Here is a 57,671-nt window from a genome sequence, read left to right as displayed (position 1 = left end):
GCGCTCGGGCACCATTTTCAGGTCCAGATAACCCGCATTGCGGGCTGTCGACCGGATGGTGTCGTCCAGGTCCAGCGTGTCTGCAGCGCCCTGGCGCGCGAACTTGCGCAAACGGCGGAGCGCTACCTTGATGTTGCGGATACCCAGGGTAACGCTGTCGTCCAGATCCTTGAACTCGCGTTTTTCCCAAACCTTGACGGCACGCCCGTGGCGGCCCTTTTTCTGACCGATACGAAAACCTTCAGGATTGTACCCGTCAGCCCCAAAAGGAGACGTGCCTCCTGTGCCTACCCACTTGTTGCCTCCGGCATGGCGCTCTTTCTGCTCTTCCATGCGTTTTTTGAAGGTTTCAATCAACTCTTCCAGGCCACCCAGAGAATCAATTTTGGCTTTCTCTTCCTCGCTCAGGTTTTTCTCAAACTCGCCGCGCAGCCACTCATCAGGGATCAGCGCTTCCAGCATCTGATCCAGATGTTCAATGCCCTCGAAGTATGCCTTGAAGGCCAGGTCAAACTTGTCGAAGTGGCGCTCGTCTTTCACCAGGCATAGCCGAGCCAGGTAATAGAACTCTTCCATATCCGCAAACGCGAGGCGCTGTTGCAGCGCTTCCAACAGATCGAGGAATTCACGCAGGCTGGCAGGCACCTTGGCCCGCCGCACTTCGAGGAAAAAATCAATCAACATAAAACCGCACTCTTGCCGAATTTCAGCCGCGACGGCGGGCCATAAACGCCAGCTTCTGCAACAGGTGTACATCCTGCTCGTTTTTCACCAGAGCACCGTATAACGGTGGCAGTGCCGAGCTGCTGTCTTTGTCCTGAAGCATTTTCGCTGTCAGCTCATCTGCCATCAGCAGTTTCAGCCAGTCAATCAGCTCTGAGGTCGAGGGCTTTTTCTTGAGACCCGACACCTTGCGCACATCAAAAAACACTTCCAGCGCATCCTTTACCACCTGCTGCTGAATACCCGGGAAGTGAACATCCACGATGCTTTGCATGGTGGCGTGATCCGGGAAGCTGATGTAATGGAAAAAACAGCGGCGCAGAAAGGCGTCTGGCAGCTCTTTTTCGTTGTTACTGGTGATCACCACGATCGGCCGCTTTACAGCTTTTACAAACTTCCGGGTTTCGTAAACGTAGAACTCCATTCGATCCAGTTCCAGCAGCAGATCGTTAGGGAATTCGATGTCAGCCTTGTCGATTTCGTCAATCAACAGCACCACCTGGTCTTCGGCTTCAAAAGCCTCCCATAGTTTACCTTTGATGATGTAGTTGCTGATGTCATTAACCTTCGCATCACCCAGCTGGGAATCCCGCAAACGGGAAACCGCATCGTACTCATACAGGCCCTGCTGAGCCTTGGTAGTAGATTTAATGTGCCAGGGAATCAGACGCATACCGAGAGCGCTTGCCATTTCCTCGGCCAGCAAGGTTTTGCCGGTGCCGGGCTCGCCTTTGATCAGCAGTGGGCGTTGCAGCGTAATGGCCGCGTTTACGGCCATTTGCAGGTCATCGGTGGCTACATACTTGTCGGTACCGGTAAACTTCATCTGTATCGTTCCTGTCAGTTACTTTAGGTTACTTTTTCTGTTCATCATCCGGTTCGTCGCCCGGCCCATCGTAGTCGGGTAAATCGTCAAATTCGGACAAGTCAAAATCATCCAGGCCAAATTCTTCTTCATCGTCTTCTTCCACCGGTTCAACCAGTTCCGGGATAGCTTCCTCCGGCTCCACAACCGCGCTGGCAACCGGTATATCTTCCTCTGCAGGCTCTTCTTCCGGCTCTGGCTCTGGCTCTGGCTCTGGTTCGGGCTCTGCCATCACGAGCGGAGCCTCCGCCTCCATGTCGGCCATTTCCTGTTTAAGGTCATCCAGGTTCTCGGTTTCTTCGCTAGCGGCATCATCTCCGGCCACTGCGGCACGGCGCTTGCGCATCAGCAAAATAATGATTAGCGCAAGTACCACGAGCGCTCCTGCGCCGGCTCCGATCATCCACAGTGGTATAGGCAGTGATGATGCGGCTTCGGGCTCTTCTTCCGCCACAGGCGCGGGCTCTGTTGGTTCAGCAGGCTCCGGCTGGGGCTGAGGTTCTGCAGCGGACTCAGGTTCTGCCACCGGCTCACTTGCCTGCTCCGGTTCCGGGTTCAAAGGCTCAGAAGCAGCCGGCGCTTCCCCGGCCTGCTCAGCGAGACTGATATCAATGGGTGACCTGATGGTTGGCTCAACCATACCTGCAGGCACGATAAACCGGGTTGTTGCGGTAAATTTTCGTGCAAAGGTTTTGCCGTCCGCAACAATGTCTATTCTGTAAAGACCTTCTGCCGGCAGCTTACTGATGGTGTCTGCGTACACGCCGTCTTCCGGAGGCTGATCAGCCGAAAGTGCCTTGCTGCCGCTGCGCCCGTCTTCCGATGTCAGGCTCAGCTTCACACTCAGTACGTTGAGAAATTCCGGATTGGTCACCTTTTCCGTTTTTTCAAAAAACGCAACGCGGACATCAATCGGTGATTCCGGCGTAAACGTCGCAGGTACAGGGCCTACAACCATCCTCAGATCACTGACGACCGTAACGCGACTGCCCTCACCCAGCTCACCTGTTACCCGCCACTCGCCCACCAGGGGCTCGGTAATGGTAACTAGGTCATAGGCCGTTTCCCGGGCCCAGCGAACGTTGTCAGGCCGAGTGGTATAAAGGAGCGTTTCACCATCAGGCCGGATCAGTTCCAGGCTGGCAGGTTCCTCCCCTTCATCGTTGTCAGCCTTGCCGCGGAAGATTAATGCGGTAAATTCCTTTACACCTCCATCAACGGTGAACGCATTGCCTTCAATCGGAATCTGCTCTTGGGGTGCTGCCGTATTCAGGGCGTCCAGAAAGGCCAGATTGAGGGATTCCGCCGTGTCGGCAATCCGGAAACTGCCTTTTGATTTTTCCGCAAGCGTCTTCAGAAAACCGGCATCCGCCTGATCAGAAAGCGCAACAGGATGGAAAGTCGCGCCTCTGGCCACCAGGTCATTCAATAGCTTGCCCAGAATCCGCTGCTCTTCAGCCCGGTTCACATCCGGGCTGTCCGAGATGTCCACCTTGCCATCTGTCAGCAGAATGAAGTGCGTATTCTCAAGCGAGCCGCCGGTTATATAATCGTCGCTGGCGACTTCAATGGCTCTGCCAAGATTGGTGCGCAAAGCCACAGAATTGATTTGACTGGAGCGGTCGATGGCGATTTCACGCCAGGGCTCCCCGACTTCCCCGTGGGGCACCAGCATGTTCACATACTGGCCGAAGGTCCATACACCAGCCGTGCTGCCCTCTGGTAACACCCGGGCCAACAGCCTTACGGCAGGTTGCCGCAGATTATTGGGGTCGGTTTCCTTCATGGAGCCTGAAATGTCCACAATAATCCGGACATCCGGGCTTTCCGGCAGTGTCAGCGTTGTGGCTTCCTCGGCCCACAGCGTTACGGGCAGCAATAAAGCAGTGAAAAAAACCAGCGTGAGGAGTCTCAGCATTGTTGCTCTCGGAAAAATGTTTAGGGGATTTCAGCGTTGGGATAAACGGTAACGAACCATATCCAGAATCCAGACAAGCAGCATTACAACACCACCGATACCCAGGTTGAGCAATGCCCTCCCGGCGTTATCTGCGTCACCCAGAATGAGTTCATAACCTCCGAACAGCCACGCGGGTATCCACCAGCCTGCAATCTCGGGGGACTCTACCGGCGTCAGCAGAAAAGCGACCAGTGCAGCAAGCAACAGCGTTCGAAAGCCGTATAGCGGTAAAAACCGGAAAAGCTTCTTCATCATGAAATAAAACACGACGAAAGCGATGGCGTAAGCGGCCCAGAAGATGCCGTAAGCAATTTGTGCGTCAGTATCGATCATTACAGAACCCAGTGAATGATGTGTTCTTCCCAGTCTTCCTCGGCCACCCGATCCTCATGGATCACTTTATGGCGTATGGAAACACCTGCTTCGTGAACCGAATCCGGGCATCCGCTGCGCAGCGGGTGCCAATCGGCCAGAGGCCTGCCCTCTGCAAGCGTGCGATAGGCACAGGTAGAGGGCAGCCAATAGTAATCGGTCACCGTATCCGGTGTCAGCACCGTGCAGCCAGGCACTTTACTGAGGCGGTCCGGATAAACCGTACACCGACAGGTGTCGTCATCCATATAACGACACACCAGATCGGTGTGGTACACCTCGCCGGTGTCTTCATCTTCAAGCTTGTTCAGGCAGCATTTGCCGCAACCGTCGCACAGGGATTCCCATTCCTGTGGCGTCATCTCGCTCAGGCGCTTGCGCTGCCAGAACGGGATTTGGGCAATCATGACTCTCTCATTCCCGGCTTCGTGCGAAAATCGACAACGTAAGCATCCCGCTCTTCGGGCATCTGCAAAAAAAAATCTTTTTCAGCGATCGCGCTCAGTATCTGTTCACCGGTTGCTCTGGCGAGCTTGCGCCCCGGAGTCATAATCAGATCCATTGAGTGTACCGGGTTGCCAAAAATAGCCCTCAGGCTGTCGGGTAACTCATCCCACTTATGCCCGCGACGAAGGTAAATATAGGTATCACTTTTTTTACTGCTTCGGAAAACAGACACGAACTCCCGATCTTTCATGATTTCAGATAACCCTCAATATCGTTCATTGCCGGCTCGAGAATCTGAGCGCGCCAACCATGGAAAAACGGGCTTTCAGCCAAGGATTTGTCCTGCAGAACTTTTTCAAGTCGCTTTCTCGGTGCGAGCAATTCGATTGGTATATCAGCAGCTTCCGATGCTTCCCTGAAAAAACGCTTTAACTGTTTAAAAGACATCTGCTGATCCCGGGTCAAGGGTGGCGCAATGCGCTCAATCCCGGAATTATCAGCGTTACGCCCCTCTTCGACAAGCTCAAGCAAAGCCTCGCCGTACCGGCGAACCACACCCGCCGGAACACCCTGAATATTGGACATCTCAGTGAGCGACTTTGGCAACCGCTCTGCAATGGCAATAAGAAGCGGATCCGCCACCACACGGCCCCGTGGGCGGTCGCGCTCTCGGCTTTCCAGCTCTCGCCAAACCACCAGTTTTTTGAGCACAAGCTGTTGCTGCGCCGTTAACGTCCAGCCGCCACGAAGGCGGAGGTAATGATTGTGGGGATCGTCCTGCGCTGCGAGCTCATCGGCAAAGCGCGTGGATTCTTCCACAAGCGCCGCCTCAAGCCCGCGCTCACGAAGATGCGCCGTTATCCACTGGTGCATGGGCGCAAGAAAACGTATGTCTTCAATCGCGTAACGCTGCTGCGCCTCACTCAAAGGGCGGGAAATCCAGTCAGAACGGGTAACTGATTTATCCAACGCTTCGCCAAAAAGTGTTTCAACAAACCGCGCGTAACCCAGAGAAAAACCCGCACCGGCCATAGCCGCCCCAATCTGCAGATCCACAACGCCCTTCGGACGTATCCCGAGCCAGTCGCGAAAGAGCTCGAGATCTTCGCTCATGGCATAGAGCAGCTTGGTAACGTCGGGGTCAGCAATCACTTCCCGAAAACGCTCTGATTCTTCAGCAACTTCGGGATCTACCAGGCAAAAGCGATCGCCAAGACCAAGCTGAACCAGCCCGGGAATAGGATAGAAGGTATTGACCCGCTCAAATTCGGTATCCAGAACCAGAGGCAGCCCGGGTGAACTGTCTAGCCAGGTGTCCAGCTCTTCGGGCCGTGTAATCCAATCAATGGTTTCAGGGGCCGGGGGAACGTTAATAGCCGGTAGAGAAAAGGTCATAGAAAAAGCCAGTTAAAAGCGCCGTGAAGTCGCTGACGCGGAATCAGTCCAGCAGAGGTTTTCTGCCGCGAAACGCATGGGTGAGCGTAAAACCGTCGACGTAGCCAAGCTCGCCACCTACCGGTATGCCGTGAGCAAGGCGGGTGATGAGAATCTCTGAACCGTCGAGCCGGTCGGAAATATAGTGCGCGGTGGCTTCGCCCTCGACCGTCGGATTGGTCGCAAGAATAAGCTCAGTAACAGCATCTGAACGCACCCGGCGCAGGAGCCGCTCGATACCGATTTCCTCGGGCCCTACGCCGTCAATGGGTGACAGATGCCCCATCAGAACAAAATAGCTGCCCTTGTAATCTCCCGCCTGTTCAATTGCCAGCAGATCTGATGGGCTTTCCACCACGCAGAGCGTGCCGTTACTTCGGGCCGGATTCTCACAAATCCCGCACACTTCGGTATCGGAAAAGTTCTGGCAGCTTTCGCAACGGCGAACACCCTCCATGGCATTGCTCAAAGCATCAGAAAGCCGGGTTCCACCGGAGCGCGCCCGCTCAAGCAAGTGAAAGGCCATGCGCTGGGCGGTTTTCTGACCAACACCCGGCAAACACCGGAGAGATTCGACAAGTTCATCAACCAGTGGGCTGAACGCCATGAAACATCCTCAGACTGCAGTTCAGGGAAACGCCTTAAAACGGCATCTTGAAGCCAGGCGGCAAACCCATACCTGACATCATGCCTGACATTTTATCCTTCTGGTTGGCCTCCACACGACGCACCGCATCGTTAACGGCCGCGGCCAGCAAGTCTTCCAGAATATCCTTCTCTTCCGACATCAGGGATGGGTCGATATCCACCTTGCGGACATCGTGACGTCCGTTCATGGTGACTTTCACCAGACCCGCGCCGGCTTCGCCGGTAACTTCGGCTTTTGCCGCTTCTTCCTGAGCCTTCTGCATTTCTTCCTGCATTTTCTGGGCCTTTTTCATCAGGCCGCCCATATCGTTCATCATGTTTTTATCTCCTGCTTATCTCTGTCGGCCGGATGCTCTCTTCGACCACCCTCGCCTCAAACCGTTCCACAATGGATTTGACCAGCGGATCGTTGCGGATAGATTCTTCTGCCGCACTCTGACTCGCCACACGCAGCCGCTCATCGAAAGCCGCCGGCGTATTGGGCCCTGGATCCCCTTGCTCTATCTTTAACTGAATGGCGTCGCCAAAGTGATTTCTCAAGGCGGCCAGAATTTTTTCTTCATGCCGCGTGTTCAGCAGCCGTGCGTGACCAGCGTCGATCAGTAACGTGATGGTGTCGCCAGCACGGGACATGGCGCCGTGGCTGGCCAGGTTGCCGGGCATACCCACAATACCGAGACTGCGGAAATCCTGCTCCCAGACAAACTCTCCGCCTGCAACCTCTGCAACAGGAACCGGGGCAGCTTCAAGCTCTGGCTCTGGCTCTGGCTCTGGCTCTGGCTCTGGCTCTGGCTCTGGCTCTGGCTCTGGCTCTGGCTCTGGATAATCGGGGGCGGATTCGGCCTGGGCGTCAAGGCTTGCAAGCCAGGCATCATCTGCTGGTGCATCAGCGTAACCTTGCGGCTCCTGTTCCTGAACAGGTACTGGTTCCGGCTCTGGTTTAACAGGCTCCGGCTCGGGCTCAGGTGGCTCGATGGCGGTTGCAGCAGGTGGTGCACGCCGGTCTGAGCCGGGGCGGAATGCCAGCATCCGGAGCAATGTCATCTCGAAGCCCATCCGGGCATCGGGCGTAATCGCCAAGTCCTTACGGCCTAAAAGAGCGGCCTGATAAAACAGCTGGGCATCTTCCGCGCTCAGCTTGCGTGCCAGCGTCTGAACCTGCACCGCATCGCCGAGCGTATTGTCTGCACTGCCAGGAACCACCTGCTCCATGGTCACGCGGTGGAACAAAGACAGCAGATCCGCGAGTATCAGGCTGTAGTCCGGCGCAAAATCCGAAATCCGGCTGATTTCCGCCAGCAACCCAGGGCCATCACTGCCTACCAGAGCGTTTACGATCCGCTCGATATCCCGCTGATCAATCGTCCCCAGCATGCTGCTGACATCACTGGCGGCAAGCTTCTGGTTACCAAACGCAATGGCTTGATCCGTCAGGCTCAGGGCATCCCGCATACTGCCATCGGCAGCCCGGGCCAGCAGCCAGAGCGCAGGCTCTTCAAATGGAATCTGCTCGGCCGTCAGAACTTTTGTCAGGTGCCCGGCAATATGCTCCGGGGTCATGCGCTTGAGGTTGAATTGCAGACAGCGGGAGAGAACCGTTACGGGTAGCTTCTGGGGATCGGTCGTCGCCAGCAGGAACTTCACATGTTCCGGCGGCTCCTCAAGGGTTTTGAGAAACGCGTTAAAAGACTGATTGGTGAGCATGTGCACCTCGTCAATGAGGTACACCTTGTAACGGCCACGGCTGGGGGCGTACTGAACATTGTCAGTGAGCTCCCGCATATCATCCACACCGGTGCGGGATGCGGCATCAATCTCAATCAGATCGACAAACCGGCCTTCCTGAATCTCCCGGCAACTGGAGCAGGTACCGCAGGGGTGCGGAGTGATGCCGGTTTCACAGTTAAGACAACGCGCCAAAAGACGCCCGATGGTGGTTTTACCCACACCCCGGGTGCCAGTAAACAGATAGGCGTGGTGCAGACGCTGGTTTTCCAGAGCGTGAATTAACGCCTGAAGAACGTGTTCCTGGCCCACCATATCTTCAAAGGTGCGGGGGCGCCATTTACGGGCAAGTACCTGGTAGCTCATGATCCGCCAAATGCTGAGAAAAACGCCTTCAACCTTAGCACGGTGACGTTTTTATAAGAAGTTATAGAAGCTATTAAGAAGCAGAAAACAGGGGCTTGGGAGGGATTTCAGAATGAACTGGAGAGCTGGGTAAAAAGAAAATCTGGGGGTGGCCCCATCAGCGACACTCCGGCACTCAATTCCACCGCTGCGGCTGCTCCCTTCCGGGCCTGACCGGGTTCGCGGTTTCATGTTGCGAAGGCACCAATGGAGCCACCATAACGGCGTTTCAGGAATTTATCCCCGAAAGCGGCGCGAATGTTAACAAAAGGGTTTGCGGACTACAACGGCAAATCCACCAACCCGCACAATAGAGCCTATTTAAGTGCAGAAAGCGCAGATAACGGCAGCGCAATCTCATCCTGCCGAAGCCAGCACGCCAGGCTGTAGCGCGTGCGATGGGCTTCGAGAACCTCATGGCGGATTTCCTCGCTCATGAACAACGCCACCCTGCCCGCCTCAGGCAACACCAGCCCGCCGGCTTCGCTTTGGTTTTCCCGGCTATAGACCTGAAGCGCACCACCATCCGTGGGTAGCCAGTGATCGTTCAGATACAGCACAAGGCTGACAATGCGCGAGGCCCGGCCCTGAAAACTGTCCACATGAGCCTTATAGAAATCACCGCGATGGTAAGTCGCATAGTGGGCTTCGAAGTGCTTCAGGCCCAGAAAAAGCCGCTGATTCAAACCCACTCGCAGGCTTTCAAGAAAATCGAACAGCGCCAACTGGGGCGACGTTACACCCTGAAGCCAGGCAATCTTGTCGCGGCGCACGGAGCGATCCCGAACGGGCGCACTGCCCCGCCCGATACCGGCACTTTTGAGGGCATTATTCTGATCCAGAACGATGATTTCGTGCTGAAGTGATCGCAACAACTCAATGCCAAGCCATGGCGTAATATCAAAGCTCATCCAGCCGTGGTCACTCAGGCCTTGAGCAAGCTCATCCAACCATTGCGCTTTATCCAATTACACTCCTCATAAAAAACCATACGCCCGGGCAGAGAACAGAAATCCCGAGACTTGTGCGACTATTCCAGGGGCAGTAGTCGCCCGCCGCACCGTTTTGATTTACTCTTCAGTTAGCAGATGCATTTAAGCCCGGAATCGAGCCTTATGTCCGAAAGCAGTAACAAACCGCCTTTATCTCTTTCTCCGGGACAGTGGTCTTTTACCCGCTGGAACACGATCGGACAACTGGAAGCGCTAGAGGTTCATCACCCTCTGTTTGAAGCCACCCTGTTCATGCAGGGTGCGCACCTCACCCGATTTATCCCGAATAACGAACCAGACTGGCTATGGCTTAGCCCCGCTGCGCGCTTTGAGCCTGGCCGGCCCATTCGGGGCGGAATTCCAGTGTGCTGGCCCTGGTTCGGCGATCCGGCCCGCAACGCGCCAGAGGTGCGTAAACGGGTAAAAACACCAAGCCCTCACGGATTTGCCCGCACGGCCCTCTGGAAACTGGAGGACGTAAGAGAAAACGCCCATGAGGTCGAAATATCGCTCTCCCTCGATGCCAACGACGACTTTGCCGACGTGTGGAACGGCCACGCTTTGGCGCTGCTAACGTACAGTTTTTCAGTACGCGGCTGCCAGCTTGCGCTCACCACCACCAACCTCCGCATTGGCCCTCTGGCGTTTAGCCAGGCGCTGCACACTTACCTGCCAACAACCGACATCACACGTTCGAGAGTATTGGGTCTTGGTTACCGCCACTACATGGATACGCTCAAAGACTGGGAATACTGCACCCAGGATGGCCCCGTCTATTTCGAGGGCGAAACTGACCGGATATACGAAAGCGGCGAACCGCTCACCATCGTAACGCCCAGTGCCAGCCGAAAGCTAACCGCGGTTGGCAGTGACTCGACGGTAGTGTGGAATCCCGGCCCCGACAAAGCCGCAAAGCTGAGCGACTTTCCAGGCTCTGCCTGGCAGACAATGCTCTGTGTCGAAACTGCCAATGCAGCAAGCGATTATCGCGTGCTTAATGAGGGCCAGAGCCACACGCTCGGTGTGTTGATCGGGCGTGGTTGAATGTTGCTAAACAGGGAGTGCGCATGAGCTTGGCATCATTTCTGAAATCCCGACTGGTTCCAGCGAAGCTGGACGAGCAAATCAATCGCATTCGCAAACCCATAGGGTCACTCGGATACGACCCCTGGGGCTACAATAACGAGACCTTCAAATCCGGTTTTGCTCTGACAAAGCCGATTTACGAAAAGTACTTCCGTACAGAAGCCCACGGCGTTGATCATATCCCCGCTGAAGGGCCTGTGTTGATTGTAGGAAATCACAGCGGACAACTCCCGATTGATGGCGTACTCGTTGGTTACGCAGTGGCCTCCCGTGAAAAAGATCCGCGCATTCCCCGAGCTATGATTGAACGCTTTTTCCCTACGGTACCCTGGCTCGGCAACCTCTTGAACGAAGTGGGAGCCGCACTGGGCGACCCGGTAAATTGCGCCAGAATGCTTGCCAACAACGAAGCCATCATTGTTTTCCCCGAAGGCATACGCGGCTCTGGCAAACTCTACCGCGATCGCTACCAGCTTCAGCGGTTTGGCAATGGGTTCATGCACCTGGCCATGAAATACAAAGCCGCCATCGTGCCCGTGGGCGTGGTGGGCTGTGAAGAAACCATACCCGCCATCGCCAACATCAAACCCCTGGCCAAAGCGCTGGGGCTCCCGTACGTTCCAGTTGCAATGCCTGTGGTATTACCCGCCAAGGTTCACCTGAATTTCGGGCCACCCATGTATTTTGATGGCGAGGATATTCCGGAAGAACAGGTAGACGAACGTGTTGCACAGGTAAAAGCCGAAATAGACCGACTGATCGACAAGGGACTGAAAGATAGGAAAAGGCTGTTCTGATGAGCGAACAACGAAAACCTCATATTCTCGTCACAGGCGCCGCAGGCGCACTGGCACATCAGGTGATTGAACGGCTCCGGGAAACCTGCGACCTCGTAGCCGTGGACGCACGGGAACAGGTCCAACTCGGCGATGCTATTCCCAGCTATTGTATCGATTGCAACCACCGGAGCTTTGAGGATCTGTTTCGCCGCTACCAGTTTGACGGCGTTATTCATCTCGGGCGCATCCATTCAAGCCAGCTCACCCGGATGCGGCGCTACAACGCTAACGTTCTGGGCACACAAAAGCTGCTGGACCTGAGCCACAAGTACGGCATCCGGCGCATTGTGGTGCTATCCACCTACCACGTATATGGAGCCATGGCCTACAACCCCGCCCTCATCAACGAGTCGGCTCCCATGAAAAGCGCGGGCCTGAGTGCAGATCTGATCGATTCCGTGGAACTGGAGAACCTGGCAAACATCTATCTTTGGCGCTTCCCGGAGCTGAACATCACCATCCTGCGCCCCTGCAACATTGTAGGCCCTGGCGTGCGTAACACCATGAGTGCATTGCTGGCCAGCCCGCGTGCTCCGGTGCTTGCAGGCTTCTCGCCCATGATGCAGTTCATTCACATCGACGACATAGCGGATGCCATCGTGCTGGCATACAACAAAGCGACACGGGGAATATTCAATGTCGCCCCGGAAGATTGGGTGGCTTACCAGAAGGCGCTGGAACTTTGCGGCTGCACCCGAATCCCGGTGCCTTCTGTTCCGCCGATCCTGCCACGGCTTTTACTGCGCGCACTTCGTCTGCGAAGCTTTCCTGCCTACCTTATGGAATTTTTCAAATACCCGGTGGTGATTGATGGCAGAGCCTTTGCGAAAGAGTTTGGATTCAAACCGAAGCGGCCACTGAAAGAAATTTTCCGGTTTTATCGGGACAACAAAACACCGCTCTAACCGCTCATCCGGGAGTTGCACAGAATCGCCACCCACACCACACTACAGTTATCCAGGGAACAGGCAGACTAAATGCTTCCAGATCTCAGCGTGATAAGCCACGGCGCGGCCGCCGCAGTCTACGCAATCCTCGCGTTGCTCGTGGGCACTCGCTATTTACGGCGTGATATAGACCGGGCGTTGTTTCTGGCTGCTCTGGTCACCACCCTATGGGCCTCTGCACTCGTTACCCAAAGCATCTGGGGGCAGCCCGGCTTTTTTATTCGTTACCTGCTGGAATTGCTCCGTGATACCTCATGGATTCTACTTCTGTTCGCCATGCTGCGAGACACCGTCCCGCAAGGGCGACTGCGCGGGCAGATCAAAAAGTTCCTCGGAACCGCAGCGGTGGTTCTTCTCGTCACATTACTCGCCCTTGGCAGCCTGGAATTTATTTTTGGTCTGTCACTGGTAGACGGCAAAACAAAACTCATCGGGCAGATTGCCCTGTCACTTCTTGGCATGTCTCTGGTTGAGCAGATCTGGCGCAATGCGTCTACTTTCGGCCGTTCCAGTATGAAATATCTGTGCATTGGCACGGCCACAATCTTCATCTTTGATTTTTTCATGTACGCCGACGCGCTGCTGTTTGGCGAGATTGCCGACTCCTTCTGGAACGCACGGGGCTTTGTAAACGCAGCGCTGGTGCCACTGTTTGCCTTAAACGTCGTCAACACCCGTAAACAACCCATCGACTTTCAGCTTTCACGCTCAGCGGTATTTCACGCCGGCACGCTGGTACTTGCGGGGGTTTACCTGCTTCTTCTCTCTATCAGCGGTTATTACGTTCGTATTCTTGGAGGAAGCTGGGGGGAAGCCTTACAGGTACTGTTGTCAGCTGTCGCCCTGGCTTTCCTGGTAACGCTGTTACTCTCCCGGCGCCTACGTGCAAAACTGATGGTTCTGATCAGCCAGAACTTTTTCGACTACAAGTACGATTACCGCGAAGAATGGCTGAAGATGACCAAAGAACTGTCGGATCTCAGCGATGAACCTCCCCTTCCCCTGCGTGCAATCCGGATGCTTGCGGGCCTTGTGGAAAGCAACGCCGGCGCCATCTGGTTAAAGAGCGAACAGGGTTCGTACACGCTCAAAGAATCCGCCAATCTCGTCACCCCCAGATACACCATCATTGATGAAGACGCTGATCTGGTGCGCTTTTTCTCTGATAAAGAATGGATTGTGAATCTGGATGAATACCGCGCAGACCCAGTAAGCTACAACTTGCTGGAGATCCCGGATGCCATCTCCAGAACGCCAGATGCCTGGCTCGTAATCCCGCTATACCTGGGCAATGAGTTATACGGTATTGCGATGATAGGCCACCCCTACGCCCGGGTAGACCTGAACTGGGAGAACTTTGATCTGATCAAAGTGGTGGCCCGCCAAACCTGTAACCTGTTGGCGCAGGCGGATGCACAGAACCGATTATCGCGTGCGATGCAGTTCGAAGCCGTCAGCAAGGCATCGGCTTTTATGGTCCACGACCTGAAAACGGTGATTGCGCAGCTTTCACTGCTGGTTAACAACGCCCAGAAGCATCGGAACAACCCTGCGTTTATTGATGACATGATCAAAACCACAGACCATGCAGTCAACAAGATGACCAACCTTGTGGAGCACATTCGCAAACCATCGGCAGGCGGCGATGATGATTCCAAGGCACTGGACCTCACACGCCTGATAACCAGCCTGCTGGAACACTACAACCGGCATCTTCCGCTGCCCCGGCTTGAGGGCAATCCGCCCGGGATCATGATCAAAGCGGATCCCGAACAATTGCGGAGCGTTCTCGGCCATCTGATTCAGAACGCACAAGATGCGACACCACCCGGTGGAGAAGTCACCCTGTCACTTAAAATAGCCAGGGGGAACGTCGTGCTGTTCATTCAGGACACCGGCTGCGGCATGACAGAAGACTTTATCAATGACCGGCTATTCAAACCGTTCGAAAGCACAAAAGGCCTCACCGGTATGGGCATTGGTGCTTATCAGGCCCGGGAATACATCCACAAACTGGGCGGTACCGTTGATGCAACAAGTGAGCCCGGCATAGGCTCCTGCTTCTCCATTCGTATTCCGCTCGTAAATGGCACGGGTTACAGCAGTGCGGATGCAGACGAAGGGGCAATACCCAACGCTCAGGGCCCGAAAGAATTCGCCAATTAAATGGCAGGTGCCGCTGACAATTAAATCGGCCATTGCAAAGTGTCAATGTTCGGTTAAGAATCAGGCTTAGTGGAACACTCCAAACAAAGGAATTGTTGCTGTTGTGACTAGACGACTGCTAATCGTAGAGGATGATCCAGGGCTGCAAAGCCAAATGCGCTGGTGTTTCAGTGCGGATCTGGAAGTGACTGTCGCCTCGGACAGAGAAGCCGCTCTTGCTGCACTCAGGCGCGAAGAGCCGGATGTTGTAACACTGGATCTGGGCCTCCCGCCGGACCCGGGCGGCGCGACAGAAGGCTTCGCGTTACTGGAAGAGATTCTTCGGCTTGCACCTTTGACCAAGGTGATTGTCGTGACCGGCCGCGAAGACAAGGAAAACGCCGTCAAAGCGATCGGCATGGGCGCATCCGACTTCTATCAGAAGCCTCTGGATGCCGACATTCTGAGTTTTGTGGTTAACCGAGCCTTCCGGCTTGCGGAGCTGGAAAGAGAAAACCAGGATCTGACGCAGCAAGGCAATGGCACCAGCATAAAAGGCATCATCACCGCGAGCCCACAAATGATGGCCATATGCCGCACGCTGGAGAAGATCGCACCCACCGATGTCACAACCCTCATCATTGGTGAAACCGGCACAGGTAAAGAAGTCCTCGCCCGCGCCTTGCACGATCTGAGTCCCCGTGCCGGCAATGTTTTTGCAGCCATCAACTGCGCCGCCATTCCCGAGAACCTCCTGGAAAGTGAGCTCTTTGGCTTCGAGAAGGGCTCCTTCACCGGCGCTACTCAGGCCAAAAAAGGTAAAATTGAAAGCGCCAACGGCGGCACTCTCTTCCTCGATGAAATTGGCGACATGCCGATGCCCTTGCAGGCGAAGCTATTGCGGTTTCTGCAAGAACGGGTTGTGGACAGAGTGGGCTCGGTAAAGCCTGTGGCGGTGGACGTGCGCGTGGTGTGCGCAACGCACCGCAACGTAAACCAGCTGATCGAAAGCGGTGCTTTTCGCGAGGATCTTTACTACCGTGTAAGCGAAATAACGCTCGACGTTCCCGCCGTGAGAGAACGGGACGGAGACGCACTGGTTATAGCCCAGTCACTGCTCAAATCCCTCGGCAAGCAAATGGACCGACAGAACCTCACCTTCTCCGAAGACGCAATAAACGCCATTAGCAGCTATGCCTGGCCCGGCAACGTGCGGGAAATGATCAACAAGGTGAAACGAGCTACCATCATGGCCGAAGGTAAACGGATTACCGGCGAAGACCTGGAGCTACCGGCCAGCGAACAACCAGGAGCATCTCACCTGAACCTTCGACAGGTTCGAGAACAAGCCGAACGCAAAGCCATCATGCAAGCGCTCCAGACAAGCGGCTTCAACATGACACAGGCTTCCCGGCTTCTGGGTGTAACCCGCCCGACTCTCTACAACCTCACCGACAAATATAAAATCGACACATCGGCAGAAGCGTCGGAAGTCTAGGAGCAGATATTCATGATGAAAAGACAAACACTACAAAAATCACTGCCGCGGCTCGTACTTGCTGGCAGCCTGCTATTAGCGTTCCCTCTGCTCTCCGGTTGCAATAACGGGCCAGATTCATCAGAAGCTCTGTCCCACATTACCCGGGCCGAGACCTACTCCGAACAGGGGCAGTTCCGCTCAGCCCTGCTTGAAGTCAAGAATGCCATCCAGAAAGACCCGAACAACGTCGAACACATCGTGAGGCTGGCGGACCTGTACCTGCAGGTAAGCGCAGCGAAAGAAGCCTCCGATCTCCTCGCACCCTGGGTAAAAGAACAGCCTGACGCCGTTGGCCTCACCCTCGCCCGCGCTTACGTGGAACAGGGCAAACACCTCTCAGCAACAGAAACCCTGGCACTGCAAACCCCAAGCTCACCAGAAGACCAACTGGAAGCTGCACTCATCCGCGCAGAAGCCTTACGCCGGTCCGGAGAAGCGGCCGAGGCGCTGGCGCTTTACAACAGCCTTTCAGCCAGTAACGGCTCCAATATCCAGGCAATAACCGGAGCTCTTCAGGCGCAAATCAACCTGGGCAAAAACGCGCAGGCCATCGAAGCGGCCGATGTATGGCTTGCCAAAAACGAAACAGCCCCGGAAGTTCTGTACTGGAAAGGCCTGGCACAATATCGGCAAAATCAACTGAAAGAAGCATCCGCAACACTCACAGATGCGGTTGGTGTGCTCCCGACATCCGACATATTCCTGCCCATACGCCGCAACGTGCTCACCACACTCTCCCGGGTACTGACCGAGCAAGGCCAGATTACCGAAGCACAGATTTATAACCGGATACTGGCAGAAAACATGAACTCCGGCGCACGGGAACAAGCCGAAGCCGCTGTCGCAGCTCTAAAAGAAGGCAACTTCGAAGAAGCCAAAGCCATCCTGCGGGACACCCTCAAGCTTAACCCTGAAAACGAACAGGTAGCCTTGATGTTGGGTGCCATTTCCGCCGGCACCGGCGAACTGGATGAAGGCGCCCAACTGCTCAAAGAAAACCTCGACCCCGAAACAACCCCCGTACAGTTCATCCGTGCCGCCACCATGGCCCAGATTGATACCGGTGATCGCGAAGCCGCCCTCACCACCCTTGATCGCGCCATAAAAGCGCGCCCCAACGATAACGAACTCCTGGCCATGCACGGCATCCTCGCACTCAGCCTTCCCGGCCGCGAGAACGACGGCATCGCCAGCCTCAGCAAAGCCATCGGCAACGAGCCCGAGCGCGTGCGGCTGAGGCTTGCACTGGCCAGGCACTACCTGCAGAACGAGCAACCCGAGCAGGCACTCGGGCAACTGCGAATGGCCTTCACCGCCAACCCGGCTGACTGGGCCACCACCAGCACCTATTTAAACGTACTGATCCAACAAGGTGAAAAACAGGAAGCCGGCGAAATCCGCGATTCCCTGCTCAACGGCTACGGCGACCAGCCCCGGGCCGTCTTGCTGGCAAGCCTTGCAGATGCGCAGCTTGGAAATCCGGAAGCCGCCACCACGAGACTTGAAAAACTGACCAAGGACAGCCCGAAACTTCAGCAACCGAAAGTTGCGCTAGCCAACCTCTACGCTCAATCCGGCCAGCGGGAAAAGGCTGTCAGCATGCTCGTAGACGCCGCAGCCATAACCCCGGAAGCAATCCGACCGCTCCAGCAAGCCGGCCAGATTTACATGCAGGACCACACCGTAGACGAAGCCAAAACCTGGCTGGCAAGCGTCGCTAAAACGAACCCCGAACTGGAGCAGAATACCGACACGCTCACCGCACTGATAGCAATAACCCAGGGCGAACTGGCAAACGCCAGAACAACCCTCTCCAAATGGAAAGACACCGATTCGGCCACCGTGAAACGTGCCCTCGGCCAGTTACTGCTAGCCGAAGCGAAAGCAGCAGCCGACAACAAGGAATGGCCGGAGGCTCGTGCTAAAGCCGCAGAAGCCATTGCCCTTGAACCTGAAAACATCGGGTTTGCGCTGCTGCCCGCAGGCATCGCCCAAATGGAAGGCAAACTGGATGACGCCTTCCTGGCACTGGATGCCGTAGAGCAAACTCACGGCGAAGTGCCTGCAACCATCCTTTCACGGGCAAGGCTGCTGCAGCAGCAGAAAGGCCCGGAAGCCGCATACAACTACCTTGCTGATAAATGGCAAGCCACCAAAGACCAACAGATCATGCCGTCCCTTCTGGGGTTGGCTAAAGAACAGGCTCCAGGCGCCGTTGATGGCCTGACAGACAGCTGGGTACAGGAAGCTCCAGACAGCCTCCCTGCGCTCCTGACGCGGGCAGAGTGGCTAATGACCGATGGCCAGGAAACCGCAGCAGCCAGTTATTACGAGAAGGTTCTTTCCCAGCAGCCCAACAACGTCGCCGCCCTGAACAACCTGGCCTGGACGCTTCGCGAAGAAAACCCGGACCGGGCACTAAAGCTCGCCAAACAGGCAAGCGAACTGGCACCCAACAGCCCTGCCGTCCTGGATACCTATGGCTGGGTTCTCCACCTGGCCGGAAAGCACGCAGAAGCAAAAACAGCCATAGAAAAAGCTCTTGATCTTGCACCAGGTAATGCCGAAATTGGGGCGCATCTGGAAGCTGTTAAAAAGGCGATGTAAAGGAATCCGACAGCCCTGTCGGGGTTCGATACATAAAAGGCCTGATGCGATTACGTCTCAGGCCTTTGTTTTTTACCACCGTCGAAAACCTTTACACAACTGCAAAACATAAAGATCGCTTACCCTTTAGAATCAATGATTTGAAGTGTTGGCACGTTAATAGCATTAACTTGACCATAGGATCGGGATTCCCGGTCGTATGCCAAACCACTTGCGAGGGTGGGACGGAAAGCCAAGGATCTCTAAAATAATAAGAGACAGCCTGGTTGCAAAGCAAACTACAGGGAATTAGAGCTAAACAACCGGAGAACACCCATGAAGCACTCACTACTTTTTTCAGCTATTCTTATGGCATCGGGAGCCATGTCGGCTAATGCCGCCGTTGTGAATGACGGTACCGAAGTCAATCTTCAGGAATTTATTAACGATACCCTCATGGTATCCGGCACCGGCGTGAACGTTCTGGGCGATACCGCCACCAGTGACGCAATCACTAGTCCGTATTGGTATCACTCGGAAGGGGATAGTGCAGCAACATTGCTTCTTGAGATCACGTCTGGCCTGAACGGACATAGCTTTGGCATCTTCAACGGCAACGACTACGTGCAGCTGTTTGGCGGAACTGCAGACGGAGTTTATGAAAACTCAGACAGCAACGACTTCAATAGCGCCGTAGTAGATAGTGGCCAGCGAGCAAAAGTAAGTTTTGAGTTAGTTGGAACAGGCTACTCAGTAGAAGTAAACAATACAGTGGTTGGCACCTTCGCCAGTGATGACTTTGGTTTCTATCTGGGGGATAGTAGTGGCACTCCCATCATTTACTCAGATGCTTCCAAAAATGCCAACGGAACCGAGCGCTTTGTTGCTGTCGGCGGCAGCAACCAATTTTTGAACCTCGGCAACCAAACAGATCCTAATTGCGTTGCAAACCCTTCCACTAAGAATTGCACAGTGTGGGAATACGACGACTGGATTATCGGTTTTGAAGACGGAACCGACTTTGACTACAACGACCTCGTAGTTTATGTCGAAGACGTTCTGCCAGTGCCAGAGCCAGGCACCTTGGCCCTACTCGGCCTTGGCCTTGCAGGACTTGGTGCAGCTCGTCGTCGTCAGAAAGCCTGATTACGACAAGTTAGTGTGAAAAAACCAGCTTCGGCTGGTTTTTTCTTGCCTGGAATCTGAGCTCCATACAAGGGACAGGCTCAAGACGGACACAACGTCGACATTCTATACACTTACTCAAGCCAAGCACTTTCAATTACTTTATTGTGTAACCTATCTTATTGTATTTTATGAACTTAAATAACCTGGCCGCTCTTTTGCAAGAATATAATTTGTAAAGACCGAAAGGCATCAAATCAATCCGGCTATAAAGTTTGAAAAGCAGGGATTGAGCCAAAACCAAAGGAGAATTCATATGCGCAAACTTTTACCTACACTTATCGGTGCCGCCATCGGCCTGTGCTCAGTCACCAGCGCTAATGCGCTTAGTATCACTGTAAACGGCGCCGGTGTTTACAACACCTCAGTGTCTGGCGCATCGACTCTCGACTTCACTGGCGCGCCTGCTTGCGGCGGTTATTCGTCATGTAGCACTGGTGACTTTGCAATTGTGAGCGGTTCAGATACTGGGCAATATGCTGCGCCCGCTATGCCTAATCAGGAAGATGGCGGCGAGTTCCTGACTGTTCCCAATGCGAGCAATTCCGGTGAAGCCACCTTCAACTTTGGCACCACCGCTAACTATTTTGGAATGTTTTGGGGTTCAATCGATGATTACAATACCATCAAGTTTTTCCTGAGCGGTGGCCAGGTCGCAATTATTAATGGACTGGATCTCAACGCCAACAACCCCAATCCCGTTGTTAACGTTGATGGGCAGCAATCAACTCTTAACGATAATAGATATGTCGAATTTTTCTTCGGCAACGACCTTATTGATAGCGTTAAATTAATCAGCACCTCGAACGCCTTTGAGACTGACAACCACGCTTTTGCCAAAGTACCAGAGCCCGGCACCCTAGCCCTCCTTGGACTGGGCCTCGCAGGCCTTGGTGCAGCTCGCCGTCGTCAGAAAGCCTGATTTCGGTTGAGTAATAAAAAAGCCAGCTTCGGCTGGCTTTTTTTTGTTTTGAATTTGAGTTTTGTGTAAACGGCATACACAGTATCCTGTCCATTGATACGCAGTCTGGCGGACAAGCGATGTTACGGAAAACATTAGACAACCTACCTCTATCCAGACCTTACCTGGTCGCTACTGCGATCGCGGTTCTGATCTTTTATCCCACCTGGATAAGACTTGCAGAAGCATGGCTCGAATTCGAGCAGGTTCTGGCACACGGCTTGGCAACCGCAGTTATCTTTCTTGGTCTCTTGTTGACCCACCCGCCCAGCCAGGCCGAACGCAAAACACAGCTCAAGCCCTACCATTTGATCGGCGCCGCTCTGTTAATAATCACAACGCTGATCTGGGGCGTGCTGGAACTGGTTCGCATCGATACGCTTGCTTTCCTGCTGCTCCCGGCCGGGCTCACCACAACTGCCTGGGCGCTACTGGGGTTAAATCGAACCCTGTCCTTCATCCCCTACATTCTTCTTCTAGCGCTCTCACTGCCTATCTGGGCAGACATGGTTCCGGCCCTTGTAGAGCTAGCGAGTATAGTTGTGGGAACCTGGGTAAGTTGGTTTGGGATGACAGCCCTCATCGAAGGCAACAGCATCACCCTGCCCTATGGTCGCCTTCTCATTGCCGATGGCTGCTCGGGCATCCGTTATTTTGCAATTGCCATTTTGTTGGCAATGATGACATCCATCCTGAACGACTATCGCTGGCGCGGCTGGCTGATCACCTTGCTGGCAGCTGCGACTCTTGGCCTTATTGCTAACTGGGTGCGCATAACCATTCTGGTGGTCGTTGCCTACGAAACGGACATGCAAAGCGACATGCTCACCGACCACGAAACCATGGGCTGGCTTGTTTTTGGCTTATTCATTCTACCCGCGCTTTACTTCTCCCCGGTCCGCAAGAGAAGCGAAAACGCCCAAGGTACTGCCAAGAAGTTCAGTTTCAACAAAACCGGCATCTTGGCAATTATTATTGCAGCTGTATTAGGCCCGATTGCATTAACCATCACCCAAACGTCAAGCACGCCGGCTACCGCCTGGACGCTGGATTTACCAAACGCTATACCCGCAAACAACAATAACTTGCCCATACCACTCGACCTGCCAGATACACTCGAAGAACAGGTATGGCGTACTGACGGGCTCTGGATATCCCTCGCACAAAGCCAGAAAGCCACCGCCGATGAAAAACTCGTGCCCTACCTACGCCCCTCGTTTGATCACTCCCTCTGGCAAGCTCAGGAAACATACAGTCCGGGAGTGAAACGTGTCCGGAATATTCTTACCCGGAAACAGGTCATCGTTGGTCAATGGTTCCAGGTTGGCTCGTATCGCGCATGGAGCTATAAAGAGGCGAAGTTACTTCAGGTTCTGGCCACGCTGAAGGGTGAGAAAAAGTTTGCCCTCGTGACCCTCCAGAAGGAGTGCAACATCGCGAGTTGCAAAATATCTCAAAAGGAAGTTCTGAAGGCACTGAATTCTATCCAACTGCTAGAATAGCTTTGTACTTTTCCGGTATTCTCCGATAAAAGGGTTAGACAAACGAAAGGCCTCCAACTTTGGGTAGCGATACTGAATACAGCACTCTCAAAGCACGTGAATGGTCTCTTTTCTCACAACGAGATGACTATTTTACTCGTTGGTTTGGCTTACCTATTTCGCTGCGCATTACAAACCTGTTCCTAAAGCTGGGGCTGAATGAAAACCACGCCTCAGCTTTAATGCTCATTACAGGCCTTAATAGGAGCCGCCTTAATGATCTTGGGACCCTGGGGCATTTTTTTCGGCGCATCTTTTCTTTTGCTACACCACCTGCCCAACTACGTAGACGGTCAAATTGCGAGGCACCATGGCAGAGCTAGCATACAAGGCGCCGTTCTGGATCGCTGGAATCATTTCCTGGTGGAAACGGCGGCCTTTCCTTGCTCTGGGTTATACTTAGAAAATGGCTAAGTCTGGCCATGGATCAAGATATGAGTTCTTTATATCTGGAACCGGTTTTGAGTTCTGTTGGCTCAACTTCCAGTGAACATATTATCGGAAGAGTTATCGCGGTATCCGGTGCTAGGGCGTGAAATGATGCGCGCCAATCTGTTGAAGGGTAAAGCTCGGGATGCGAACTCAAAACCAAAACCAGTACAAACGGAGATAGTATCGAGGACCGAAAACTAAAACCCAAGATTAGATCTTATATTTCACGCATCCGGGTAGCGAGTACATACTACAATGGCTTTACAATATTACTTTGGTTCGGTGCTGCTCTCGACCTCATTGCTGGACACTTTTTTTCGCAATATGGCACAATTGAGGCGGTTATTTTTATCCTGACCGTCTATTCAATTTTCAATATTCTTGATTGCTCGTTGACGTACATCCGCTCGGACAGCGATTGCCTTAGAGCTCTCTTCCCAGCTTAAAAATTTCACGAAATGATGAGTAATCCCTAACCGGAAACGCGCCCTGAGTAATGGTAAAACGATAACCCCGGTTTATATCTCTAGGCTTTAACATTAATCTATACAGCACACAGAGAACGGAGCTAAGCAATAAGGGTATGACAGGTCCTTTAGGTAGTAGTAGCCAAGAAACAGCAAAGATTCGGGTCAATCCCCGTAGCACTGGGATAATATCATCAACAACGTATGAAAAGCATACTAAGCACTCAAGCTTGAAACCTGAAGCTCAAGAGCTCGCTCGTTGTCAAAAGTTAGGCATTCATACCGAACATGTCTTTCCAGTACGTCTTATCGATTTTAATGAACAAGAAAATCGCCTCACGACCGAGAGAATTTCAGGGAATGAGCTTTTCCTTACTTTATGGAATCCGACCTATTTTTTTGGGCGCCTGAGAGGCCATAAGTTATCTGGTGTGGAGACGATTCTGGATCGCGTCACTGAAGTCGGAAGATGGTTGCGTAAGTACCATGAAAGCTCCGCCAACAGTCTGCCAGAAGGCTCGGATGGAGGTTGGATGGAGGCTGCTTTCCATAGAAAAATAGAAGACATACGGAAAAGTCGTCTAATCCCTGAAGCAAAACTGGCGAGAATCGAATATAAGTTTGGTACCGAGCTCATCAAACTTAAACAACCGGATTTCCTTTCATCTAACGGTGCGTTTCCTTGCCGTATTCATGGTGACTTCCTTGTCTACAACATCCTTATTGATAGCCAAAAAAACCTGCACGTACTCGACTTTGGAGATACGCGCATTTCCGGAAACCTTGAAGACGTATCCCGTTTTTACAGCAGCTTATGGGCGATCGCGCAAACGAACGGCACTCGGCGCAAGCTCCTTGGGGATCTACCTCAGCGTTTCCTGAAAGCCTATGGTGTATCGCCCGAGATAGCAGATACGCCCTACTTCCGCTGTAATCTGGTATACAATTTCCTGACCCATCTGGAAGGTCAGAATTACATGAGAGACCTTCTGTCCTGGAACTCGAACCGAGAGATGTCCCAGATTACCCGGGCTGGCATGAAGTGGGTTTACCAACAGATCTAAAGGCATTCGCCGCATTTAAGGAAAGGGATTCAAAGCAATTATGCAGCCAGTGCACATTAACCTGAAAGAAACCTCCGGCATTAAGCGCCGCCAGGAACCAATACGGCTTGGCATCCCATTTAAAAAAAGTTCAGTTTCCAAAACAACCGTGATTGGTTTGAAGTCCGCCGGCGGGCAACCACTGCCGCTTCAGCTTACTCCAACAAGCTATTGGCCCGATGGCAGTTACCGGTGGGCAACTGTTACCACTGCCGTTGATTTAGCAGCAAACACTTCAAGCACGCTGGTTTTGCAAACAGGTGAACTGAACCAGTCAGCTTCATCACATTGGGACGCGAATGAACTCATAGTAACCTCTGGGAACAACACATTTGAGCTCTTCGGCCACACCTTAGGCTGGCAGCGAGTCAGTGAATACACAAGCCAAACCTATCCTACACAAGTAGAGATGAGGGTTGCCAACGCTACGGTTTCTGACGAATTACTATCCTCTGTTCTGGACAAGCCATGGCAGTGTGTCGAAGATGGCCCCGTGAGCACAGTTTTAAGCACCCAAGGCTACTGGAAATCCGAATCAGGCCAGCAGTTTGCGCGGTTCACTTGCACGCTGAATTTTTACCATGGCAACAGCACCCTCAGTGTTCAGCTGTGCATTCACAACCCAAAAAGAGCCAAACATCACGGCGGGCTCTGGGATCTCGGCGACCCCGGTTCAATCAGCTTCAATTCTCTGACTGTTCGTATTGCTTGCCCCGACCTCGATATTGGGGAGTTATCGCTTACACCAAGCAAAGCAGCGCTGAAGTACAATGAGTTACCCTTAAAGATCTATCAGGACTCTAGTGGCGGTGAAAACTGGAACAGCCGCAACCACGTCGACAAAAATGGCGAAATCACCACCCAGTTTCGGGGCTTTAAGGTGACCGAACAGAACAAAGCGATCGAAGAAGGCCACAGGGCCAGCCCAACCCTTCGCGTCGCAGGAGGTGCCGACACCAACACCGCTAGCAATCGCTCAATTCAGATAGCCTACCCGCTTTTCTGGCAAAATTTCCCCAGCGCTCTGGAGGCAACTGAGAACGAGATGATTGTTCACCTGTTTCCGGCGAGAAAAAACCAGCAGTATGAATTGCAGGGAGGCGAACGAAAGACTCAAACAGTCCTCATTAGTTACGGCGTGGCAACAGAGCCCTTGGCCTGGGCGCACGAGCCACTAACCCCTACGCTGCAAGCACAGCATTACCAGGATACAGACGCATTTCCATGGTTTTGCGCAGTGGGTAACGACACAACTCTCAATGCGCTAATCAACAGTGGGCTGGAGGGAAGTAATAACTTCTTTGCGAAAAGAGAAAAAATAGACGAATACGGGTGGCGGAATTTCGGCGAAATCTTTGCCGATCACGAAACACTGTATCAAGCGGCTGACGAAGAACCGTTTATCTCCCATTACAACAATCAGTACGATGCTATCTACGGCTTCGCTCGTCAGTTCGCTCTTAGCGGCGACCCCCGATGGTTCCAGCTGATGGACAATCTGGCTCACCATGTTGCAGACATCGATATATACCATACCGAAGTAGACCGGGCAGAATATAATAACGGCCTATTCTGGCACACCGACCACTACCTGGATACATATACAGCCACTCACCGAACCTTTTCCCGACATAACGATACAAGCTCAACACCTGGCCAGACAGGTGGTGGTCCGGCCGCAGAACACTGCTATACCACCGGCTTGCTCTATCATTATTTTCTAACAGGTTCGACCACATCAAAAACAGCCGTATTAAAACTTGCGGGATGGATGGTAGCAACTCACGAAGGAACCGGCGGGTTTCTGGAAAGCCTACTAGCTGTTAAGAACCAGGACATCCCTAAGCTGAAAGCCTTGGCGAAAGGACAGCACGTAACAACGCACCGATATCCCTTTACTCGTGGAACAGGCAATTATCTGACAGCATTGATCGACGCATCAATCCTGGAACCCGACAACGCCTGGTTATCAAAGGCCGATACTGTCATACGTGCAACCATCCACCCAAAAGACAATATTGCCAAGCGCAATCTCTTGGACGTAGAAATCAGCTGGTCTTACCTAATTCTGCTTTCGGCGATCGCTCGTTACCTCAATGAAAAACGCGCGATTGGCCAATTGGACAGCGCATATCAGTACGCCGCCAGCTCTTTTATGGCCTACGCTGAATGGATGCATAATAATGAGAAACCGTTTTTGGCTAACCCCGAGCAGCTGGAATTTCCTAACCACACTTGGGTCGCACAAGATATCCGTAAGGCCATGCTAATGTTTCAGGCTGCAGAGTTCGCCCCCAAAGATCAGGAAAACCACTTCCAGAAAACTGGAAAGCGTTGGCTCATTGACACCTCTCAAATACTCAAAACAAGTGAGGAGCGTGAGTTCTCAAGGGTTCTGATTATCCTTATGCAAAATTACGGCCCCCATCTAATAAGCGCACACTCAAAACACGCCTCGATACCTCAGATTACCGCCGCTATCGCTGACAATAGCCTAAGACTAACTTGGAGCGGTTTGTTGAGTAAAATACTGCTGCGCTTGGGCAAAGGTATCTGCAACTTTAGCCCAGCCCGCGAAAAAAACTGGCTCAATGCGAGGTTGAACCGGTGATAAATTTTCGGCAGTCACTGAAGCGGGCGATCAAGACAGGTTTTCTGGTTTTGATTTTCCCTGTTTATGCCCTTTACCTGTTGCTTTGCCTGGCAGGGAACATCGACGCGGTGTTTATGTCTTTCTCCCAAGCGCTGAGCCTCGTTCCCGGAAAGGTTGGCATATATATCCGTGCTGCCTTCTACTGCCTTGCCTGTACAGATACCTCTGATGAAATTTCTGTAGGCTTTCTTACGATATTTTCCCATGCAGATACGACGATTGAGAAAGGGGTGTATATTGGCCCGCAGTGTAATATTGGAAAATGCATCATAAAGAAAGAGACTTTACTTGGCAGCGGCGTTCACATTTTGAGCGGAAAAAATCAGCATGGTTTTAATGATCTCGAACAATCGATTCAGAGCCAACCCGGAACATTTTACAAGGTTACCATTGGCGAAGATTGTTGGATCGGAAACGGTTCGATCATTATGGCGAACATTGGTGATCAGTCCGTGATTGCAGCCGGTAGCGTGATAGTGAATGACACTGAGAATTTGGGCATTTTTGCTGGAAATCCCGCAAAGTTGGTTAGAAAGAGAGCTTGAGGTAAAAAAGTGAACATCAAAGAGCGTATTTATTACTCATCTTCACCACGGGTTCAGAACTTCCTTGTCAGCCTTACCGGCAGAATGCAGTTTCCGAAGCGTTACGAAAATCTCGACTCTAAACTTAGAGAAATTAACGAGATAAATACGCTTAGTGGACGCGAAAAGACAGACTATCAGAATGAGAAAATAGAGAGCATTGTTCGTTTTTGCGGAAACAACATTCCTTTTTATCAGAGGCTTTTTTCTGATTATGGCATCAGCCACACTCAAATTTCATCTAAAGCTGATCTACAAAAGATGCCTGTATTATCTAAGAGAACTATAATTGATAATATTGATAGCTTAATTGACCCTTCAGCGCGGAATTACATTACCCAAAAAACCAGCGGAACAACTGGAACACCATTTACTATTCACATGAATAGAAATACTTATGAGTTAGCAATGGCATTGCTAGTCGACCACGAGATTCAGCACGGTGTGGATTTTGGTGCAAGAAGGGCAACATTTGCTGGAAGGCTTATAAAAAACTACACTGATAACAATCCACCATTCTTTCGCTTTAACAAATCAGAGAACCAAGCAATTTTTTCCACATATCATTTAAGCAATAAAACGTTAGACCATTACGACCGTGAGTTAGAAATGTTAAACCCGGAAGAGTTGATTGGCTACCCATCAGCAATTTATAACCTCGCAACGCTGTACTCTGAAAACAAAAAAACACCCTCTTTCAAGCCAAAGATTATTATTACAAACTCTGAAACACTATTTAGTTGGCAGCGAAGCGTTATTGAGAAGGTTTTTGGATGCTTAATATATGACTACTATGGCACAGCTGAGTATATTCTATTCGCAGGTCAAGATAAAAGTTTCTCATACATCGTTAATCCTATTCTAGGCGTACATGAAATTATTGACGACCAGGGTTTAGGTTCAGATTCTGGCCAAATAATAGGAACAACATTAACAAACACTGTAATGCCCTTAATTCGCTATGAAATAGGAGATATGGCAAGCGGCTGTGATAATTTCGCTATAAAAAACATTACTGGCCGGGTAGATGATCAAATACATACTCCAGATGGCAGAAGAATTGGTAGGACCGGAGAAATTTTTGGTTTTTTTGAAAATATAAAAGAAGCTCAAATAATTCAACATAGAATCGACTATTGCGAAATTCTTATTGTGAAGCTTTCGGAATCAGCATACGTACCTGAAAACCAAATAATGGATAAATTTCATAAAAAATTTGGAAAAGACATGATCATTAAAATAGAATTCGTAAATAATATTGAAAAAAGTAAAAACGGAAAATTCAAAGCAGTAAAATCACACATTAAAGGAAAAAAAAATGGGCTTTAAGTTTATTAGTGTTATTGTTCCCGCCCACAATGAACAGGAATATATATCACAATGCTTAGAGTCACTTGCTTCTCAGGACTACCCAACAGACAATTACGAAATTATTGTTGTAGACAATAACTCAATAGACAAGACACAAGAAATAGCCCTACAATTTAATGTGCAAATTATCGAACAAAAAACTGGCCCAGTTGGTAGAGTAAGAAATGCGGGCGCAAAAGCTGCTAAAGGCGAAGTCTTGGCGTTTATAGATGGCGACTGTGTAGCGCCTACTGACTGGCTTTCAAAAGGAGCTAGCTTGCTCCTTGATAAAGATACTGTCTGTGGAGGAGGCTATCTACTCAGGCCAAGCCCCTACTGGATAGAGAAAGCTTGGTTGCTAGAGAATAAAGCGCCTCCAAAAGAACTCTTAGGGGGGTGCATTTTTATTAGAAAAGATGACTTTTTCTTAGCCGGGCCGTTTGATGAAAAAATCACATCTGGAGAGGACACGAAGCTATCAATGTCCCTGAGAAATCAAAACTATAGCTTGATAATGACCGAGGAGCTGGATGTCATCCATCTCGGCAACCCTACTACACTCAAAAATTTCTTTTTAAGACAAATATGGCACTCCGAAAATTATCTTCAGAATTGGCATGAAACAGTAAAAGATCCAACTTTCTATTTTCTTATTCTTTTTTTAATCGGATTTATTAGCCTTCTTACTGGCACGATCTCTGAAAATATAACTGCCATGCTAATATCAACAACAATAATCACTGGCACTCCTCTAATTTTCACAATAAAACGGCTGCGCAGGTCCAGAAATATTGATCGAAATCTACGCAACCTACCCGCTATTTATTTTTTGGACTTCATTTACCTCAGCGGTCGTCTTCTTGGCCTTGGTAAAAGTACATGGAAAGCATTCGCGTTATTTATTCCACCTCAAAGCCGACGGGGGGACTAGGGGGAACAATCGTAGTTGAGTCCAAATAATCAGGAATATCAGTTCTTATAATAAGATCATCAATCGCATACCATTCTTCGTACCGATCTTCATTCGGATAGGGGCGGAAGAAGTCATTGCCACCAATAACAACGAGGTTCCACTTCGCGTTCTCGTTCTCTGTTGCGGACGAACGAATCCATGGGATTTTTGTGCTTCGGAAAATTTGCTTATCGTTCATCCATTGACGGTAAATTCCGTCAGTAGCGTTCGGAGCAGAATTCATCTTCACGTAGAAGCCCATCTTGGTCCACGATTTACCTGGGCCATAAATTTGATCGTGCGTGATGGAACCAGGAGTGCTGGTTGTAATGAAACCGCCGTTTAAGCGGTCTTCAATAATGGGCTGAGTGTTATTAGGCCCCATACCTTCAAGAAGACCACTGAAGTTTAGGTTAAAATCTCCAGAGCTTCCCGATGATATATAGCCGCCAATATCCTTTATATCTTCTACTGCAAATTTGTAGTTGTCGCCGTGCGGGCCGCCGCGAAGTGAATTTTTTAGGCGGACACCGTAGTCGTTTAGACTGTAATCCCATAAGGCTATGGGGCCGAGATTGCCGCCCGGAAACCCATTATATTCAGACGGTTTGCCATTCCAACTGGAAATCCGAAAAAGCTTTGTAGTATTCTTTGAAGCTCCGCCTGTATAAGTTCTCGTCCAGTCTGGAGAGAAACTTACCCAGAACTCCACATACAGCTCATCATACCCTTCAGGAAAATACTTCATCAGTATCGACTCTGATGCCCAGTTCTTCCAGCCCTCGTCATAAGACTTCCGCCAACCGACGAAGCTCTTACCTGTCCCGCCTCGGGCTTTGTCAGCGTTAGATGCTAGAATTTCGATTACTTCATGTTTATCTGGATAGCCTGTGGACGGTGCCCAGTTTGCCTCTTGGCGAGCTGAGAAATACCCTTCTGGGATGACGTCACCATCAACAGCCCTCTGGACTTGTTCCGTCGTGTACATTCCGCTCGTCCAGTCGGGCTGATCGTCAAAGTTATCTTCAAAAATAACTTCAGAATGAACCAGCGGGGATGCCAGAAATATACCGGCTGCCAATAAAAAGGGGGCGGAAAATTGCGTTTTTACCAAGCGCATAATAGGTTCCTTGCTACATTTTAGCAGCCAATGTTTTCCAACGAATTACCAAGTTTATTCTCGTCCTTGAAAACCAAAATGGTTTCAGGGTCAAAGTACTGTACTGCACAGCCCAACTACGAGTTACCTTATCTTAGCAGCAAAGGCATCGCCAAACGTGTTGTTAACTCGTGTGAAGTTGAAGGAATTGATTTCTACAGTGTAGTTAAATCGTTCCTTCTGTTAATATTTCTTTACATAGACCGACCATGGATGGATCGTAATGAAAGCGATCGCCGTTTTAGTAGCCGCTCGGAAGCCGCCGACAAAGCTTTTTTTATGCTTAGATCATCAACGTCTAACCTCATTGTACTTGACATTAATCCTCATCGCGAAATGCCGGATCAGCTTTTTCGTCAATCCAATTGAGGCTGTTTACAATCTTAATTTGCTAAAGTTTGCCCAGATCTTCGCAGAGCTGACTGCTCGCATTCAGAAAGGTGTCAGTCAAATCACTAACGGGTTCAAGCCCAATATAACTCTGGCTCATGGTAGCACCAGCACGAGATGTGCCACCATTCCCTATTTATCACAAGCAAACTTCCATTGGATACTTGGAAGCAATCCTTCAGGGTGGACGCTTTTATTCACCTCGATCAGAGAATCAATATCTCGGGTGAACTGCGTTCTAATCCGGCACTACACTCCATAAAGCCATGAGCCAAATTAAATCGCATAAAGGTAAGGAAAATATGAGGAAAATCTTGTTACTCTCGGAAATTTTTCCGCCCACTCACGGTGGGAGCGGGCGCTGGTTCTGGGAAATTTACAAGCGATTTCCTTCCGGCAGTGTTCAGGTGCTCACTGATCAACATTCAGATGGCGAACCACCGGATAATCAATTTCCACATAGGGTAGATCGAAGCACGCTGCGATCGCCTTACTGGGGTATAGCGTCCTTTAAAGGTTTGGGGTTTTACATTCGCTTGTGGCGAAAAGTAGACCAACTCACCCATGCGCACTCTATCGAACAGGTTCATTGTGGGCGCGTTATACCGGAGGGCTTGCCAGCGCTATTTAACAAGTTGCGCCGGGGCATTCCGTATACCTGTTATGTACATGGTGAAGACGTTGAAGTTGCCCGAACCAGTCGGGAAATCTCTATGCTTACCCGGTGGGTGATGAATCACGCTGAGAAGGTTATCGCCAATAGTGAAAATACGGCACAGATACTTCGTTCTTGGTGGGGTTTAGAAGACCAACTGGTCACCATGACGCCCGGAGTGGATGTAGATTGGTTCAGACCCGCACTATCCCAAACACAAAATCGCTGGCCTGATAGACGAACAATTCTAACGGTCGGCCGTCTCCAGAAACGAAAAGGTCAGGACATGATGATTCGTGCACTACCGAAAATACGGGACCAGTTTCCGTGCGTGCATTACTGCATTATTGGAGGCGGGCAAGAAGAGGAAGCACTGCGAGAACTAGCCGCCGAGCTGGATGTCAGTGATTTAGTAGAGTTTGCTGGAGAATTAAGTGACCTGGAGATGCTTGAGTGTTACCAGCAGTGTGACCTGTTCGCACTTCCTAATCGAAGAGTGAAGAACGATGACGAGGGATTTGGAATGGTTCTCCTCGAGGCGCAGAGTTGCGGCACGCCCGTTTTGGCTGGAGATGCCGGCGGCACTGGAGAAACTCTTGTGCCTGAAAAGACAGGTGTGATTGTTGACTGCACAGATCCTGAGCCACTGGCAAATGCGGTGAATGATTTGCTTAGTGATACGTCGCGACTTAAAAATATGGGTACCGCAGGGCGTTTCCATATGGAAGGAAATTTTAGTTGGGATAAACTGGCGGCAAGGGCGATAGAGCTATTGCAGTAAGGCTTTCAATTATTGTAGTTAAAACAACAACTGGCTTAATAAGCTGTAGAGGATGACGAACCTTGAAGGACTCAATTTCAGTCGCAATCCCTGTCTTTAATCGAGCTGACTGGATCACCAAGACACTGGACCAGATTTTTTCGCAGAGCATTCCTGTAGATGAAGTTGTTCTTTGTGATGACGGGTCCACAGATAACCTAGAGCAGGCGATTAAACACTATAAAAATAGAATCAAAGTCATTCGAATTGAGAACAGCGGCCCTGGTATTGCTCGCAAGACAGCTATTGAGAGCAGCCACGGTGATTGGATAGCGCTGTGCGACAGCGACGATTTCTGGTATCCCAATCATATCGAAAACTTTTCCAACGCCCTAGTTAAGTTCCCAGAAACTAATTTTTACTTTTCGAACTTTGTAACATCTGATCACCCGGATAAAACAAAGTTTGAGTTAGCTCCAGATGGATGGATGAAACGGCTGACAGGTGAACCATGCAGCGAAACGTCACGCTACCATCAATGCACCCCCCCCTTCTTGAAATCCCTCTTGGAATTTCAAGCCTGCTTTCCATCTTGTACAGTATTTAGTCGTAACCTCTATCAGGCTTCAGGTGGAATCACTGATCGCGTATCCCGCTGGGCCTCGGAAGATCTGCACCTGACAGCGAGAATGGCCGCAGTTTCAAACGCGGTTATCGGCACAGAACAGACTGTCCTGATAAACAAACATGAAGGGAACTTTTCTGCAGAGTATATTCGAAATCTTGAGGGCGAACTCCTTGTACTACGTGATCTTGTTGAGCATAGGCTTGTTCCTGACTCACTGGCAAACATCCTAGAAGAACAGTTGAATTATTATCCTGTTCGATTATTCCGCTCCTATTATTGGGCATCTGAGAATAAAAAAGCTATTGAAATCGCAAAGGATATTCCGGCATACAACCTTATTATAAGAGATCGAATACGGCTGTTGATCGCATTGATACGTGGAGAGTTGGAGCCATGAACTGTCAAAACCACTTAGAAAGCAGTAGTCATCGGCGTAAGGATACTCCTTTTTTTAGCGTTATCATGCCATGCTTCAACTCAGAGGGCTATATTTCAGAAAGCATTGAATCAGTGTTACAGCAAACGGAAGAAGATTTTGAATTAGTTGTCGTTGATGATTTTTCCACTGACAACTCCAGAAAAATCATCCAACGTTTTGCTGGCCAGGATGACAGGGTTATCTATACTCAAAATACACGAACTCGAGGTGCATCGGGCGCCAGAAATCACGGAGCACATATCGCTAGAGGAGAATGGTTATGCTTCTTAGATAGTGATGATATTTTTCGTGAATATTGCCTCGAGAATCGGCGTAAATGTATAGAGTTAAGTAGTATAAATTTCTTTTCTTCTGATTTCTATCGCTGGACTAGTAATAGCAAATTGATCCCGCAGTCAGTAGCAAACATCCACTGGAAACATTACTTCAGCCAACCAGATATTGATGGTTTAGTAGAAATTACAAATCCAATCGAAGTTTTTTTAGAGGGAGTTGTAGCCTGGACCGGAGCTGTAACACTTAGAAAAAGTTTGTTTATCGAACTCAATGGTTTTTTTGAGGGGCTAAAAAGGGCTGAAGATCACCATCTTTGGCTGCGTTGCATTGCGCTTACAAAAACAATCGGTTTGATCAAAAAACCAGACGTTCTGTATCGAATCAGATATGATGGCTTATCGGGTGGGATTAACAGAAAGACATCATACGTAATTAAAATGTATGATCTCCTGCTAGAAGATCCACTTTTTTCAACCTATAAAAAGGAAATTAATCATAACATTGATCGCTACTTATATCTTCTAAGTCTTTCCGGGAGAGAGCAGCGACAATGGTATCGTGCCACGCATTTCGGCCTAAAATTCTGGCTCCGTGCGCCCTTCGATAAAAAGAGGTTTAGAAATTTAATCGGAGCTTGCCTCTACTTGAAGTAGATCATTTTAAAATAAATTAGGTAACCTAGTACTCATTAAATTTACTTATTAACTTAGATATTCTTATTAAACTTTTAGGAAATTTTACCTTTAAATATGCCAAAGAGCTTGATAAGTTCATCACTTAAAGGATGTTTAAAAAGGTAGAGTGCTAACATCCACACTAGGGGCAGGATCCCGAGAATCTGCAAAAAAGACACAAAAGGAGAGGTCATCTGAAAGGGCCAAATATATGAAATCCCTTGAATAGCCAACCAACATACCGATGCCGTTAATGCGCTCGGAATTAACGCCATGACGTGTTCAAGAATCGGAAGACCTAGATAGCGTTTAAGGTATGCATAGGAAACGAGGAAATCTATTGTTCCTGCAAGAATAAAACCGTAACTGACGCCCTGTAAACCGTAACTATTGTATCCAACAATTATTGCGGTCAAAAAAACGGGAAAGACAATAAGTTCCTTACTGAACATAGCGCTTTCAAAGCCTAATGTGATAAGTGTCTGGGGTAAAAAAACATGAGCCGACCGAAAAATAGCCCATAGTGCTACGACAGATGCTAATGGCGCCGAGAAATCCCATTGTTCGCCAAACATGAGACGAACAGCCGGGAGGCTGGCAACACTAGCAACGATTAAAACTGGCCACAAAACTCCAGTAATCAGCTGTGATGCATTAGTATAAGCCTGCACTAGACTTTCGCCTCGGTTATTTATATCCGCTAAATACGGGGCAGCAACTGGATTAATACCTGAGATCACCAAATCTTGGAGAAAAACTACAAAGCCCAAACCTCTTGAAAAAAGCCCCACTTCTGTAGGTGACCCCATTTTACCGATGACCATGTCAGGTGCAGTTTGCTGTGTTCGTCGCAACACATTACCTAGTGACGTATATATGCCAACTTTGGCTATAGGACGCATATTTTTAAAGCTTGGTGCGTATACTTTAATATCACGACTAGCATATAAAAACATGACGGCACGTATCGCTACTGACGCTAACATGCCATAAGCTAAAGAAAAATAACTGAAACCCAAATAAATCAGAATTACAGTTACTATAAATTGAGTTAAAGCGGCACATATATAAACCTTTGCCATAACTCCGAACTTGAATTCTCTACTAAGTAGCGCATGAGGAATGCTAATGTAAGGTGCCATAAAGAACCCGACAGACAAAAGCAAAAACACTAAGAAAAGCCCCTTTATGTCGAAATATATCGAGAGTGGGTACGACGAAAAAATAATTAAAAAACCCATAGACCAAGAGATAAGTATGGTCAGCCCATATGACGATCGAATTTTCTCACTCGTTAAAGCTTTCTCCCTAATTATATACGAGTTTGCTCCTAAAACTCTAAACTCGGCCATAATCATCACAACTGAGCTGGCGATGGCAAATGTACCTATCTCTTCAGGCGAGAGCAAGCGAGCAATCACCATTGAGCTAACGAGTCCAATTCCCATTAGCAAGTATCGTCCAATGGAAGAATAAATAATCGAGAGTCTCACATTTGCCATATTACCAATGCCAATTGGTTAAAATTTGAAATAATACGACTTAAAAATTAAAGCTATAATCAAAGCGATACTAAGATTGCCCAGGGTGCTAATTTACTTCGCCCTCTGCCTTTTTTATCTCTTCGGAACTGATTTTTGATTATTAGCTTGTAAGTAGTAAATGTTCGAACTAACCGCAACAAACAAAATGAGCCAGAAAAGCAATTCTGACCTCGCGCGATTAATAAAACTAGCAGCTACTAAGAAACTAATTAGAGCCCCCTCTAACGCGATCACTTTAAAATAGGCTTTGTAATGGTCTTTTTTCAGCAAAAACTGCTTTGTTTTGTGGGATAACTTAAGTGTTGAACTCAAAAGAAACAAAAACAAAACAGGGCCAGGCCAGCCTATTTCACTCAAAACTTGAAACCAACTCGAGTGCACTGCTTTTCCAGTAGATCGATTTTCGAAATAGTGCTCTGGTAGATAATTAGAGCTTAACTCAATAAATCCATTAATACCGACACCTAATGGATAATCGGCCATTACATCAAATGTGGCCATCCAGAACTCAATTCGGTGAGATCCGCTCTTCGCGCCATCGTCCACTTCTTGTATGGTTTCCATGCGCGACCAAAAAGCCTCATCGGCTAAATATAAAACACCGAATACACCCATAATGATAATCAATGCTGCCGTCATTCTCTGACCTTTTATCTGATATTTAGAAAATACCATATAAAAAATAAAAACCATCCCTCCAACCACAGCGCCCAAAAAGGCACCTCGACTATTAATTAAAACAACTCCATTTACTATAAAAATTCCACAGAAGACTGCCAGCAACTTAACTTTTTTATTGCCCATCCAAGCCATGAATATAAGTAAAACCAAAGCCGGCACCATAGCTGCGGCAGTCATATTTCCATCACCGCCGGTATCGACCATACCGATTCCTTCGACCCTTCCGTCAGCATTACGTCCAGCAGAGTATGCAAGATAACCGATATATGTTACTCCAAATATATACACCCATAGACAAGCATCAAGCGCCTTCTCTGAATTTATTAACTTATAGGCTACAAAGATTATGATTATTAGTTTTGCAAAATCATAAGTAAAACGCTTATGCAGCTCTAAGGAAACCGCGAAATTGAACATTAAAAAATACATTAGTAATATGACTAACATCCATTTAAAACAAGGGTGTGTTTTCCAGGAAGCTTTAAGCGACAACTCCTTGTATTTTGTTGCCAGCAAAAACAACATAAGTATCGCACTGATAAACGAGTATTTTAGTCCGGGTATGCTTGCGGACCACCAGCTGTTATCTGGATTTATAAAATAGACCAACTGGTAAACAAGCACCGATAAGAAAGGCGCGAAAAACAGCGCACCGAAGATCCCCGCAAAGAACAAAAAAAGGAAAAGCAGCGCAAACTTACCCATTATTTATTCGACCCCTACTGCGGGGAAAAGAATATAGAGTTGGATTAGCGTTACGATAGATTTTACTGTAATGAAAAACCATCACTCCTGCGCTAAACCGCTTATCAAAACTCAGCCTTGCAGCCTTGCCCATGCTCTGTTTAAGAATGAGATTCTCGTAGAGTTGCTCAATAGATAATGCGAAAGATTCCGAATCATCTGGTTCTACTAACAGGCCCGTTACTTCATCCTCTATTATTTCAGGGTTCCCCCCCACCCAAGTAGCAATCGCAGGTATCTCCAGACTCATCGCTTCCAGTAATGTCATCGACGTGCCTTCTGTGTGGGAAGATAGGAGGAAGACGTCCATAGCGGCAAGGTAGTGAACAGGGTTGTTAATGAAACCAGTGAATATCGTTCTCTTAGTGATCCCGAACTCGCTTGCCAGCGATATCAATTTATCCTTGTCTGGGCCATCACCAACCATCAACAAATAGCTATCTGGCTGTTTCTCGGAAAACTGCTTAAACGCTCTGAGCATCATGGCTTGGTTTTTAACAGGATCCAGCCTGGAAACGGTACCAACAACAAAGGCAGTTTTTGGGATCCCTAAGCTATCTCGTATCCTGGTCGCTTCTGCCTCATCCCGCTCCAGTGGAGCAATACCATTGTAGATGACCTGGATCTTCTTTCTCGGTATGAACTCATACTTTACGAGTGCATCCTTGGTCGCTTTGGAAATTGCCAAAATAGATGGAGTGAACAGCGCCATTACCGGGTTAATAAGCATAGCTTTATAGCGATACCTGTCCGGATAAAAGCGGCCGTGCTCGGTAAACACCACTTTGGCACGTGTAGGCAGTGCCGCTAACCAGCCATACATCCAGGGCGTGTACTGATGGCAGTGCACAACATCAAATCGCCCTTCCCTCAGATGCTTTCGGATTGCCTTAATCAGCGGCCAATCAAACCCCTGCTTGCGCACAACTTTATGAACGGGGACACCAGACTGCTGCAGTGTTTCGCCAATAGGCCCAATGTGGCCATCGATACACAGGATTTCAGACTCAACGCCTTCACTGACCATTCCTTGAACGAGCTGCCGGATAACCTGCTCTGTGCCACCAATTCCCATATTGAAGGTAATATGCAATACCCGCAGCGGCTTTTGGGGTGGCATTGTAATTGCATTGCTCTGTTCAACCGTCATGCGTTCACCTGATACTGCTGCCACCAGAGTTCAAAGACCAATAGCGACCAAAGCTCCTGTGTGAACTGGTCATCCCCTGCCAGGTGTTTTTGCCATAGGTTACGAATACCGGCAGATTCAAAAAAATTCGCGACACCGCTATTTGGAGACAACAAAAGTTGCTCAACAGTAGGCTTCAGCTCACGGCGAAGCCACTGTGCCAATGGCACAGAGAAGCCCATTTTCTTTCGGTACAGAATGTCTTGCGGCAGCATACGTTCAAAGGCTTTTTTCAGAACGTACTTCTTTTCTTTGCCGTGAAGTTTTAGGGCCGCTGGTATCTGCGCAGCATATTCCACCACCCGGTAATCAAGAAGCGGGGCCCGGGTTTCCAGCGAGTTCGCCATGCTCATGCGGTCTACCTTTACCAGAATATCCCCGGGCAGATAGGTTTTGATGTCCGTATAGAGAATGCGGGAAAGGTGATCGTCCGTGTCGGCATTCTGGTAATGGGCGCGGGTAATATCCGCAGGGTCGTAATCGTGGGTCTCCCGTTTCAGTTCACCCTTTACAAGATCGTTCCACACATCTCTGCGAAAGAAGCTGTTCGTGATAAAGAACGCCTCATCCGGCTCCAGAGCCAGAGTTCCCAGGAGTGATTTGGCTTTCCGCGTCGGGCCGGTATTTACCAGTCCCGCCAGGCGAGCAAGCCCGGGGAACAGGTTATGGCGCAGTGCCGGGGGAAACATACCCCGTAATCGGTTTTCGACTTGGTCTGTGTAATATTTGCTATAGCCGGCAAAGTTCTCATCACCACCGTCGCCAGCCAGTGCCACGGTGACTTCCTGGCGTGCCAGCTGTGATACGAAATACGTGGGAACGAAGGAAGGATCCGCAAAGGGTTCATCAAAGAAGCGCGCAATGCTGCCAAGGCTGTCCGCCACATTGTTTTTTACGGTGAACTCGTGATGATCTGTGTTGAATTGCTCGGCCACTTTTTTGGCCCAGTGCACTTCATCAAACCGTTTTGAATCAAATCCTATAGCGCAGGTTGTCACCGGCTTGCGGGTGTGGCCCGCCATTAACCCGACAACCGCACTGGAATCAATTCCGCCGCTCAGGAATGCCCCAAGAGGTACATCGCTGACCATACGCAGGCGAACCGCATCGTCAATCAGGTTGTAGAGGCCATCCTCCAGTTCATCCAGGCTGGCACTTGAAGGAGAGCCGAAAGACACATCCCAATACTGCTCCTGGTATGTGTGGGTTCCATCTGTCATTAGCCAATGGCCGGGGGCCAGTTTGTGGACGTTTTTGTAGATGGTTTTCGGATCCGGGACATACTGGTAGAAGAAAAAGTCTTTGACTGCGTCGTGGCGCAACTCGGTTTTAACGAAGGGCGCCGGTGTTAACGCCTTTAGCTCAGAGGCAAACGCAAACTGGCCGTTGGCTTCGTAAAAGTACAAGGGCTTTTTACCAAGACGATCCCTTGCCAAAAACAGTTTGCGGGCAGTGCGATCCCAGATGGCCAGAGCAAACATGCCATTGAGCCGTTGGAGGCATTCAGGGCCATGGATTTCGTAGAGTGCGAGCAGAACCTCTGTATCGGTTCGTGTGCGGAAACTGAGGCCCTGGCTGATAAGGTCGTCACGCAGTTCCTGAAAGTTGTAGATCTCACCGTTGTAGGCAATCACATAGCGTTCGGAGGCAGATACCATGGGCTGGGTTCCCGCATTACTGAGATCAAGAATGCTCAATCTGCGATGTACAAGCCCAACTGCTTCGTCCAGCCACGTTGAGCCAGCATCCGGCCCGCGATGAATGATTGCCTGCCCCATGTTCTCAAGCCAGCGCTGATGGGCATCCCGATCAGGCGTTGAGGCAGTGCGCAGGAAGCCGGCCAGTCCACACATTAGCTGACGCCCCTTTGAGGCGAGGGTATGTCTTTGACTTTGCCCGTCAGCTTCCGGAACAGAACTTCATACTCATTTGCCATGCGGGCAGCTGAGTAACGTTCATTGACCATTTCCCGGGCATTGTGGCTGAGGGCAGCCGCCAACTCGGGATCACCGAGAACTTGCTCGCAACACGCCGCCAGCACGGCCTTGTCACCGAACGGTGCAAGCAGCCCGGTTTCGCCATGTTCCACAAGCTGATCTACACCGGGGATGTCATAGGCGACCACCGGAACACCCACTGCCATGGCCTCCATCATGCACCGGGGTATGCCTTCCAGTGAGGAAGTCATAACAAACAGGTTGAACTTTGAGAGCAATTCCAGCCGGTCGCTGCGAAACCCCAAAAACTGAACAGCATTACCGCTGCTCAGTTCTGCAGCCTGACGTTCCAGTTCTTGTCTTTGGCTGCCATCACCGAGTAGCTGCAACCGAAGGTCTGGCTCCCGTTGATAGAGCTGGTCATATACGTCGATAAGATCAGGTATGCCCTTTCTCGGGATCAACTGGCCGATAAAACCGATGATTCTTGAATCATTATCAGTGTTTTTGTCTTGAGGAAGGCTGGCTAGGGCTGCATCAATTTCCTTGAGATCAACCCCGTTCCGGATAAACGAGGTTTTGGTTTCGGGCACTTTGAATCGCTTCATATCGTCCATCAGCTCCTCGGAAAGAGGAACTACCTGGTCGAAGTAGCGAAGCATGTGGGTGCCGATGCGGATAAAGGTCGCAAGTTTAAAGCCAACATTACCAGCAAAACCGTGAGGTGTGCTCACACAGGCAATACCCGCTCGCTTGGCAGCGAGTAGCCCCAGGATGTCGGATTTGTATCCGTGGGTATGAATAACGTCAATCTGGCGGTTACGAATCACTTCACACAATCTCGCGACCACTCGGAAATCAAAACGCCCCTTCATATCAAGATAATGGACTTGCTGGCCATCATTACTGGGATAATATTCAGCCACAGACAGGTCTTGGTCAGGAGATTCGCGGGTCACCGCCAGGTCGCAGATAACATCATCACGGTTAATGTTGTTGGCGAGCGCCAGAACCCAACGCTCTGCTCCGTAGAAGCCGGCTGGAGTAATGAATTGAAGTACTCGTAGCTTACTCACTTGCATGTCACTCTGAACGTCCCCTGTTTCTGTGTTTCTGGCACTGTTCCACGTTACCTGGGTTCTGCCCTGAAGCGCTTTCACAATACCGCGAACAGCATAGCCATTAACCATCACAAAATAGTAAGGCGTGGCAATCCAGGCGGGTAGCTTGTTGCGGTTAACGGACAGATGCCCTGCAAGCGTGAGCACTAATATCAATACTGTACCTGCAGTAACAAGCTTGAACAGGCCAAAGCCCGCAAAAGCCAGAATAACGCTACCGACAACGCCGACGAGCAGGAAAAGTGGAATTAACCAGCGCAGCAGTTTGTGAGAGATAACTTCAAAGGCGAACACCCCGGTTTTCACCGGGTTCATTACCCGCCCTACCCGCATCAGGCCGCGGATGCTGCGATTTACAATCCGCTCCTTTCGGGCCACTTCCCGGTCGAAATCGCCGGCGGTTTCTTCAAAACAGCGGGCGTCGGCATCGAACACCCCTCGGTAACCTTTGGCGATAATCTGCAGGGGGTTCACAAAATCGTTGATGTCCTGCTGCTGCAATGGCTCCCAGAGTTTGGTGCGAATGCCATAAATAGCGCCGTCTCCGCCTACGACGGAATGCAGGCGGGATTCCATGGCTTTGATGGCCAGCTCGTAGCGCCAGTAGAGGTTTTCATTTTGCGCGCTGGCGCCCTCATTGCCATCGGTATAGAGGGCGGCACCCACCACGTAACCCACATCCAGATCTGCGAAGTTACGCACCAGTTTGCTGATCGCATCGGTGGCGTACAGGGCGTTGGCGTCGCTGAATACGGTGATGTCGGCCTTGATCTGCTCCATGGCCAGGTTGATGCCCATGGTTTTACCCAGCCGGCCTTCCTGGCGGATGAGCACTATACGTTCATCCTCAAACTCTTTTACCGCCTCGTCTGTGCCATCGTCCGAGCCGTCTGATACCACGATGATCTGAAGTAGCCCTTGCGGGTAATCCAGTTCCAGGGCGTTCTGTAGTTTTTCCCGGATGACTCCCTCTTCGTTGTAGCAGGAGATAACCAGAGCAACCGAAGGCTTCTGTTCGCCGCGACGGTGGGTGATGTCTGGCAGGCCCCGGGTGAGCAGCCACAGTAATGCCGGGTATCCGAAGTAAACGTACACGGGAACCGCAAGGCAAAGCAGTGTTAACAGCAGTACAAACGTCATAAGGTGATGTAGCGCCTGAGTTTTGGGCCGAGCCAGTTAGTCATTGTCAGCGGCAACCGCCGCCAGATGTATTCAATAAGGGGCCTTAGCCGGGACAGGCCTGACGGGCCGGTGCCGTTTGGATCAACACTGGCTTTCTTTTGCACGCCATTGTGGTATTCGCTCCATATAAGCTCGTAGGGCTGAGCGCCCCACTGCTTTTTGAAGCGATACGTGCCTTCACCCAGAGTGGAACGGCCAAAATCGAAGCAGGTGTATCCCAGGTCGCACACGTGGCTGAGCAGTGTCCAGTACAGGAGCATATTGGGGGCCAACCGGTTGAACTCTTCCAGTGTCGACGCCCAGGGAATGCAGGCCTGTTTGCCACTGAGCAGCACAATGCCCGCACCTACCGGTTTAGCATCCTGGAAAACAACGGCGATCAGCATCTGATCGTCATAAGCGGCCTTCAGATCTTTGAACCATCGCAGGCTATGAACGGGTGAACCTAACCGGCGCATGTTTTGGCTGAACACGTCATAAAACAGGTTCACGGCATCCGCTTCGGAGCACAGCTCCGCCCCGAGCCCGTTTTTCTCCGCTTTGCGGATCTGGCTGCGCAGCTTGGGCTTGTAGCTTTTGAATAAAGCTTCGCTGTTTTCAGGTAGTTCACACAGCATTCGCACTTTCGTCTGTGCGGGTAGCCCCTCGATGGCCTGCTCGGTTTCCAGCGCCGCCCCGCCGGCGCGGATTTCCAGGGTTTTGATGCGATTTGTTTTTGCCAGTGTGCTGGCTTCTGCAATCAGCTGTTCCCGAATATCAGCGTTGTCCGCAAGTACGCCGCCAAGGTCGCAGAATGGCAGAGAAACCAGGCTACTGGCTCCGAGGGGCGGTTTTACCTCCACCAAAGGCAGCACACCACACAAGTTCCCGTTGCGATGAACACTAATCAACCAACCGGTATGGCCATAGGCGCTCTGCGTTGCGTGCAGCCAGGCACTGCTGTGATAAGGCGTTGCCCGGGGGTGGCCAGCCACATACTGGTCGTATTCGCTTACCGGGAAAGCGTTGAATCTTGACGCCCGGGCCTGGAGTTCAGCGTTCATGGCCGGCACTAGCCTCCCCGAGCCAACGGTTTCTTGCCCGCCGCGCAACGTCTTCAAGCTTCAGTTTGAAACGAGGCCGTTGTAAGGCGATTTGAACCAGATTGCGGTGAAAATGGCCCAGATTGGATTTGTAGCGCTCATCCCCACCCATAAAATCGTAATAATGAAAGCCGTGATGGCGATAGTCTTCAATACACAGGCTGTGGCCCACTAACCCCGGCTTCAGGCGATTATCGGTTTCTACAGACATGCCGCCGAGATAAAAGTACACCACCTGGTTGTGTAGCAGATTATAAAAGCAGGCAATTTGCTCATCGCCAGCCATCACAGAAATCAGATCAACGCCCCCTTCAGGCCACTGTTCACGGATTAACTCACGATGAAACCGCACGAAATCCGGGTTGGCAAATCCGCTCTGATCAGGGCCATGCCCCCAACGCTCCAGGTGCCTGGGGCCTATGGCATCAAACACGGCCAGCGCGCCCTCTACCGAATCCGGGCGTACCAGTTTCACTTCGCCGCGTTCGCCATAAAGCCGGTGAGCCCGGTTGATCTGGTGACGGGTATTGCGTGAGAGCGTATCCAGGTAGTGGCCACCGCTTCGGCGCAGGCCATCGAGATCGACACCAAAGCAGGGTGCTTCCCAGCGCAAATGCTTGTACAAGCCGGTAATCCGGGCATATCGATCCGCTTCATCGGCATCAATGGCGCCAAGGATAAACTCATCCCACCCCGGCATGGCACTGCACAGGTGTTCCAGGCAGGCTTTGGCAACGGCATCTTCTTTGCCCCGCTCCGCCAGGAATCCGTTGTACTCGATCCAGATCTGGTCCAGCAGTTTGTGGCCGGTCTGATGCAGTCGCAGGCAACGGGATTTCAGAACACCGTGGCGGCGCTCATCGGTTTCTACCACTAGCCCGAGCCCAACCAGCCTCTCTCCTTCCGTAACGCGAAGAACGATGGCATCTGGCTTGTAGACACTTAGCCAGTGCCCCAGCCATTGCCAGGAAAGAAATACCGTGAGTTCCGCACGATGTTCCAGATCCAGCCAGTCGTCACGCAATGTTGCGCAAGCGTCGACTGGCTCTGTTGTCACTGTCAGCAATCCTGCTGTCATGGCGTTACATCCGTTACCAGATCAGTGCCCCGGGTTCGGGTGTTTTACCAGGAATGGGCCTATCGCAAGATAATCCAGCGCGCCTTGAATGAAGGCTCTCACACCGTCCTCCGGAGAGTTGACGATAGGCTCTTCATGCATGTTGAAGCTGGTGTTAATCAGGCTGGGGATACCACTGAGCTTTTCATATTCTTTCAGGATGTCGTAGTAACCCGGATTGGCTTCACGCTGGATAAGCTGGGGCCGGGCTGTGCCATCCACATGCACAGCAGCCGGGCAGTTTTCGCGCATGAATTCGGTACAGTCAAAGGTGACCGTCATGAACTCGGCTGCGTGCTCGGCACCCTTGATGTTGTGATAGCACTTTTCCCGGGCTTCGTAGAGGGTAACCGGGGCAAACGGCATGAACTCGGTGCGGCCCAGGCGCTTGTTCAGCCACTGGTTCACCTCTGGCTCACGGGCATGATAAAGAATGGAGCGATTGCCCAAAGATCTGGGGCCGTATTCCATACGGCCGTCAAATCGTGCCACTACTTCGCCGCTGTGAATCAGCGCTGCAACCTCTGCGGCAAGATGCTCGGGCCGGCGATATTGAAGCTTCTCGGCCTTCAGCGCCTTTTCGATCTCGGCTTCGGAATAGTCCGGCCCCATGTAGGCGTTGGTGATAGAGGGTTTTACCCCGCCCGGCCAGCTATGGTAGAGCGCAGCGCCCGTGCCGCAGCCACCATCGCCCATATTCGGGTAAACGAAGATGTTGTTCACACCTTCGATTTCAAAAATGCGCTGGTTCAGTTTTACGTTCGCGGTTACGCCGCCCGAGAGCACGATGTTGTCGATCCCGGTCTTCTCTACCCAGTAGCGGATATAGTTGGTCGCCACTTTCTCGAGCACATACTGGTAGGCGGCAGCCACGTCAATTTTCGGAAACTTCGACGCGAGATAACGGGAGAAGTACACGTTATTGGCTTCGTAAATCCGGAAATCTCCAGGCGTCTGTTCAATACGGGAGAGCAGGATATCCCCCAGGATGCTCGGATCACCGTAAGACGCCAGGCCGACAATTTTGCCTTCGTGGCGACTGGGTTTGAACCCGAGGCTGGAGGTAACATGCTCGTACAGCGTACCGAGGGAATTCGGGAACGGCAGGCCGTGCAGGCGATGAATTTTGCCATCACGGGCCTCACTGACAGAACCGGCCAGCCCGGAACCATAACCATCCAGAGTCACACAGAGCGCGCGCTCATAGCCACTGCAAAAAAAGCTGTTTGCCGCGTGGGACAGGTGATGGTCCATCCGTTTGATGGAACCTGTCCAACCCATTTCGCTCAGGCCTTGAGTAAGCTCCTTTTCCCATTGCTGGAATGACTCTGTGGCACCTTCGCCCCATTGCCGGGAGGACTTCAGGGCCGCGTTGTTGGAGGCCAGTTTCTGAACGCCCGCCATGTTGTAATAGGAGTTGTGCAGAAACCCCTTTTCCATAATGGCGTTCGGGTGCTCAAGGCCGTGAATGGGCTCATTACGATCAGGCACCCGGCTCAGCGCCTCTTTGATTTGTGGGCTCAGATCCTTGGGCTGAAAGGTTTTTATAAAGGCTTTCTCATCCTCAAGGTTTTTTGTGAACAGCTTTTGCTCGTTTTCCGCGGTGAGAAACGGATAGCACACCTGATCAAAATCGCTCATGGAGAGACCGGTGTATGAAAGCGCTTTTTCCAGAGCCAGGCGCGGAAAGCCTGACTGTTGTTTAACTCTGGAAAAACGTTCTTCGCCGGCGGCAAAGAGAATGTTGCCGTCCTCTACAATTGAGACGGTTGAATCTTTGTCTAGCGGGGATATCCCGAGCACCTTCATGCCTTACTCTCCATATACTTGCGGATGCGATTCGGCGATGACGCCTGCCCGCCTAATTCATTAAAAAAGAAATCGAAAAACTGTCGAAAACTGTCCAGAAACGCCTTTAGCTGGGCCTCATTCTGAACGTAACTGGTATTGCCGGGCACGACGCTGGGGCTGTGAAAGCTCCAGGTAAATGTGCGCACGCCCTGTTTGTAGAGCGCCCTTGCGAGTTTGATGTGTTCTGCTGGCGTGAAACCTTCCGGAGACAGCATGAGCCTGTCGACCGCGCCGATCCGGGATAAAATCCCTGGCGCTTTGAACTTACGCAAACGCTGTGCAACCTCGAACAGCGGAATCGCCACGGGATGCGCCCAGCCGATAAAGCCTCCGGTACAGGGAACCTCCAGAATGGGTTTATCCGAACCGCCGAACCAGAACGGGTGCGCATCGAATCTGCGATAGTCCGGGCCGCCGTCTGCCCGGGAATCCAGAGGTGGACAAACGGACAAATCAATACCGAACCCCAGTTCCTGAAGAATGCCTGTGGTATTCGGCCCAAAACCATATCGCCCAGCCTTGTAGGCCACAGGTGCCTGGCCAAAGTTCTGCTTGATGGTTTCGCTAAGAATCCGGAGTTTCTCCCGCTCCAGGGCTTCGGGCAGATTTCCGGGATACATGTTTGATCGCGTCACTTCTTCTTCCTGGGGTGGATTCACCCAGGGATGGAGGTGCGCTCCGATTTCGCACTGTCCTTTTTCTGCAAACTGCTTCAGCAACTCATAGCCCTGGGACTGGCTGGCCACCGGATAATCAATAACGTAGCAGGGGCAAATGCCATATTCGTTAAAGATTTTCTGGGCGCGATCGATGTGCGCCATGGCAGAAACCCGGTTTGCGTTGGCGTCTGGTTCCGCGTTCCAGTCAAACTCCTCTTCGGTGTCGATCACCACAATCAGTTGTGGCGGTGTCTCCGGAGGTAGTCGTATTTCCTTTTTTTGTTCAAACATAGTTGTGATCAACGTAGCCCGCTTAATGCGAAGCCGCGACTCAGTACAAAGCGCAGCTCGAACTGATCCTGATCGCTTCTGGCTGCTAACTTTGAGCGCAGATAGGATTGCCTGAACTCAACGCCGAAGCTTGTATTTTCAGCCAGCTGTCGTGTCCAGGCGGTGGTAAACCGGTGGATCTGATCAACAATGACGCTGGCATCTTCATCCGCATCACCTTGCCAGCTATACCCGAAGTTCAGCCGCTGTAACGCGGTTAACTGAAATCCCAGATCAACACCCACACGGTACTCGTGAGTAGTAGCTCCGGATAACTGCGACTCGAGGATAGAACCCTCTGCATAGACTCCAAGGTTGCAGACATCACAGACCTGTTGGGTATTGTGGGTAATCAACAGCGAATCAACAACGGAGAGATCTCGCAGCTTCACAGTGTCCGGCAGAAAGGAGAAAACAGGTGGCAGGTTCAGGGAAAGATCGGTGGCGCTGTCCGACATGCTGCGCTCGTATTTTATCGACGTACGCCAGTCAGATGTTACCCATCCGCGCTCCACAAAACCGGTTACCGCATCGTATTGGCTCGTGGTTCCGCCGGTGTATTCCGTGTCCGCGTTGCTGCCGCCGGCACCTATGCTGAAGTACCCGCTTTCCATCTGCAGGTTGTAGACCAGCTGCGCGGAATCAATGGTGATATCAGTACCACGTTCGTCAGACCAGCTGCGGCTAACGTTCAGGCTGCCCGTGGAACGCTCACTCAGCCTTCGTGAAAATTCACTGGTGGCCGTATAGGACTCCTGGTCGTTGAGAGAGTCCTTACCGAAACTACGACCTGCCTGGGCGGAAAACCGCAGTGTTGAAAGCTCGCCTGGATAAAAACGCAGCCCCGCGCCCGCGCTCAGGGTATTTTGGGTGTCGTAACTGGAAGGATTGACCACAAAGCCTGTGTCGTTACGCACGGAGCTGACTGTGTGCCCGAGATTAAAATCGAAGCGGCTACTGGGGTCAAAGTGCGTATACCGGGAGGCGCCGGTGATGGAGCTGTTGTCCGTTTGATCTCCGCCGGCTGTGTCCCGGCTGGTTTCCAGAGTTCCGCCATATTGCAAAGCAAGGGAGTTGGCGCCTCTTTCCAGAGTACCGCCCACTTGCCCGGACAACCCGACGCTGGGTTCGGTATTAGTGTCGGTTGACGTACCCTGGTCCGTTCGGGTGTGCGTAACGCCGGTAAACACCGAGGCCGAACCGGAGAGTGTTTTGACACTCTCACTGAGGCTCTGCGCGGTTGCGCCAGAGGGCCAGGCTATGCAACAGGCACCAAGGAAGAACGTGGTGAGGCTGTATTTGTTTGCAATCCCTGCTCTGCGTTCCATGGGGCTACTCCTGAAAAATCAGGCCGGAAAATTTATCAGACCCAAGTGCGTCTACCGAATCTGCAATGATTTCTCCGGTGACTTCTCCGAAAGGAACACCGAAGACGATCTGATCTGCAAAGCGTTCAAGAATCCTTGCTTCCGTGTTTTCCCGGAAAGGCGGCGCATTTAACACAATACAACGGTCCGGATAACGGGTTTTCAACTCGATAATCAGCTCGCGCATGCGCACGGCAGAAAACAACTCAACCGCCGAGGACGCCTGAGTACCCGCAGGAATCACCGAGAGGCGCTCAACACCACTGGGGTAAATAATGGATTTGATCGTCAGCGAGCGATCGCCGACGAAATCCGTAACGCCGGCATCCATCGGAGTTGAAACCAGGCCTGGCAGTTCCTTGTTGTAGGGATCGCAATCCACGAGCAACGCTGAGCTATGGGAATCCAGCCCGAAGGCAGCCGCCAGGTTAAAAGCTGTCAGAAGCCCGCCGGGGCCAGTGCCCAGGCTACTGAACATCACCGTGAAATTACCCTCGCCTGCCCGGTTACGCAGCTGTATACGTAGCTCGCGATAAGCGTCCATCACGGCTTTATCGGGCATGCCGGAATAGATTATTTTCCGCTCCCGTAACTGTTCACGGCTCCAGGGGTTCGGGTTACCGATCAGCGCAAGGGATACCGACGAATCGTAAACCGTGGGAGGCTGTTCACTGCCATCAGTCTCCACACGATTCCAGTCAGGCTTGTCCCGCTCCGCGCCTGCGTAGGGTCGCTCTTTGCGAAAATTATCTTCAGCCTTTGCTTCTCCGCGGTCGTGTTCGAGCCGACGGCGTTCGTCCTGGCTTTTCAGAAGCGCATTGTAGAGTTTGTTGTCATCCATCAATTGCTTCCTCCCCCAAGCCCTAGCCCGGTTAATTCGCCGGCTTTGTTGATCAATTGTTCCGGGGTAATACCCATAACGCTGAAAACCAGAACGGCGAGATACGCTGTCATGAAAATCGCCAGTATGAACAGGATTGAGAGGACATCCTTACGCAGCAAACGGTCTTTCCAGGTGCTGCGGTAATGGGGAATTGTGGTCAGCACCGGGATGGATTCCGGCAGGGCGAGTTGCAGTGCCCGGGGTGAACGTAAGCGCTGATCAAACATCACCAGCATAACCAGCAAGCCCAGCACCATGGCGCTGCCAAGGAAGGGGCCGGCAAGGCCTACCTGATAGAGTTGCAACCCATCCCAGTGCGTCGGGTAGGAAGCCGGTTCCTGAATTTTGTAGCTTACGCCCTCACCCTGCACATCCAGAGTCATGGACAACCGTGCTTTTTCCCGGCGCTGAAGCATGTCTTCGTAGACACCGCGAGTCACATCGTAGTCCCGCGTAAGCTCGGAAAACTGCGCCTGGTTCTCTGCAACCCGCTGAGAACGTACGAACGCTTCCTCAAGAAGCCGCTCCAAAGACGCCAGGCGGTTTTTTTGCACGGCCAGGCGCGTTGAGCTGTCGGACAGCTGAATTTTAAGGTTTTCGTAAACCGGGTTTTCCATGACCTCGGTAACGCTACCGTCACGATCATCGTCGGTTTGTGTGGAGACGCGTTTTTCCAGATCTGCAATCTGAGCCTGAACACTCACCACATCCGGGTGACGTTCATGATAGCGCAACAACAACGAATCCAATTCCTGACGCATAGCGACCAATCGTCGCTCGGCAGATGATTTGCCCGGGTCGACCGTTATGCGCCTTACGGGCTGCTCATCTTCAAGCTGACGGCGGGTAAGCTGAACTTCGGATTCGGTTTGCTGAATCTCCAGTTTGAGATTTTCGATATCCCGGCGCAGGTTCTCAATTCGGGCGAGAACACTGCTCTCGGTGCCATCCTGATTCGCGGATTTGAATTCCTTCAACCGCTGCTCGGCCTCCTCAAGCTGGCGCTGGTAGGTTTTAACCTGGGAATCGATAAACTCGAATGCGCCCTGGCTCTCGGAACGCTTTTTGCGCACAGTGCGTTCAATAAAACGGTTCAGTACCGCGCTGAGAACCTGGAAGGACTCGTCCGGGCTCCCACTGGTATAGCTCAGTTCAAGAAAATTCCGGTTTGATACCCGAATACCGACCTGCTTGCGCAGATCACTGATCTTTCCGTTCTGGACAGCATCCGTTTCACCGCCTCTGATCAGCCCGGTGTCCAGAGCAATCTGCTCCAGAAACGAACGGCTTTGCATCATTTCCCGGGCTTCGTTGATGCGATCGAGCTGAGTCAACTCAGCCTTGCCCTGGAGCAATGGCTGGAGAATGTTGGACTGGTCTGCGTACAGCACTGCCTGAGAGGTATAACTCTTCGGTGTTACATAGCCCAGCGTCAACACCCCGGCTGTCACGGTCATAAAAATGATGACCGCTGCCAACCTGTGCCGGTAAAGCTCGAGCTTTACCGCACGGAGGGTGTCAATTATGAACTGTATATCCATCAGAGCTCGCCCCGGAACAGCTGCTTACGGGGCACGCTGATTACGTCACCCGGCTGCAGACTGTGGTTCGTACGCATGTCGCCATCGGTGAGAATGGCTCTGAGATCCAGGCCGAAACTCTGGTATTCACCATCGATCTTACGATGCAGAACAGCGCGACTGTCGGCGGCAAAATCTGTAACACCGCCGGCCATCAGTACAACGTCCAGCACCGTCATGCCTGGCAGGAAGGCAACTGATTGCGGCGAAGCGACCTGGCCGGTAACCCGGATCCGGTTACGAAACTCTTTACTGCTCGGGTTGGTAACCATCACGGTCACTTCCGGGGTACGGATATACTCGCCGAGGGTGTCGTTGATTTCAGCCGCCAGTTCTTCCGGCCTTTTGCCTTCTGCTTTTACATCACCCATCAGAGGCATGGAGATAAAGCCATCCGGGCGAACCACGATGGACTGGCCCAGTTCAGGGTTGCGCCAAACGTGGATAGAAACAGTATCGCCTACCCCTATCTCGTAAGGCTCGGCTTCCAGCTCAGAGGCCGGCGGCATTTCCGCAGAAGACGGCAGGCCAGAGCAAGCCGACATGAACAGCCCCAAAACCGCAATCAAGCTCGCCCGCATTAACGTATAAACAGTCATAAACGCTCTCCAAATCCTTGTTTTTCTTCGCCAGTTTATTATCGAACGCCTTTACCCAGGAGGATGACTTCCACGGTCTGGATCATGATCAGAAAATCCATCATAAGGCTGTGATTCTTGGAGTAGTAAAGATCGTACTCCAGCTTGCCCCGGGCGTCTTCAACCGATGCACCATAGGGATATTTAAGTTGTGCCCAGCCCATTAAGCCAGGCTTTACATAATGCCGGGTGTCGTAAAACGGAATCTTTTCTTTCAGTTCCGAGACAAACTCCGGCCTTTCCGGGCGCGGCCCGACGATGCTCATTTCGCCTTTAATGACATTATAGATCTGCGGCAGCTCATCCAGGCGGGTGTTGCGTATGAACGCTCCTACCCGGGTAACGCGGTTGTCGTTAGCCGAAGCCCAGCGCGCCTTGCCGTCTTTTTCTGCATCCTGCCGCATGCTGCGAAACTTGTAGATGCGAAACTCTTTACCCAGCATTCCGACCCGGGTCTGGCTGTAGAGTATGGGCCGTCCGGTTTCCAGGAACACCGCAATAGCCGTGAGAATAACAAACGGCAGCATCACCGCCAAAAGCGTGAGGCTGATCAACAGATCCAGGGATCGTTTGGTGAAAGCACGGGTTTTTGAGGCTTTGAACCCCTCGGAAAACACAATCCAGGACGGATGCACCATGTCCAGCTTGGCTTTCTTGAGTTCACGCTCGTAGAAATCGATGCCGTTGGTTATGGCAATGCCCCGCAGCTTGCACTCCATCAGGTCCGGCACGGGCAGCCAACCGCCTTCGTTGCGCCGGCGTTCCTGCTGGGCGATGACAATTTCGGAAACCCGGTTCTGCTTGCAGAACTGATAAAAGTCATAGGGTGTTGGCAGCAGTTTGTCTGCATCCACGGCACCGTTCGGGTTATCAGCGATACAACCGATGATCCTGACGCCGAGCGCACGCATGTTGCGCTCGTACTCATCCAGCAAGCTGGCCGCAAAATCGCCAGCGCCGAAAATCACCACGCGGCGAACCAGCTGCTCTGAATCAACAATTTTCAGGAAGGCCAGCCGCAGCAGGATAACAACCAGTGACGCCAGAAGGGCTGCCCAGAACAGGTTGGTACTGCCTGGGTTTGCCGAAGGAAGCACCAGATAGAGTAATTTCAGCCCGATTCCGCCGACAAAGCAGTAGGCAACCAAAGTGCGGAAAAACAGCGCTGAAACGCTTTCATGAACCATAGAGAGATAACCTCCCATGGCAAGCGTTCCACAGCTCAGGATCAGTGCGAAAAGACTCGCTGACAGGATATTTGTATCAACAGAAGGGTAGCCGACGCCCGCAAACGAAAGCAGCGGTGATAGAAAAGTAAAAATTGCGTATAGAACGACGAACTCCAGCGCACCAAGCACCAGATAGGGAATATGAAGGTAGTGTTTCCGAAACCGTATATAGGACACGCCGAACTTCCTTGTCGCCTGCACAACACTTTATACACCGTGCGACAGACCAACATCACATTCTCCGGCGGTGAACACTCAGTCTGACAATGAGCGACCCCTTACCACCGGCTCCTTTTTATCATGCGGCCCTATTTTGCGCTGAGCAAGATGTAATCACAACTCATTGTATCTTTTGGTAACAGAGTTTTACATTGTTTTTCCTGGCGAAGGGAATTGCTTGTATCAAGAATTGTATTTACACGGTCAGTAGGGGAAAATTGATCCATCGGTATTGTTGGCTATCGGTACCACTGAAAAGGAGAGCCCATGCCTGAAACGGAACCATCCTCACCCTTACATGCCATGAGCATAGACGTAGAAGACTACTTCCACGTTGCTGCACTTTCCGGCGTAATAAGGCCGGATCAGTGGGACACTCTGCCTTCCAGAGTCGAACAGAACACAGAACGCCTGCTAGCCCTGTTTGACAAGCATCAGGTGAAAGCAACCTTTTTTGTGCTCGGGTGGGTTGCAGAGAGATTTCCGGCACTCATCCGCAGGTTGTCCGACCATGGGCACGAGATAGCCTCCCACGGTTACAGTCATCAGCTCATTTACAATCAGACTCAGGACGTATTCCGGGAAGAAACCCTGCGTTCCAAAGCCCTGCTGGAAGACATTACCGGCAAAGCCATAGAAGGATACCGCGCCGCAAGTTACTCCATTACCCGGGAGTCTCTCTGGGCACTGGATATACTGAGTGAAGCAGGCTTTACCTGGGATTCGAGTATTTTCCCCATACGACACGATCGTTACGGCATACCCGATTCACCGTCTGCGCCCTATTCCATTGAAACCGCCAGCGGTGCCATTATCCGGGAGTTTCCGCTGACCACAGCCCATATAATGGGGCTTTCCATACCGGCGGCCGGGGGCGGTTATTTTCGCCAGTTCCCCTACCCGGTGTTTCGCTACCTGTTCCGCAACGCATCGGGCTTTGGTGCCCGGCCCCAGATGTTTTATCTGCACCCCTGGGAAATAGATCCGGAGCAGCCACGTTACAATAACGCAAGCTGGTTCTCACGCTTCCGGCATTATACTAATCTGGATCAGTGCCATGATCGCCTCGAGCGCTTACTCGGGGATTTCCGGTTCGGAACCGTGAGCGAAAGTTATAATGCCTACGAACCAGACAAAACCCTGCTGCGCAGCGATCAATTGATCCGCCTCGCCTGACTCAGGGACAGGAACTGAACATGTATCTGGAATTTTTCGGTCTCCACAGACACCCCTTCCGCATTACGCCGGAAGACGATTTTATTTACATGAGCCAGCAACACTCCCGGGCTTATGTGTACATGTCTTCGGCGATCTGGAGCTCTGAAGGCTTTGTGGTTATCAGCGGTGAGATCGGCTCCGGTAAGACAACCTTGCTGAAAAAGACCATCCGTAACCTTGAAGGCAACCTGAAGCTTCTCAATATTTCCTACACCAACCTGGAATCGAAGGATCTGTTTGGCCTGATTCTTCGCAAGGCCGGGATGAAGGTGGAGGACGACAGCAAGGTTGCCATGCTGTTTCAGATTACCGACTACCTGGAAAAAATGGCCAACGCCGGTACGCCTGTGGTGCTGACCATTGACGAAGCGCAGAATCTGACCCGTGAAAACCTTGAAGATGTTCGCATGCTGGCCGGAATGGAAAGCATGGGCGGGCCTTCAATGCGGGTTATCTTGCTTGGCCAGCCCGAGCTGAAACAGGCCGTTCTGGATATCCCCCAGCTTGCCCAGCGGGTAAAACTGTTTTTCCACCTGGAAGGCCTGACACTCGCAGAAACCACCGAGTACATTGATTACCGGCTTCTGGTTTCCGGCCACGGTGGTAACAAGCTTTTTGATACCGATACCGTTCGTGAGATACACAAGCTGAGCAAAGGCATCCCCCGGCTGATTAACAAGCTGTGTGACGGCATGATGATGTGTGCCTACTCCGAAGACCGGCCGTTTATAGACCCTCACGACCTCAAATCCATTCGCAGGGATTTGCTGGGAGACGAACTACCGGCAAATACCCCCAAAACAGCCGAGCTCAGGAAGCGGGAACATCACGTTCCGGAGCACAGTGGGCAACCCAAGGGTGATATGGCAGGCGAGATGGCTGGCGTAACCAGCGCTCTGTTGCGCATGGCAGAAGCGCTGGAGAGAATTGATGGCCGCCTTGCCACGATTTTCCCGGACGAGCAATCTTCCCGCAGGGACAACATCGGCAAGCCAGATAACGTCAAACCACTCTCACCCGGTAGAAAATAGAACCGGGCGAGAGCTCTTAGCTACAAGAATTTTCAGCTAATGCGTGCGGTTAAATAACGAAAAGATCCACAAATTCTTGAACGGGTGTGATCTCCAGATCCTTTTGCTCCCGGCACAAGTCAAAAATCCGGCCGCATCGTTGCGCTGGGAAACGGGTCGCCAGATTGGCCCGGAACTTGTCTTCCAGCAGAGGAATACTCTCTTTTCTCCGCCGACGATGGCCAACGGGATATTCCACCGCAATGTTGTCTGTGCTGGAACCGTCCTTGAAGAAGACCTGAACCGCATTCGCAATTGAGCGCTTATCTGCCTCCAGATATTCACGGGTGTAGCGCTCGTCTTCAATTATTTCCATCTTTTCCCGCAGCGTATCGATTTCCGGGTGCGCATTGTGGAAGCTGTCTTCGTAATGATCCGCGGTTAGATTGCCAAAAATCAGCGGTACTGCTGTCATGTACTGCAGGCAATGGTCACGGTCGGCCGCGTTTGCCAGCTTGCCTTGCTTGGAAATAATACGAATGGCGGATTCGTGGGTGGTTATAACGATTCGGTCGATCTCGTCGAGCCGGTCTTTTATTTGCGGATGGAGCGTTACAGCTGCCTCGGCAGCCGTCTGGGCGTGGAACTCCGCCGGAAAGGAAATCTTGAACAGAATGTTTTCCATTACGTAGGAGCCAAATTCCTGCGGCAAGGAAAACCCGCGCTTGTCGTCCGGCTTGAGTGCCTGGTCTTTATTGGTTTTGCTGAACAACACATCGTAGAAGCCCCACTGGGGAGCTGTCAGTACTCCGGGAATCCCCATCTCGCCGCGCATGGCGATATCCGCCAGGCGAACGGCCCGTGAGGTGGCGTCGCCGGCGGCCCAGGATTTACGGGAACCGGCATTGGGGGCGTGGCGATAGGTTCGCAAAGCCTGCCCGTCTGCCCAGGCGTGGGAAAGCGCCGATAGAAGCTGCTCTCGGTTAGCACCCATAAGCTTTGCAGTGACCGCCGTGGAGGCGACCTTAACCAGCACTACGTGATCCAGCCCTACCCGGTTGAACGAATTTTCCAGAGCAAGCACGCCCTGGATTTCGTGGGCCATGATCATTGCCTCCAGAACCGCTTTCATGGCGATGGGGGATTTACCCTCGGCCACTCGCTTCT

47 protein-coding genes, 1 other RNA gene and 1 riboswitch (2 of these 49 running past the window's edge) are annotated in these 57,671 nt (G+C 51.4%); of the genes, 20 read left to right on the top strand and 28 right to left on the bottom strand.

Features of this window, described 5'->3' with window-relative positions:
* The 12 genes from BUA49_RS10715 to BUA49_RS10660 form a co-directional block, all read right to left on the bottom strand.
* A protein-coding gene (locus tag BUA49_RS10715; protein WP_072797237.1) for a vWA domain-containing protein crosses the window boundary here: on the bottom strand, nt 1-684 show its 5' portion. 495 nt of this gene lie to the left of the window's left edge; the window shows 684 of its 1,179 coding nt (coding positions 1-684); it begins with the start codon at nt 682-684; its stop codon lies beyond the left edge, outside the window.
* A 22-nt stretch (nt 685-706) separates the two neighbouring features.
* Nucleotides 707-1,549, bottom strand: coding sequence for an AAA family ATPase (locus tag BUA49_RS10710; protein WP_072797236.1), 843 nt, complete (start codon nt 1,547-1,549; stop codon nt 707-709).
* 28 nt (nt 1,550-1,577) lie between these two features.
* Entirely contained in the window at nt 1,578-3,506 is a 1,929-nt protein-coding gene (locus BUA49_RS10705; RefSeq protein WP_072797235.1) for a VWA domain-containing protein, read from the bottom strand.
* A 30-nt stretch (nt 3,507-3,536) separates the two neighbouring features.
* Nucleotides 3,537-3,881, bottom strand: coding sequence for a hypothetical protein (locus BUA49_RS10700; protein ID WP_072797234.1), 345 nt, complete (start codon nt 3,879-3,881; stop codon nt 3,537-3,539).
* Nucleotides 3,881-4,327, bottom strand: a complete 447-nt coding sequence (locus tag BUA49_RS10695) for a YcgN family cysteine cluster protein (RefSeq protein ID WP_072797233.1) — start codon at nt 4,325-4,327, stop codon at nt 3,881-3,883. Before BUA49_RS10695 ends, BUA49_RS10700 begins: the two co-directional genes overlap by 1 nt.
* On the bottom strand, nt 4,324-4,617 hold the full coding sequence (locus BUA49_RS10690) for a YcgL domain-containing protein (protein ID WP_072797232.1): 294 nt from the start codon (nt 4,615-4,617) through the stop codon (nt 4,324-4,326). The genes BUA49_RS10695 and BUA49_RS10690 overlap by 4 nt, the downstream gene beginning before the upstream one ends.
* Nucleotides 4,614-5,762, bottom strand: a complete 1,149-nt coding sequence (rnd, locus tag BUA49_RS10685; RefSeq protein WP_072797231.1) for a ribonuclease D — start codon at nt 5,760-5,762, stop codon at nt 4,614-4,616. Before rnd ends, BUA49_RS10690 begins: the two co-directional genes overlap by 4 nt.
* Nucleotides 5,763-5,805: 43 nt before the next feature.
* Nucleotides 5,806-6,408 (bottom strand): recombination mediator RecR, encoded by a 603-nt coding sequence (gene recR / locus BUA49_RS10680; RefSeq protein WP_072797230.1) that lies wholly within the window; start codon nt 6,406-6,408, stop codon nt 5,806-5,808.
* Between the two features lie 34 nt (nt 6,409-6,442).
* Nucleotides 6,443-6,766, bottom strand: a complete 324-nt coding sequence (locus BUA49_RS10675; protein ID WP_072797229.1) for a YbaB/EbfC family nucleoid-associated protein — start codon at nt 6,764-6,766, stop codon at nt 6,443-6,445.
* Nucleotides 6,767-6,770: 4 nt separating this feature from the next.
* Nucleotides 6,771-8,540: a DNA polymerase III subunit gamma/tau gene (gene dnaX / locus BUA49_RS10670; protein WP_072797228.1), complete on the bottom strand. Its 1,770-nt coding sequence runs from the start codon at nt 8,538-8,540 to the stop codon at nt 6,771-6,773.
* A gap of 152 nt (nt 8,541-8,692) precedes the next feature.
* Nucleotides 8,693-8,789, bottom strand: an RNA gene (ffs, locus tag BUA49_RS10665) — signal recognition particle sRNA small type.
* 107 nt (nt 8,790-8,896) lie between these two features.
* On the bottom strand, nt 8,897-9,547 hold the full coding sequence (locus BUA49_RS10660) for a 2OG-Fe(II) oxygenase (RefSeq protein WP_072797219.1): 651 nt from the start codon (nt 9,545-9,547) through the stop codon (nt 8,897-8,899).
* 147 nt (nt 9,548-9,694) lie between these two features.
* Between BUA49_RS10660 and BUA49_RS10655 the strand changes: the two genes are divergently transcribed.
* The 15 genes from BUA49_RS10655 to BUA49_RS10585 all read left to right on the top strand — a co-directional run bounded on the left by BUA49_RS10655 (nt 9,695) and on the right by BUA49_RS10585 (nt 29,921).
* Nucleotides 9,695-10,615, top strand: a complete 921-nt coding sequence (locus BUA49_RS10655) for a D-hexose-6-phosphate mutarotase (protein ID WP_072797200.1) — start codon at nt 9,695-9,697, stop codon at nt 10,613-10,615.
* A gap of 23 nt (nt 10,616-10,638) precedes the next feature.
* Entirely contained in the window at nt 10,639-11,454 is an 816-nt protein-coding gene (locus BUA49_RS10650) for a lysophospholipid acyltransferase family protein (protein WP_072797199.1), read from the top strand.
* On the top strand, nt 11,454-12,401 hold the full coding sequence (locus tag BUA49_RS10645; RefSeq protein ID WP_072797198.1) for an SDR family oxidoreductase: 948 nt from the start codon (nt 11,454-11,456) through the stop codon (nt 12,399-12,401). The genes BUA49_RS10650 and BUA49_RS10645 overlap by 1 nt, the downstream gene beginning before the upstream one ends.
* Before the next feature lie 72 nt (nt 12,402-12,473).
* Nucleotides 12,474-14,609: an XrtA/PEP-CTERM system histidine kinase PrsK gene (prsK, locus tag BUA49_RS10640; RefSeq protein WP_072797197.1), complete on the top strand. Its 2,136-nt coding sequence runs from the start codon at nt 12,474-12,476 to the stop codon at nt 14,607-14,609.
* A 103-nt stretch (nt 14,610-14,712) separates the two neighbouring features.
* Nucleotides 14,713-16,086, top strand: a complete 1,374-nt coding sequence (gene prsR, locus BUA49_RS10635) for a PEP-CTERM-box response regulator transcription factor (RefSeq protein WP_072797196.1) — start codon at nt 14,713-14,715, stop codon at nt 16,084-16,086.
* A gap of 12 nt (nt 16,087-16,098) precedes the next feature.
* Complete coding sequence (locus tag BUA49_RS10630) at nt 16,099-18,735, top strand: tetratricopeptide repeat protein (RefSeq protein ID WP_228704451.1); 2,637 nt, start codon at nt 16,099-16,101, stop codon at nt 18,733-18,735.
* 191 nt (nt 18,736-18,926) lie between these two features.
* A riboswitch (cyclic di-GMP riboswitch) is annotated at nt 18,927-19,009 on the top strand.
* Nucleotides 19,010-19,050: 41 nt separating this feature from the next.
* Nucleotides 19,051-19,860 carry a PEP-CTERM sorting domain-containing protein gene (locus tag BUA49_RS10625; RefSeq protein ID WP_072797195.1) on the top strand — a complete coding sequence of 270 codons (810 nt, stop codon included), beginning with the start codon at nt 19,051-19,053 and terminating at the stop codon, nt 19,858-19,860.
* Nucleotides 19,861-20,155: 295 nt separating this feature from the next.
* On the top strand, nt 20,156-20,821 hold the full coding sequence (locus BUA49_RS10620; protein WP_072797194.1) for an Npun_F0296 family exosortase-dependent surface protein: 666 nt from the start codon (nt 20,156-20,158) through the stop codon (nt 20,819-20,821).
* A gap of 119 nt (nt 20,822-20,940) precedes the next feature.
* On the top strand, nt 20,941-22,362 hold the full coding sequence (locus BUA49_RS10615; protein WP_072797193.1) for an exosortase/archaeosortase family protein: 1,422 nt from the start codon (nt 20,941-20,943) through the stop codon (nt 22,360-22,362).
* Between the two features lie 255 nt (nt 22,363-22,617).
* Complete coding sequence (locus tag BUA49_RS18275; protein ID WP_072797192.1) at nt 22,618-22,815, top strand: CDP-alcohol phosphatidyltransferase family protein; 198 nt, start codon at nt 22,618-22,620, stop codon at nt 22,813-22,815.
* 601 nt (nt 22,816-23,416) lie between these two features.
* The gene (locus BUA49_RS10605; protein ID WP_072797191.1) at nt 23,417-24,364 is read left to right on the top strand and encodes a phosphotransferase; all 948 of its coding nucleotides are present in this window, start codon (nt 23,417-23,419) and stop codon (nt 24,362-24,364) included.
* 40 nt (nt 24,365-24,404) lie between these two features.
* The gene (locus tag BUA49_RS10600) at nt 24,405-27,014 is read left to right on the top strand and encodes an RIFT barrel domain-containing protein (protein WP_072797173.1); all 2,610 of its coding nucleotides are present in this window, start codon (nt 24,405-24,407) and stop codon (nt 27,012-27,014) included.
* Nucleotides 27,011-27,601, top strand: a complete 591-nt coding sequence (locus BUA49_RS10595) for an acyltransferase (protein WP_072797171.1) — start codon at nt 27,011-27,013, stop codon at nt 27,599-27,601. The genes BUA49_RS10600 and BUA49_RS10595 overlap by 4 nt, the downstream gene beginning before the upstream one ends.
* Nucleotides 27,602-27,610: 9 nt before the next feature.
* Nucleotides 27,611-28,969 (top strand): phenylacetate--CoA ligase family protein, encoded by a 1,359-nt coding sequence (locus BUA49_RS10590; protein ID WP_139248761.1) that lies wholly within the window; start codon nt 27,611-27,613, stop codon nt 28,967-28,969.
* Nucleotides 28,959-29,921 carry a glycosyltransferase gene (locus tag BUA49_RS10585; protein ID WP_072797167.1) on the top strand — a complete coding sequence of 321 codons (963 nt, stop codon included), beginning with the start codon at nt 28,959-28,961 and terminating at the stop codon, nt 29,919-29,921. Before BUA49_RS10590 ends, BUA49_RS10585 begins: the two co-directional genes overlap by 11 nt.
* Here BUA49_RS10585 and BUA49_RS10580 read toward each other — a convergent pair.
* On the bottom strand, nt 29,890-31,062 hold the full coding sequence (locus BUA49_RS10580) for a hypothetical protein (RefSeq protein WP_072797166.1): 1,173 nt from the start codon (nt 31,060-31,062) through the stop codon (nt 29,890-29,892). The genes BUA49_RS10585 and BUA49_RS10580 overlap by 32 nt on opposite strands.
* A 695-nt stretch (nt 31,063-31,757) precedes the next feature.
* Between BUA49_RS10580 and BUA49_RS10570 the strand changes: the two genes are divergently transcribed.
* The 3 genes from BUA49_RS10570 to BUA49_RS10560 all read left to right on the top strand — a co-directional run bounded on the left by BUA49_RS10570 (nt 31,758) and on the right by BUA49_RS10560 (nt 34,902).
* Nucleotides 31,758-32,927: a glycosyltransferase family 4 protein gene (locus BUA49_RS10570; RefSeq protein WP_217650405.1), complete on the top strand. Its 1,170-nt coding sequence runs from the start codon at nt 31,758-31,760 to the stop codon at nt 32,925-32,927.
* Nucleotides 32,928-32,989: 62 nt separating this feature from the next.
* Nucleotides 32,990-33,931: a glycosyltransferase family 2 protein gene (locus BUA49_RS10565; protein WP_072797160.1), complete on the top strand. Its 942-nt coding sequence runs from the start codon at nt 32,990-32,992 to the stop codon at nt 33,929-33,931.
* Nucleotides 33,928-34,902 (top strand): glycosyltransferase family 2 protein, encoded by a 975-nt coding sequence (locus tag BUA49_RS10560; RefSeq protein ID WP_084063535.1) that lies wholly within the window; start codon nt 33,928-33,930, stop codon nt 34,900-34,902. The genes BUA49_RS10565 and BUA49_RS10560 overlap by 4 nt, the downstream gene beginning before the upstream one ends.
* Before the next feature lie 74 nt (nt 34,903-34,976).
* On the opposite strand, the gene BUA49_RS10555 is transcribed toward BUA49_RS10560, so the two are convergent.
* From BUA49_RS10555 to BUA49_RS10485, 14 genes are all read right to left on the bottom strand, one after another.
* Entirely contained in the window at nt 34,977-36,425 is a 1,449-nt protein-coding gene (locus tag BUA49_RS10555) for an oligosaccharide flippase family protein (RefSeq protein WP_072797156.1), read from the bottom strand.
* A gap of 114 nt (nt 36,426-36,539) precedes the next feature.
* Complete coding sequence (locus tag BUA49_RS10550) at nt 36,540-37,853, bottom strand: O-antigen ligase family protein (RefSeq protein WP_072797154.1); 1,314 nt, start codon at nt 37,851-37,853, stop codon at nt 36,540-36,542.
* Nucleotides 37,846-39,042: a glycosyltransferase gene (locus BUA49_RS10545; protein ID WP_072797152.1), complete on the bottom strand. Its 1,197-nt coding sequence runs from the start codon at nt 39,040-39,042 to the stop codon at nt 37,846-37,848. Before BUA49_RS10545 ends, BUA49_RS10550 begins: the two co-directional genes overlap by 8 nt.
* Entirely contained in the window at nt 39,039-40,934 is a 1,896-nt protein-coding gene (asnB, locus tag BUA49_RS10540; protein WP_072797150.1) for an asparagine synthase (glutamine-hydrolyzing), read from the bottom strand. The genes BUA49_RS10545 and asnB overlap by 4 nt, the downstream gene beginning before the upstream one ends.
* On the bottom strand, nt 40,934-43,279 hold the full coding sequence (locus BUA49_RS18050) for a glycosyltransferase (protein ID WP_228704450.1): 2,346 nt from the start codon (nt 43,277-43,279) through the stop codon (nt 40,934-40,936). Before BUA49_RS18050 ends, asnB begins: the two co-directional genes overlap by 1 nt.
* The gene (locus BUA49_RS10525) at nt 43,276-44,364 is read right to left on the bottom strand and encodes a FemAB family XrtA/PEP-CTERM system-associated protein (protein WP_072797148.1); all 1,089 of its coding nucleotides are present in this window, start codon (nt 44,362-44,364) and stop codon (nt 43,276-43,278) included. The genes BUA49_RS18050 and BUA49_RS10525 overlap by 4 nt, the downstream gene beginning before the upstream one ends.
* Nucleotides 44,354-45,481 carry a GNAT family N-acetyltransferase gene (locus tag BUA49_RS10520; RefSeq protein ID WP_072797146.1) on the bottom strand — a complete coding sequence of 376 codons (1,128 nt, stop codon included), beginning with the start codon at nt 45,479-45,481 and terminating at the stop codon, nt 44,354-44,356. Before BUA49_RS10520 ends, BUA49_RS10525 begins: the two co-directional genes overlap by 11 nt.
* A gap of 21 nt (nt 45,482-45,502) precedes the next feature.
* The gene (locus tag BUA49_RS10515; RefSeq protein ID WP_072797144.1) at nt 45,503-47,329 is read right to left on the bottom strand and encodes a carbamoyltransferase family protein; all 1,827 of its coding nucleotides are present in this window, start codon (nt 47,327-47,329) and stop codon (nt 45,503-45,505) included.
* On the bottom strand, nt 47,326-48,321 hold the full coding sequence (locus BUA49_RS10510; RefSeq protein ID WP_072797141.1) for a polysaccharide deacetylase family protein: 996 nt from the start codon (nt 48,319-48,321) through the stop codon (nt 47,326-47,328). The genes BUA49_RS10515 and BUA49_RS10510 overlap by 4 nt, the downstream gene beginning before the upstream one ends.
* A gap of 8 nt (nt 48,322-48,329) precedes the next feature.
* The gene (locus BUA49_RS10505) at nt 48,330-49,688 is read right to left on the bottom strand and encodes a hypothetical protein (protein WP_072797139.1); all 1,359 of its coding nucleotides are present in this window, start codon (nt 49,686-49,688) and stop codon (nt 48,330-48,332) included.
* Nucleotides 49,689-49,692: 4 nt separating this feature from the next.
* Nucleotides 49,693-50,568, bottom strand: coding sequence for a P-loop NTPase family protein (locus BUA49_RS10500; protein ID WP_072797120.1), 876 nt, complete (start codon nt 50,566-50,568; stop codon nt 49,693-49,695).
* Nucleotides 50,568-52,151, bottom strand: coding sequence for an XrtA system polysaccharide chain length determinant (locus tag BUA49_RS10495; RefSeq protein WP_072797118.1), 1,584 nt, complete (start codon nt 52,149-52,151; stop codon nt 50,568-50,570). The genes BUA49_RS10500 and BUA49_RS10495 overlap by 1 nt, the downstream gene beginning before the upstream one ends.
* Complete coding sequence (locus BUA49_RS10490; protein ID WP_072797116.1) at nt 52,151-52,789, bottom strand: XrtA/PEP-CTERM system exopolysaccharide export protein; 639 nt, start codon at nt 52,787-52,789, stop codon at nt 52,151-52,153. Before BUA49_RS10490 ends, BUA49_RS10495 begins: the two co-directional genes overlap by 1 nt.
* Before the next feature lie 38 nt (nt 52,790-52,827).
* On the bottom strand, nt 52,828-54,234 hold the full coding sequence (locus BUA49_RS10485) for a TIGR03013 family XrtA/PEP-CTERM system glycosyltransferase (protein WP_072797114.1): 1,407 nt from the start codon (nt 54,232-54,234) through the stop codon (nt 52,828-52,830).
* Nucleotides 54,235-54,543: 309 nt separating this feature from the next.
* Here BUA49_RS10485 and BUA49_RS10480 point away from each other — a divergent pair, with 309 nt between their 5' ends.
* Together BUA49_RS10480 and BUA49_RS10475 are read left to right on the top strand one after the other, a co-directional pair.
* Nucleotides 54,544-55,452, top strand: coding sequence for an XrtA system polysaccharide deacetylase (locus BUA49_RS10480; protein ID WP_072797112.1), 909 nt, complete (start codon nt 54,544-54,546; stop codon nt 55,450-55,452).
* A gap of 20 nt (nt 55,453-55,472) precedes the next feature.
* A complete protein-coding gene (locus tag BUA49_RS10475) occupies nt 55,473-56,525 on the top strand; it encodes an ExeA family protein (protein WP_072797111.1) in 1,053 nt (350 codons plus the stop codon).
* A 49-nt stretch (nt 56,526-56,574) separates the two neighbouring features.
* Here the strand turns inward: BUA49_RS10475 and prpD are convergent, their stop codons facing one another.
* On the bottom strand, nt 56,575-57,671 hold the 3' portion of the coding sequence (gene prpD / locus BUA49_RS10470; RefSeq protein WP_072797109.1) for a 2-methylcitrate dehydratase. It continues 388 nt past the right edge of the window; the window shows 1,097 of its 1,485 coding nt (coding positions 389-1,485); its start codon lies off the right edge, out of view; it ends in the stop codon at nt 56,575-56,577.

This window comes from Marinobacter antarcticus, assembly GCF_900142385.1.
Taxonomy (GTDB): Bacteria; Pseudomonadota; Gammaproteobacteria; order Pseudomonadales; family Oleiphilaceae; genus Marinobacter; species Marinobacter antarcticus.
This window is presented reverse-complemented; position numbering and strand designations above follow the sequence as displayed.

Coding starts and splice junctions, on each gene's coding strand:
- BUA49_RS10655 (WP_072797200.1), top strand. CDS start 9,695: ATGTCCGAAAGCAGTAACAAACCGCCTTTATCTCTTTCTCCGGGACAG.
- BUA49_RS10515 (WP_072797144.1), bottom strand. CDS start 47,329: ATGAAGGTGCTCGGGATATCCCCGCTAGACAAAGATTCAACCGTCTCA.
- BUA49_RS10580 (WP_072797166.1), bottom strand. CDS start 31,062: ATGCGCTTGGTAAAAACGCAATTTTCCGCCCCCTTTTTATTGGCAGCC.
- BUA49_RS10475 (WP_072797111.1), top strand. CDS start 55,473: ATGTATCTGGAATTTTTCGGTCTCCACAGACACCCCTTCCGCATTACG.
- dnaX (WP_072797228.1), bottom strand. CDS start 8,540: ATGAGCTACCAGGTACTTGCCCGTAAATGGCGCCCCCGCACCTTTGAA.
- BUA49_RS10615 (WP_072797193.1), top strand. CDS start 20,941: ATGTTACGGAAAACATTAGACAACCTACCTCTATCCAGACCTTACCTG.
- BUA49_RS10495 (WP_072797118.1), bottom strand. CDS start 52,151: ATGGATATACAGTTCATAATTGACACCCTCCGTGCGGTAAAGCTCGAG.
- BUA49_RS10675 (WP_072797229.1), bottom strand. CDS start 6,766: ATGATGAACGATATGGGCGGCCTGATGAAAAAGGCCCAGAAAATGCAG.
- BUA49_RS10480 (WP_072797112.1), top strand. CDS start 54,544: ATGCCTGAAACGGAACCATCCTCACCCTTACATGCCATGAGCATAGAC.
- BUA49_RS10570 (WP_217650405.1), top strand. CDS start 31,758: ATGAGCCAAATTAAATCGCATAAAGGTAAGGAAAATATGAGGAAAATC.
- BUA49_RS10505 (WP_072797139.1), bottom strand. CDS start 49,688: ATGGAACGCAGAGCAGGGATTGCAAACAAATACAGCCTCACCACGTTC.
- BUA49_RS10500 (WP_072797120.1), bottom strand. CDS start 50,568: ATGGATGACAACAAACTCTACAATGCGCTTCTGAAAAGCCAGGACGAA.
- BUA49_RS10650 (WP_072797199.1), top strand. CDS start 10,639: ATGAGCTTGGCATCATTTCTGAAATCCCGACTGGTTCCAGCGAAGCTG.
- BUA49_RS10555 (WP_072797156.1), bottom strand. CDS start 36,425: ATGGCAAATGTGAGACTCTCGATTATTTATTCTTCCATTGGACGATAC.
- asnB (WP_072797150.1), bottom strand. CDS start 40,934: ATGTGTGGACTGGCCGGCTTCCTGCGCACTGCCTCAACGCCTGATCGG.
- BUA49_RS10585 (WP_072797167.1), top strand. CDS start 28,959: ATGGGCTTTAAGTTTATTAGTGTTATTGTTCCCGCCCACAATGAACAG.
- prsK (WP_072797197.1), top strand. CDS start 12,474: ATGCTTCCAGATCTCAGCGTGATAAGCCACGGCGCGGCCGCCGCAGTC.
- BUA49_RS10630 (WP_228704451.1), top strand. CDS start 16,099: ATGATGAAAAGACAAACACTACAAAAATCACTGCCGCGGCTCGTACTT.
- BUA49_RS10605 (WP_072797191.1), top strand. CDS start 23,417: ATGACAGGTCCTTTAGGTAGTAGTAGCCAAGAAACAGCAAAGATTCGG.
- BUA49_RS10490 (WP_072797116.1), bottom strand. CDS start 52,789: ATGACTGTTTATACGTTAATGCGGGCGAGCTTGATTGCGGTTTTGGGG.
- BUA49_RS10690 (WP_072797232.1), bottom strand. CDS start 4,617: ATGAAAGATCGGGAGTTCGTGTCTGTTTTCCGAAGCAGTAAAAAAAGT.
- BUA49_RS10625 (WP_072797195.1), top strand. CDS start 19,051: ATGAAGCACTCACTACTTTTTTCAGCTATTCTTATGGCATCGGGAGCC.
- rnd (WP_072797231.1), bottom strand. CDS start 5,762: ATGACCTTTTCTCTACCGGCTATTAACGTTCCCCCGGCCCCTGAAACC.
- BUA49_RS10645 (WP_072797198.1), top strand. CDS start 11,454: ATGAGCGAACAACGAAAACCTCATATTCTCGTCACAGGCGCCGCAGGC.
- BUA49_RS10695 (WP_072797233.1), bottom strand. CDS start 4,327: ATGATTGCCCAAATCCCGTTCTGGCAGCGCAAGCGCCTGAGCGAGATG.
- BUA49_RS10600 (WP_072797173.1), top strand. CDS start 24,405: ATGCAGCCAGTGCACATTAACCTGAAAGAAACCTCCGGCATTAAGCGC.
- BUA49_RS10620 (WP_072797194.1), top strand. CDS start 20,156: ATGCGCAAACTTTTACCTACACTTATCGGTGCCGCCATCGGCCTGTGC.
- BUA49_RS10550 (WP_072797154.1), bottom strand. CDS start 37,853: ATGGGTAAGTTTGCGCTGCTTTTCCTTTTTTTGTTCTTTGCGGGGATC.
- BUA49_RS18275 (WP_072797192.1), top strand. CDS start 22,618: ATGATCTTGGGACCCTGGGGCATTTTTTTCGGCGCATCTTTTCTTTTG.
- BUA49_RS10525 (WP_072797148.1), bottom strand. CDS start 44,364: ATGAACGCTGAACTCCAGGCCCGGGCGTCAAGATTCAACGCTTTCCCG.
- BUA49_RS10560 (WP_084063535.1), top strand. CDS start 33,928: ATGAACTGTCAAAACCACTTAGAAAGCAGTAGTCATCGGCGTAAGGAT.
- BUA49_RS10545 (WP_072797152.1), bottom strand. CDS start 39,042: ATGACGGTTGAACAGAGCAATGCAATTACAATGCCACCCCAAAAGCCG.
- BUA49_RS10510 (WP_072797141.1), bottom strand. CDS start 48,321: ATGTTTGAACAAAAAAAGGAAATACGACTACCTCCGGAGACACCGCCA.
- BUA49_RS10710 (WP_072797236.1), bottom strand. CDS start 1,549: ATGAAGTTTACCGGTACCGACAAGTATGTAGCCACCGATGACCTGCAA.
- BUA49_RS10705 (WP_072797235.1), bottom strand. CDS start 3,506: ATGCTGAGACTCCTCACGCTGGTTTTTTTCACTGCTTTATTGCTGCCC.
- BUA49_RS10520 (WP_072797146.1), bottom strand. CDS start 45,481: ATGACAGCAGGATTGCTGACAGTGACAACAGAGCCAGTCGACGCTTGC.
- recR (WP_072797230.1), bottom strand. CDS start 6,408: ATGGCGTTCAGCCCACTGGTTGATGAACTTGTCGAATCTCTCCGGTGT.
- BUA49_RS18050 (WP_228704450.1), bottom strand. CDS start 43,279: ATGACGTTTGTACTGCTGTTAACACTGCTTTGCCTTGCGGTTCCCGTG.
- BUA49_RS10700 (WP_072797234.1), bottom strand. CDS start 3,881: ATGATCGATACTGACGCACAAATTGCTTACGGCATCTTCTGGGCCGCT.